This is a genomic window from uncultured Campylobacter sp. (assembly GCF_937973075.1).
Lineage (GTDB): Bacteria > Campylobacterota > Campylobacteria > Campylobacterales > Campylobacteraceae > Campylobacter_B.
Genome location: NZ_CALBWL010000067.1, coordinates 1 through 56,215 on the forward strand (window position 1 = coordinate 1; position 56,215 = coordinate 56,215).

Annotated in this window: 60 protein-coding genes (1 of these 60 cut by a window edge); 34 read left to right on the plus strand and 26 right to left on the minus strand. The window is 49.0% G+C overall.

Features of this window, described 5'->3' with window-relative positions; all coding sequences use genetic code 11:
* The first annotated feature begins 344 nt into the window (after window positions 1-344).
* From Q0274_RS09475 to Q0274_RS09515, 9 genes are all read left to right on the plus strand, one after another.
* Window positions 345-1,811, plus strand: coding sequence for an aldehyde dehydrogenase family protein (locus Q0274_RS09475; RefSeq protein ID WP_298029224.1), 1,467 nt, complete (start codon window positions 345-347; stop codon window positions 1,809-1,811).
* A gap of 170 nt (window positions 1,812-1,981) precedes the next feature.
* Window positions 1,982-2,257, plus strand: coding sequence for an EexN family lipoprotein (locus Q0274_RS09480; protein ID WP_298029226.1), 276 nt, complete (start codon window positions 1,982-1,984; stop codon window positions 2,255-2,257).
* A 645-nt stretch (window positions 2,258-2,902) separates the two neighbouring features.
* Window positions 2,903-4,174 (plus strand): thiamine-phosphate kinase, encoded by a 1,272-nt coding sequence (locus Q0274_RS09485; protein ID WP_298029228.1) that lies wholly within the window; start codon window positions 2,903-2,905, stop codon window positions 4,172-4,174.
* Window positions 4,175-4,362: 188 nt separating this feature from the next.
* Window positions 4,363-4,800, plus strand: coding sequence for a DUF417 family protein (locus Q0274_RS09490; protein WP_298029230.1), 438 nt, complete (start codon window positions 4,363-4,365; stop codon window positions 4,798-4,800).
* Window positions 4,801-5,213: 413 nt separating this feature from the next.
* On the plus strand, window positions 5,214-6,254 hold the full coding sequence (locus Q0274_RS09495) for an isoaspartyl peptidase/L-asparaginase family protein (RefSeq protein ID WP_298029232.1): 1,041 nt from the start codon (window positions 5,214-5,216) through the stop codon (window positions 6,252-6,254).
* A gap of 378 nt (window positions 6,255-6,632) precedes the next feature.
* Window positions 6,633-7,172, plus strand: coding sequence for a tetratricopeptide repeat protein (locus Q0274_RS09500; protein WP_298029234.1), 540 nt, complete (start codon window positions 6,633-6,635; stop codon window positions 7,170-7,172).
* Window positions 7,163-7,339, plus strand: coding sequence for a hypothetical protein (locus Q0274_RS09505; protein WP_298029236.1), 177 nt, complete (start codon window positions 7,163-7,165; stop codon window positions 7,337-7,339). Before Q0274_RS09500 ends, Q0274_RS09505 begins: the two co-directional genes overlap by 10 nt.
* A 454-nt stretch (window positions 7,340-7,793) precedes the next feature.
* The gene (locus Q0274_RS09510; protein WP_298029238.1) at window positions 7,794-9,287 is read left to right on the plus strand and encodes an RNA ligase; all 1,494 of its coding nucleotides are present in this window, start codon (window positions 7,794-7,796) and stop codon (window positions 9,285-9,287) included.
* Between the two features lie 84 nt (window positions 9,288-9,371).
* Entirely contained in the window at window positions 9,372-9,968 is a 597-nt protein-coding gene (locus Q0274_RS09515) for a phosphoesterase (protein WP_298029240.1), read from the plus strand.
* A 145-nt stretch (window positions 9,969-10,113) separates the two neighbouring features.
* Here Q0274_RS09515 and Q0274_RS09520 read toward each other — a convergent pair whose 3' ends face one another.
* The 14 genes from Q0274_RS09520 to Q0274_RS09585 all read right to left on the minus strand — a co-directional run bounded on the left by Q0274_RS09520 (window position 10,114) and on the right by Q0274_RS09585 (window position 21,158).
* Window positions 10,114-10,239: a hypothetical protein gene (locus Q0274_RS09520; RefSeq protein ID WP_298029242.1), complete on the minus strand. Its 126-nt coding sequence runs from the start codon at window positions 10,237-10,239 to the stop codon at window positions 10,114-10,116.
* 312 nt (window positions 10,240-10,551) lie between these two features.
* Entirely contained in the window at window positions 10,552-10,752 is a 201-nt protein-coding gene (locus Q0274_RS09525) for a hypothetical protein (protein ID WP_298029244.1), read from the minus strand.
* 33 nt (window positions 10,753-10,785) lie between these two features.
* The gene (locus Q0274_RS09530; RefSeq protein WP_298029246.1) at window positions 10,786-11,217 is read right to left on the minus strand and encodes a hypothetical protein; all 432 of its coding nucleotides are present in this window, start codon (window positions 11,215-11,217) and stop codon (window positions 10,786-10,788) included.
* Between the two features lie 292 nt (window positions 11,218-11,509).
* Window positions 11,510-12,607 (minus strand): HAMP domain-containing sensor histidine kinase, encoded by a 1,098-nt coding sequence (locus Q0274_RS09535; RefSeq protein ID WP_298029335.1) that lies wholly within the window; start codon window positions 12,605-12,607, stop codon window positions 11,510-11,512.
* An 18-nt stretch (window positions 12,608-12,625) separates the two neighbouring features.
* On the minus strand, window positions 12,626-13,288 hold the full coding sequence (locus Q0274_RS09540; protein WP_298029248.1) for a response regulator transcription factor: 663 nt from the start codon (window positions 13,286-13,288) through the stop codon (window positions 12,626-12,628).
* A gap of 476 nt (window positions 13,289-13,764) precedes the next feature.
* The gene (locus tag Q0274_RS09545) at window positions 13,765-14,295 is read right to left on the minus strand and encodes a DUF1104 domain-containing protein (RefSeq protein ID WP_298029250.1); all 531 of its coding nucleotides are present in this window, start codon (window positions 14,293-14,295) and stop codon (window positions 13,765-13,767) included.
* Window positions 14,296-14,682: 387 nt separating this feature from the next.
* Window positions 14,683-15,228 carry a superoxide dismutase family protein gene (locus Q0274_RS09550; protein WP_298029252.1) on the minus strand — a complete coding sequence of 182 codons (546 nt, stop codon included), beginning with the start codon at window positions 15,226-15,228 and terminating at the stop codon, window positions 14,683-14,685.
* A gap of 65 nt (window positions 15,229-15,293) precedes the next feature.
* Window positions 15,294-15,962, minus strand: coding sequence for a molybdenum ABC transporter permease (locus Q0274_RS09555; RefSeq protein WP_298029253.1), 669 nt, complete (start codon window positions 15,960-15,962; stop codon window positions 15,294-15,296).
* Complete coding sequence (gene modA / locus Q0274_RS09560; RefSeq protein ID WP_298029255.1) at window positions 15,959-16,660, minus strand: molybdate ABC transporter substrate-binding protein; 702 nt, start codon at window positions 16,658-16,660, stop codon at window positions 15,959-15,961. The genes Q0274_RS09555 and modA overlap by 4 nt, the downstream gene beginning before the upstream one ends.
* Before the next feature lie 116 nt (window positions 16,661-16,776).
* The gene (gene modD / locus Q0274_RS09565; protein WP_298029257.1) at window positions 16,777-17,628 is read right to left on the minus strand and encodes a ModD protein; all 852 of its coding nucleotides are present in this window, start codon (window positions 17,626-17,628) and stop codon (window positions 16,777-16,779) included.
* 2 nt (window positions 17,629-17,630) lie between these two features.
* Window positions 17,631-18,128: a nitroreductase family protein gene (locus Q0274_RS09570; protein WP_298029259.1), complete on the minus strand. Its 498-nt coding sequence runs from the start codon at window positions 18,126-18,128 to the stop codon at window positions 17,631-17,633.
* Window positions 18,129-18,809: 681 nt separating this feature from the next.
* On the minus strand, window positions 18,810-19,478 hold the full coding sequence (locus Q0274_RS09575) for a ThiF family adenylyltransferase (protein ID WP_298029261.1): 669 nt from the start codon (window positions 19,476-19,478) through the stop codon (window positions 18,810-18,812).
* Complete coding sequence (gene surE, locus Q0274_RS09580) at window positions 19,471-20,250, minus strand: 5'/3'-nucleotidase SurE (RefSeq protein ID WP_298029263.1); 780 nt, start codon at window positions 20,248-20,250, stop codon at window positions 19,471-19,473. The genes Q0274_RS09575 and surE overlap by 8 nt, the downstream gene beginning before the upstream one ends.
* Window positions 20,251-20,657: 407 nt before the next feature.
* On the minus strand, window positions 20,658-21,158 hold the full coding sequence (locus tag Q0274_RS09585; RefSeq protein WP_298029265.1) for a hypothetical protein: 501 nt from the start codon (window positions 21,156-21,158) through the stop codon (window positions 20,658-20,660).
* Between the two features lie 68 nt (window positions 21,159-21,226).
* Between Q0274_RS09585 and Q0274_RS09590 the strand changes: the two genes are divergently transcribed.
* The 23 genes from Q0274_RS09590 to Q0274_RS09700 all read left to right on the plus strand — a co-directional run bounded on the left by Q0274_RS09590 (window position 21,227) and on the right by Q0274_RS09700 (window position 43,513).
* Window positions 21,227-22,414, plus strand: coding sequence for a lipid-A-disaccharide synthase (locus Q0274_RS09590; RefSeq protein ID WP_298029267.1), 1,188 nt, complete (start codon window positions 21,227-21,229; stop codon window positions 22,412-22,414).
* 48 nt (window positions 22,415-22,462) lie between these two features.
* The gene (gene greA, locus Q0274_RS09595) at window positions 22,463-22,954 is read left to right on the plus strand and encodes a transcription elongation factor GreA (protein WP_177388511.1); all 492 of its coding nucleotides are present in this window, start codon (window positions 22,463-22,465) and stop codon (window positions 22,952-22,954) included.
* Between the two features lies 1 nt (window position 22,955).
* Complete coding sequence (gene argC / locus Q0274_RS09600) at window positions 22,956-23,963, plus strand: N-acetyl-gamma-glutamyl-phosphate reductase (protein ID WP_298029269.1); 1,008 nt, start codon at window positions 22,956-22,958, stop codon at window positions 23,961-23,963.
* Window positions 23,964-24,005: 42 nt separating this feature from the next.
* The gene (locus tag Q0274_RS09605) at window positions 24,006-24,740 is read left to right on the plus strand and encodes a UDP-2,3-diacylglucosamine diphosphatase (RefSeq protein ID WP_298029271.1); all 735 of its coding nucleotides are present in this window, start codon (window positions 24,006-24,008) and stop codon (window positions 24,738-24,740) included.
* 31 nt (window positions 24,741-24,771) lie between these two features.
* A complete protein-coding gene (gene serB, locus Q0274_RS09610) occupies window positions 24,772-25,395 on the plus strand; it encodes a phosphoserine phosphatase SerB (protein WP_298029273.1) in 624 nt (207 codons plus the stop codon).
* A complete protein-coding gene (locus tag Q0274_RS09615; protein ID WP_298029275.1) occupies window positions 25,388-26,395 on the plus strand; it encodes a transaldolase in 1,008 nt (335 codons plus the stop codon). The genes serB and Q0274_RS09615 overlap by 8 nt, the downstream gene beginning before the upstream one ends.
* Window positions 26,395-27,612, plus strand: coding sequence for a type IV pilus twitching motility protein PilT (locus Q0274_RS09620; protein WP_177388521.1), 1,218 nt, complete (start codon window positions 26,395-26,397; stop codon window positions 27,610-27,612). Before Q0274_RS09615 ends, Q0274_RS09620 begins: the two co-directional genes overlap by 1 nt.
* A gap of 515 nt (window positions 27,613-28,127) precedes the next feature.
* Complete coding sequence (locus Q0274_RS09625; RefSeq protein WP_298029277.1) at window positions 28,128-28,709, plus strand: hypothetical protein; 582 nt, start codon at window positions 28,128-28,130, stop codon at window positions 28,707-28,709.
* 1 nt (window position 28,710) lies between these two features.
* Entirely contained in the window at window positions 28,711-29,916 is a 1,206-nt protein-coding gene (locus Q0274_RS09630) for a PD-(D/E)XK nuclease family protein (RefSeq protein WP_298029279.1), read from the plus strand.
* 146 nt (window positions 29,917-30,062) lie between these two features.
* Window positions 30,063-30,599, plus strand: coding sequence for a 50S ribosomal protein L25/general stress protein Ctc (locus tag Q0274_RS09635; protein ID WP_177388523.1), 537 nt, complete (start codon window positions 30,063-30,065; stop codon window positions 30,597-30,599).
* An 8-nt stretch (window positions 30,600-30,607) separates the two neighbouring features.
* The gene (gene pth / locus Q0274_RS09640) at window positions 30,608-31,165 is read left to right on the plus strand and encodes an aminoacyl-tRNA hydrolase (protein ID WP_298029281.1); all 558 of its coding nucleotides are present in this window, start codon (window positions 30,608-30,610) and stop codon (window positions 31,163-31,165) included.
* Window positions 31,162-32,208 (plus strand): LptF/LptG family permease, encoded by a 1,047-nt coding sequence (locus Q0274_RS09645; RefSeq protein WP_298029282.1) that lies wholly within the window; start codon window positions 31,162-31,164, stop codon window positions 32,206-32,208. Before pth ends, Q0274_RS09645 begins: the two co-directional genes overlap by 4 nt.
* A gap of 45 nt (window positions 32,209-32,253) precedes the next feature.
* Window positions 32,254-33,567: a diaminopimelate decarboxylase gene (lysA, locus tag Q0274_RS09650; protein WP_298029284.1), complete on the plus strand. Its 1,314-nt coding sequence runs from the start codon at window positions 32,254-32,256 to the stop codon at window positions 33,565-33,567.
* Window positions 33,564-33,920 carry a hypothetical protein gene (locus Q0274_RS09655; protein ID WP_298029286.1) on the plus strand — a complete coding sequence of 119 codons (357 nt, stop codon included), beginning with the start codon at window positions 33,564-33,566 and terminating at the stop codon, window positions 33,918-33,920. The genes lysA and Q0274_RS09655 overlap by 4 nt, the downstream gene beginning before the upstream one ends.
* On the plus strand, window positions 33,904-34,980 hold the full coding sequence (gene pheA / locus Q0274_RS09660) for a prephenate dehydratase (RefSeq protein WP_298029288.1): 1,077 nt from the start codon (window positions 33,904-33,906) through the stop codon (window positions 34,978-34,980). The genes Q0274_RS09655 and pheA overlap by 17 nt, the downstream gene beginning before the upstream one ends.
* Entirely contained in the window at window positions 34,980-36,089 is a 1,110-nt protein-coding gene (gene hisC, locus Q0274_RS09665; RefSeq protein WP_298029290.1) for a histidinol-phosphate transaminase, read from the plus strand. Before pheA ends, hisC begins: the two co-directional genes overlap by 1 nt.
* Complete coding sequence (dxs, locus tag Q0274_RS09670; protein ID WP_298029292.1) at window positions 36,079-37,911, plus strand: 1-deoxy-D-xylulose-5-phosphate synthase; 1,833 nt, start codon at window positions 36,079-36,081, stop codon at window positions 37,909-37,911. Before hisC ends, dxs begins: the two co-directional genes overlap by 11 nt.
* A gap of 65 nt (window positions 37,912-37,976) precedes the next feature.
* Entirely contained in the window at window positions 37,977-38,387 is a 411-nt protein-coding gene (locus Q0274_RS09675) for a Fur family transcriptional regulator (protein ID WP_005869540.1), read from the plus strand.
* A 48-nt stretch (window positions 38,388-38,435) separates the two neighbouring features.
* A complete protein-coding gene (locus Q0274_RS09680) occupies window positions 38,436-39,854 on the plus strand; it encodes a CHAD domain-containing protein (RefSeq protein ID WP_298029294.1) in 1,419 nt (472 codons plus the stop codon).
* A gap of 9 nt (window positions 39,855-39,863) precedes the next feature.
* Window positions 39,864-40,592: a bifunctional demethylmenaquinone methyltransferase/2-methoxy-6-polyprenyl-1,4-benzoquinol methylase UbiE gene (gene ubiE, locus Q0274_RS09685; protein WP_298029296.1), complete on the plus strand. Its 729-nt coding sequence runs from the start codon at window positions 39,864-39,866 to the stop codon at window positions 40,590-40,592.
* Window positions 40,585-41,751 (plus strand): exodeoxyribonuclease VII large subunit, encoded by a 1,167-nt coding sequence (gene xseA / locus Q0274_RS09690; RefSeq protein ID WP_298029297.1) that lies wholly within the window; start codon window positions 40,585-40,587, stop codon window positions 41,749-41,751. The genes ubiE and xseA overlap by 8 nt, the downstream gene beginning before the upstream one ends.
* A gap of 10 nt (window positions 41,752-41,761) precedes the next feature.
* Complete coding sequence (serC, locus tag Q0274_RS09695; RefSeq protein ID WP_298029299.1) at window positions 41,762-42,838, plus strand: 3-phosphoserine/phosphohydroxythreonine transaminase; 1,077 nt, start codon at window positions 41,762-41,764, stop codon at window positions 42,836-42,838.
* A gap of 435 nt (window positions 42,839-43,273) precedes the next feature.
* Window positions 43,274-43,513, plus strand: coding sequence for a DUF333 domain-containing protein (locus tag Q0274_RS09700; protein ID WP_298029301.1), 240 nt, complete (start codon window positions 43,274-43,276; stop codon window positions 43,511-43,513).
* A gap of 393 nt (window positions 43,514-43,906) precedes the next feature.
* Here the strand turns inward: Q0274_RS09700 and Q0274_RS09705 are convergent, their stop codons facing one another.
* The 8 genes from Q0274_RS09705 to Q0274_RS09740 all read right to left on the minus strand — a co-directional run bounded on the left by Q0274_RS09705 (window position 43,907) and on the right by Q0274_RS09740 (window position 49,652).
* Window positions 43,907-44,119: a sodium:solute symporter gene (locus Q0274_RS09705; RefSeq protein WP_298029303.1), complete on the minus strand. Its 213-nt coding sequence runs from the start codon at window positions 44,117-44,119 to the stop codon at window positions 43,907-43,909.
* Between the two features lie 58 nt (window positions 44,120-44,177).
* A complete protein-coding gene (locus Q0274_RS09710) occupies window positions 44,178-44,594 on the minus strand; it encodes a hypothetical protein (RefSeq protein WP_298029305.1) in 417 nt (138 codons plus the stop codon).
* A gap of 640 nt (window positions 44,595-45,234) precedes the next feature.
* Entirely contained in the window at window positions 45,235-45,738 is a 504-nt protein-coding gene (locus Q0274_RS09715) for a flavodoxin family protein (protein WP_298029307.1), read from the minus strand.
* Window positions 45,735-46,949 carry a radical SAM protein gene (locus Q0274_RS09720; protein WP_298029309.1) on the minus strand — a complete coding sequence of 405 codons (1,215 nt, stop codon included), beginning with the start codon at window positions 46,947-46,949 and terminating at the stop codon, window positions 45,735-45,737. The genes Q0274_RS09715 and Q0274_RS09720 overlap by 4 nt, the downstream gene beginning before the upstream one ends.
* On the minus strand, window positions 46,950-47,732 hold the full coding sequence (locus Q0274_RS09725) for an ABC transporter substrate-binding protein (RefSeq protein ID WP_298029311.1): 783 nt from the start codon (window positions 47,730-47,732) through the stop codon (window positions 46,950-46,952).
* The gene (locus Q0274_RS09730) at window positions 47,729-48,502 is read right to left on the minus strand and encodes an ABC transporter ATP-binding protein (protein ID WP_298029313.1); all 774 of its coding nucleotides are present in this window, start codon (window positions 48,500-48,502) and stop codon (window positions 47,729-47,731) included. The genes Q0274_RS09725 and Q0274_RS09730 overlap by 4 nt, the downstream gene beginning before the upstream one ends.
* A complete protein-coding gene (locus tag Q0274_RS09735) occupies window positions 48,499-49,467 on the minus strand; it encodes an iron ABC transporter permease (RefSeq protein ID WP_298029315.1) in 969 nt (322 codons plus the stop codon). Before Q0274_RS09735 ends, Q0274_RS09730 begins: the two co-directional genes overlap by 4 nt.
* Window positions 49,464-49,652 (minus strand): hypothetical protein, encoded by a 189-nt coding sequence (locus Q0274_RS09740; RefSeq protein WP_298029317.1) that lies wholly within the window; start codon window positions 49,650-49,652, stop codon window positions 49,464-49,466. The genes Q0274_RS09735 and Q0274_RS09740 overlap by 4 nt, the downstream gene beginning before the upstream one ends.
* 372 nt (window positions 49,653-50,024) lie before the next feature.
* On the opposite strand from Q0274_RS09740, the gene Q0274_RS09745 reads away from it, so the two are divergent.
* Together Q0274_RS09745 and kcuS are read left to right on the plus strand one after the other, a co-directional pair.
* Window positions 50,025-52,106: a carbon starvation CstA family protein gene (locus tag Q0274_RS09745; protein ID WP_298029319.1), complete on the plus strand. Its 2,082-nt coding sequence runs from the start codon at window positions 50,025-50,027 to the stop codon at window positions 52,104-52,106.
* Entirely contained in the window at window positions 52,093-52,308 is a 216-nt protein-coding gene (gene kcuS / locus Q0274_RS09750; protein WP_297898049.1) for a KCU-star family selenoprotein, read from the plus strand. Before Q0274_RS09745 ends, kcuS begins: the two co-directional genes overlap by 14 nt.
* Before the next feature lie 520 nt (window positions 52,309-52,828).
* Here the strand turns inward: kcuS and Q0274_RS09755 are convergent.
* The 4 genes from Q0274_RS09755 to guaA all read right to left on the minus strand — a co-directional run.
* Window positions 52,829-53,986, minus strand: a complete 1,158-nt coding sequence (locus tag Q0274_RS09755) for a hypothetical protein (protein ID WP_298029321.1) — start codon at window positions 53,984-53,986, stop codon at window positions 52,829-52,831.
* Window positions 53,987-54,261: 275 nt separating this feature from the next.
* Complete coding sequence (locus Q0274_RS09760) at window positions 54,262-54,462, minus strand: hypothetical protein (protein WP_297882160.1); 201 nt, start codon at window positions 54,460-54,462, stop codon at window positions 54,262-54,264.
* Between the two features lie 119 nt (window positions 54,463-54,581).
* Window positions 54,582-55,193: an NAD(P)H-dependent oxidoreductase gene (locus Q0274_RS09765; protein ID WP_298029323.1), complete on the minus strand. Its 612-nt coding sequence runs from the start codon at window positions 55,191-55,193 to the stop codon at window positions 54,582-54,584.
* 1 nt (window position 55,194) lies between these two features.
* Window positions 55,195-56,215: the 3' portion of a glutamine-hydrolyzing GMP synthase gene (guaA, locus tag Q0274_RS09770; protein WP_298029325.1), read on the minus strand. It continues 515 nt past the right edge of the window; only the last 1,021 of its 1,536 coding nucleotides appear in the window; its start codon lies beyond the right edge, outside the window; the stop codon is at window positions 55,195-55,197.

Below are 56,215 nucleotides of genomic sequence, written 5' to 3' on the forward strand. Positions count from 1 at the left end.
AATTTTAACGAAGCCGAATTCAAAATCCAGGCGGAGCCAAATTTTAAAATTTTATCGGAGAGAAATTCTAAAATTTCGCGCAGCCGAATTTCCACTCTCATTCCATAAACGTTACCTTTTGAAATTTCGCCGCTCGCGCCGGGTTAAATTTCGCGCCGCTTCAAAGCCGCTTCAAACCTCCGCTGTCGCGTACGCAGATCAAATTTTAAAATTTCGCGGGCGCCGCATTGCTTCTCAAATTTACACACCGCGAAATTTTAACCGATTTTCGCTCCGAAATTTATGCCGCATTAACCGCCGCGGATATATAATAGCGAATGTCATATTTCACGTAAGGAGTAAGCATGGCTACAATCCAACCAAGCTATAAGCTTTTCATCGACGGCGAGTTTGTGGGTGCCGAAGGCGGCGCGAGCCTAGACGTTTTTAATCCCGCTACCGGCGAGAAAATTTCAAAGATCGCAGATGCTAGCAAGGCGGACGTCGATAGAGCGGTCGCCGCGGCGCGCAAGGCGTTTGAGAGCTTTCGCCGCACTAGCGTTTATGAGCGCAGCGCGCTGCTAAATAAGATCGCCGACGTCCTAGAGCAAAACGCCGAGTTTATCGCCACCGTAGAGACTATCGACAACGGCAAGCCGATCCGCGAGACACGCGCGGTCGACGTAGCGTGGTCGATCGAGCATTTCCGCTATTTTGCGGGCGTGATCTTGGGCGAGGAGGGCAGCGCCAATATGCTAAAAGAGCGCTATCTATCCGTCGTCTTGCGCGAGCCGATCGGCGTAGTAGGACAGATCGTGCCGTGGAATTTCCCGTTTTTGATGAGCGCGTGGAAGCTCGCTCCGTTACTTGCCGCGGGCGATACATGCGTGTTTAAGCCAAGCTCCGAGACCAGCCTTAGCATTTTGGAGTTCATCCGCCTAATTGCGCCGCTACTTCCAAAGGGTGTCATCAACGTCGTAACCGGCAAGGGAAGCAAGGCAGGCGAGTTCGTCCGCACTCACAAAGGGCTCGATAAGCTTGCATTTACGGGCTCTACCGAGGTCGGCAGAGGCATCGCGTTAGCCGCGGCGCAAAAGATCATCCCTGCTACGCTTGAGCTTGGCGGCAAGAGCGCGAATATTATCTTTGACGATTGCGACTTCGATGTTGCGATCGACGGCGTGCAGCTGGGGATCCTTTTCAACCAAGGTCAAGTCTGCTGCGCGGGAAGTAGGATCTTCGTGCAGGAGGGTATCTACGATAAATTCGTGCCGGCGCTCGTGGAGAAATTTAAGCGCATCAAGGTGGGCGATCCGCTCGATCCGAACACCCAGATGGGATGCCAGATCAACAAAAAGCAAGCCGATAAAATTTTAGAGTACGTAAAAATCGGCGTAGAAGAGGGCGCTAAGATCGCCGTGGGCGGCAAGCGACATAGCGTGGGAGAGGCTTTCGTCGAGCCTACGCTACTCGTGGACGTGCGCAACGACATGCGCGTGGCGCAGGAGGAGATATTCGGTCCTGTGGGCGTCGTGATTAAATTTAAAGATCAAGACGAGCTCGTCCGCATGGCGAACGACAGCCTCTATGGGCTTGGCGGCGCCGTATTTACGCGCGACATCGCAAAGGCGCTCACGGTCGCACGCCTGCTTGAGACGGGTCGCGTGTGGGTCAATACCTATAACCAGATCCACGCCGGCGCGCCGTTTGGCGGCTACAAAGAATCGGGCATCGGTCGCGAAACGCACAAGATGATCCTGGATCACTACACCCAGACCAAAAACATCTACATCGACACGATCTCAAAACCGAGCGGCTTTTACGAGCAGTAAGGGCTTAGCGCGGTATCTCGGGCGGTTTACGCCGCCCGAAATTTTATTCTGCTTGACTTGTAATTCATCAAAATCCTCTTTATATAATATACGGCTGCAAAAAGACAATATAAAAAACGAAAATTAAGTTTAACGAATATATAATTAGTCACCATTTAAAAGGAGAAGAAATGAAACGAATTTTTTTGTTGAGCCTTACGGCTATCGTAGGTTTAGGTCTTGCCGGATGCAAGGAAGACGAGCCTAAAAAAACGGTTGCGGATTATCTGCTTGCGCCGCTAGAGGCAAAAGCGAAACTGGAGCTTTGCGAGAAAATGCAACCAAAGGACGTGATTAACGATAAAGAATGCAACAATGCAAACCGAGCGAAAGGGTTTTTGAGGGATCAAAATTTAGATCCAAATAGACATTGGTCTGAAGTGGATTATTATATAAAAACATCCTGAACGAATTAGCGAGGATCTTAAAAAATAACAATTAAATTTTTGAAAGTAGTAGCGCAAATACGCTAATAATATTTTTCCAAAGCGGGATTTGAAGAGAGAAAGAGAGTGAAAGTCTTAACGGCGAGCATTAAGTAGCTTCAATTTTTTCAAATCTCTTTGCAATTTTTACAGCCGCGTGCGTTCAAATATCAGATATGACTTTTGTCGTAGGCGGCTTGATAAAAGCCTTACTTGACTTACTGCGCTTACGCAGCGTTTAAATTTAATCTTGCCAGCGGCTACGGCTAAATTTTAAAATTTCAAATCCGCCGTTTTAAAGAGCCGTCATCTGCGCGAGTGCGCGTAAGCGGGCGCATGCAAGAAACAGCCTCGGGCGCAGTTTTATCGCAGGCCTCCGTCCGCATCAAGTTATACCGTGCCGCGTTAAAGCCTCAAAACTCACGCGATTTCTAATTTTGCTATCGAGCCGCATCGAACCGCAGCCAAACTCGCGCGGTGAAAATCTAAATTTACGCTATAATCTTGCAAAGCGGAGCGTAGAACTCCTGCTGCGCGTGTGCGACGAAATTTAAACAAAGGCCCGCAAATTCGGGTTTCTTAGCTTTCACGCGGCTGCGGCGTAACGCTAAATTTAACGGAGGGAGCATGGATAAGGAGCGGTATATTTTTGAGAAATTTAGATCAAAATTTAGCGGCGATGATTGCGCCGTAATCGGCGAGCGAGCGTATTGTAAGGATCTTTTCGTCGAGGGCGTGCACTTTCGCCGTGGCTGGCTGAGCCTGCGCGAGATCGGCGCAAAGGCGATGCTCGTAAACATCTCGGATATGATCGCGACGAATGCGCGCGCCAAATACGCCCTGCTGGGGCTTGCGCTGCCGCGCGAGATCAGCACGCGCGAGATCGACGAGCTGTGCGCGGGCGTGAGCGAAACGGCGCGGGAGTGGGGCATACGGATCATCGGCGGCGACACGATCGGCTCGGATCGCATCGCGCTTAGCGTGAGCCTGATCGGCAAGTGTAAGCGCCCCGTGTTTCGCAGCGGCGCGCGCATGGGCGATCTCATCGCGCATACGGGCGAGTTGGGCGGCGTCGGGCGCGATCTGGCGGTGCTTTTAAGAGATGAAATTTCGCCCGCTAACTCGCAGATGCAGAACCGAAACGATAAAATTTCGTCGGCGCAAAGCTCAAGCACCGCGCCGCAGGGTCTCAACGCGGAGGCTTCGACGGCACAAAATCCTGGCGATGAGGTGCGAAGCCCGGACGATAAAATTTCACCTGCGCGTGCCGAGTCGCAGAACCTGGACGCTGAAACTTCGGCAATACAAATTTTGGATCTTGAGCCGCAAAGTCTGGACGATAAAATTTCACCTGCGCGCGCCGAGCCGCAGAGCTTGGATGCCGAAACTTCGGCGCAAAATTCCGTGTCACGAAGCGGAGAGGATCGCAAGAGCCCTACGTCGCAAAGCCTCGCATGTGAAAATTCTACGTCGCAAAGCTCTGCAGGCGAAAATCCTGTGCTGGGTAGTGGCTCATATCGCTTGCGCGAGGATCTACGCGCAAAAATTTCAAAAAATTCGCGCTTCGTCAGGCCCGTCTTGCGCGATAAGTTTTTTTACAAGGCGGCGAAGTTCATTAGCGCGGCGATGGACATTAGCGATGGGCTCGCGCAGGACTTGCCCCGCCTGTTGGAGGCTAGCGGCGTGGGTGCGCGCTGGATCGCCCGCCCTAGCGAGGCTGCGCTGCAAAGCGGCGAGGAGTATGAGATTTTGTTCAGCTTCGCGCCGAAGTTTTTGCCTAAAATCTACGCGATTGCCGCTAAAACGGGCGTTTCGATCAATATCATCGCCGAGGTTTGCCCGCGCACGCCGCAAAGCTCGATGGAATTTCGCGGCAGCTCGCACCACTTCGCGCCTTGAAATTTACCGCGACTGATTTAAATTTTAAGGCGCGTGGCATGGAATTTGAAATTTCGCGGAGCCACGAAATTTCGTGGAGGCGTAGAATTTTATGAAGCCGCGGAATTTGGAATTTGAAATTTCGCCCCTTCACATAGCCTACACGCAAGCTCGCTATCATACCGCTACACAATTTACAAAGGAGCCGTATGAGGGAGATCGTAAAAAAATTTGTCGCAGGCGACGCGGATATTGTATTCGCTAGACTTTCCGTTATCATCGTGCTTGCCGTGATGGGCAACTACAAGTGGTTTGAGTTTGAAGTGGAGGCTTTAAAGCCGCTCTTTTCGCAGACGTGGCTTTCGTTTTTGCCCTCAGCGCTCGGGGACTCTGGCGCGAGCTATTTTTTGGGCGTGGTGGAGACCGTGGGCTATCTCTCGCTCATCGCGGGCTTTTTCAAGCCGAAGGCGGGCATCGTGGGCGATCTCATCGTGATCGTCATGGCGCTTACTACGCTCAGCCTACTGCCGCAGTTGGGCAAGATCGACGGCTTTATCTTTAAAGACCTTTTCTTGCTAGGCCTTGGCTTGGTGCTGCTAAAATACGACCTGGCGCGCCTTTGCCGCGGAGAAAAAAGCTGCGATTGAGCCGTCAAAACATACTGGCGTCGGTTCCGACGCAACACTAAATGATCGCGCACGGCGAGCTTGAGGCGTTTTGATTTGAAGCCTGCTTTGCCGGTGGGTGCGTGCTTGAGCTCGATCGCATAGCACCCTTTAAAATACGACCGCGCGCTAAAATTTTATGACGCGTGGTTGAAATTTATCGAGCTGAGATAATTAAATTTTACTAACGCTCAAACTCAAATTTATAAAATTTAAATCGATCCATCAGATTGTGCCATAAATTGAGTCGCGTTAAATTTGACAGCGAAAGCTTAATTCTAATCTCAAAGTATTAGATTTGTATCCGGCTGAATTCGCATTTGATTAAGCGAAAAGAAAAGTGCAAAGTTATATCATTTCTTAAGAATTCTGCAATTTTTTCGAAAGGATGAGATATGAAGCACTTTTCACTCTCAAAGGCCGTTTTTATGGCGGCAAGTTTGGCCCTACTCGGGCTAACGGCTGCGAATGCGCAGGAGAAATTTTCCCCAGTCATCGTCATTCACGGCGGCACCAGCGGGCTTGATCTAACCAAAGAGGAATTTAAAATCCGCGAGGAGCCGATGAACCGGGCGCTTTTGGCGGGTCAGGCCGTGCTTGAACGGGGCGGCACCGCGATGGATGCCGTAACGGCGGCCATTATGGTGCTTGAGGACGATCCGAATTTCAACGCGGGCAAGGGCGCGGTATTTACAGCCGACGGATTTAACGAACTAGACGCCTCGATCATGGACGGCTTGACCAAAAAAGCGGGCGCGGTCGCGATGGCGCGGCATATCAAAAACCCTATCCTAGGCGCCAGACTCGTGATGGATAAGACGTGGCATACGCTTGTTGCAGGCGAGGGAGCCGACAAGCTCGCCAAAGAAAACGGCCTAGAGATGGTCGATCAGAAGTATTTTTTCACGCAGTTTAGATACGACGCGCTACAAAAGGCCAAAGAGAAGCAAAAGCTGCTACTTGATAGCGAAAAGGCGAAAAAGACGTCGTTAAATTTACACGAGCGTCCGTATCTAGGCACCGTGGGAGCGATCGCGCTGGATAAAAACGGCAACCTAGCCGCAGCGACCAGTACCGGCGGTATGACCAATAAAATGACCGGCCGCATCGGCGATAGCCCTATAATCGGCTCGGGAACCTACGCCGACAACGACTCGGTGGCGGTTTCTTGCACCGGCACAGGCGACATCTATATGCGCGTAAACGCCGCACACGAGGTCTCGGCTCTTTATAAATACAAAACGCAAGACGTGCAAAAAGCAGCCGAAGAAGCGGTAGCTCAGGTCAAAGCTCTCGGTGGTAGCGGCGGCATCATCTCGATAGACAAGCACGGACACACGGGCTTTGCATGGACTAAAGACAAGCTCGGTATGTATCACGGCGAAGCAAGACTCGGAGCCAAACCGATCGTCTACTGGCCGCTAGGGGAGAAATAAACGTAAATTTAGCCCCTTTGCGGGGCTAAATTTAAATCAAATAGCGAGGATAATACGCTTTTTATCACACGTCTATCAAATTTGGCGCCTTCGTCGATCAAGCGCCTCGGCGCGGCTAAATTCGGTCAAATTTTACTTTTAGCACCTCGGCAAAGCGCGAATTTTCTATCATTAAATTTTAAACCGCACACACTGCTATCTTTTATGGATGCAAATTTAAACATCGCTGCCTCACGTATTTTGTGAAAAAATTTTTAAAATCAAATGTTGTTTCGCCTCTTTTAGGCGCCGTTGTATAAAAAAGATGGAGAATTTCATAAATTTCTAAGGGGGGGGGGGGGGAAAAATTAACCAAATTTTACCCGGAAAGGATATGAAATGAAAAAATCACTGTTTGCGTTGGCGTTTATCGCCTCTTTTGTATTTGCGGCGTCCGAGCTTGAGAAATTCGAAAAGGAGTGCGATGGCGGCAATATGGACTCTTGCGCTAGCGCCGCCGTACGATACGAAGATAGAACGAAGAAAATCGAACTGCTTCAAAAATCCTGCGACGGCGGTTATGGAACGGGCTGCGTAATGTTAGGCAACGAAATATTAGAAGAAAATCCCCAAAAAGCCATCGAACTTTATCAAAAAACTTGCAACGACGGCAATGAAGTAGGCTGCATAATGTTAAGCAATATGGGGATGCAGGATGATCCCCAAAAGGAAGTCGAGCGTCTTGAAAAAAAATGTAACGATGGAGATGTGGGTAGCTGCGGATTTTTAGGGGCTTTATATAATGACGGAGAGAAAATACAAAAGGACATATCAAAAGCGATCCTCTATTACGACAAAGCTTGCAACGGAGGGCATGAACTATCGTGCGGTCTTTTATCGGATATGTATCAAGCAGAAAAGGCGTTAAAATGGACATAACAAAAGCGGCGGTCTATTATAAAAAAGGCTGCGATCTAAACTCCTTATTATCTTGCTCTAACTTTGCAAATTTTAATTACTATATCGCAAACGACAAAAAGAAGGCCACCGAGTATTATAAAAAAGCTTGTGATCTCGGTAAAAACAAAAAAATGCCTCTCTTATAAAACTATCGCCGGAGTTTAAAGAAATTTGGCAAAAATCCTGCGATATGTATGAAATCGGCAAATAATAAAACGGCGAATTGATAAAATTTGCGCCTACTACGGCTTGGACATAGACGGGACTTAGACGCAGCGGATACGCTCGCTTAATCCCGCCTCTGCTTAGACAACTTGCGAAACGAACGGCATACGAATTTGATGCCTTGAGGTTTAAATTTAAGCCCCCGGGCGGCTCGCCACAAATTTTATCCTCGCTAAATTTCGCGCCAAAAAGCGCGCATCGACAGCAGCCCGCATAGATACGAGCGCCGCTCCGTCTAATTCGTGCCTCAAAAGCGCGCGAGCTAGGCGGCGAAATTCGGCTCTGTAAATTGAATTTTACCAAAATCCATATTTCTTGATACCAAAGCGCTCAAATTTCAGGTAGAATATCGCCATATAAAATCAAGGTGGTAAAATGAGAAAATTTATAGTCGTTCGCGGACACGCAGGCTCAGGTAAAACGACTTTCGCAAAAGAGAAAATTAAAGAATTTAAAAACGAATATCCGCAGGCACAAATTTATCATCTGGAAAACGATATGTTCTTAACCGATGAGGCGGAGATTTATACTTGGTCGCCGAAGCTTTTGGAGGAAGCGAAGCGCAAGGTCGCCCGCGAGATAAAGCAGGCGTATAAATTTGCCCTGGAAAACAAAGCTAAAGACGTTCTTATCGTGCTTAGCAACGTGAGCGCGCGCACCAAAGAGCTGCTAAGCCTAAAAGAGCAAGCCGCCCAAAACGGATTTATTTTCGAATGCTTTAGAATGCAAAATTTCTTCGTCTCCGAGCACGGCGTCGATGAAAATACGGTGATAGCGATGTTTATCAAGGTCGCAAACAACAAAATAGAGGGTGAAATTTTGATCCCGCCTGTTAATCCTATGAGCCAAAGCGTAGCGCAAAAGATTAAAGACGCGGCGGCTCTAAATAGGCGCGATCTGCCCTTTGATGCGGCGCAAAATACCTACGTAACGAAAAAATATATCGCCGCCACGCAGGATAAAAGGCTCTGGAGTGCGCGTCAAAGCGAACTTTATCCCGAGCTCCGCACATACAAATACTCAAAACGCGTCTTTTTCAAAGCCGATTGGGATAAGGCGCTACTTGAGATGCGCGGGCTCATAATGGACGATGATCTAAATATCATCGTGCGTCCGTTTAAAAAGGTCTATAACTATTCGGAATTTACCTCGCGCAAAAGCCTTTATCCTATCGATATCACAGACGATACGTCCGTGCTTGCCGTGCGAAAGGTAAACGGCTTTTTGGGGTGTTGTACCTACGTAGATGCCCACGAAAGCGGCGCGAGCTTTAACCGCCGCGTCATCTACTCTACGACGGGATCGACCGATAGTAGATTTGCACAGATGACGCGCGAACACTGCTGCAAATTTGAAGAGATTTTCAAACGCTATCCAAATAAAACTTTTTTATTTGAGATCACCGACGAGAGCGACCCGCACATCGTAGAAGAGGAGCTTGGAGAGACTTTTATCGGACTTATCGACGTTAAAACCGGCGCGCAAGCAAGCGAATTCGAGCTGGATAAAATCGCCGCAAGTACTGACGGAGCGCTAAAAAGACCTTTTTATAAGAAGGGCGAGCAGTATCTAAAAACGAGCTTTTTGGAGCTAAAAAATATAGTCAAAGAAGCAAAATTCGAGGGCTTTATGGTGTATATCCCGAGCCAGAACGATTTTTGCTTTAAGATGAAAACGCCTTATTATCTCGTGAATAAATTTTTTGCTCGCAGTAAAAACGAGGCGCTTTCCGGCAAACTGGATAAAACCAAGCTCGATGAGGAATTTCACCCTTTGGTCGATCACATCAAAGCAAACGAGCGGGAATTTAGATCCCTTGACGAGCAGGGCAAGCTAGGCTTTATAAAAGAATTTTTGGAAAAAATTTAACGATTAGCGCGAATATTTGACGCCGCGTAAATTTGAACGTAAAGAATAAATTCGATGCGGCGATTAAAGCTTAAAGGAAAAATGATGATATTTTTTACCTCCGATTTGCATTTTTATCACGGCAATATTATGAAATACTGCCCTAAATTTAGGGCTTTTAACGACATAGCTGAGATGAATGAAAGGCTAATAGAGCTCTGGAATGCCGTAGTGGGGCCCGAGGATACGGTTTATGATCTGGGCGATTTTGCATTTTGTAATAAATTAAAGGATCTAAAAAGCGTCGCGCGTAGGCTAAACGGCTCGCATGTGCTGATTTTAGGCAACCACGATACGCTCATTAGCCAAAACAAAGAAGCGCTGCTACGCGAGCTAAAAGAGGACGGAAATCCTATTTTTAGCGATATCCTACATTACAAGGAGCTAAATTTTGACGGCGGCGCTGGCGCGATGAAGGACGGCAAAGCGGGTATGAGCATCTGTATGTTTCACTATCCCGTAGAGGAACACAACCACGCCTCGAAAGGCTCTTTTATGCTTCACGGACACTTGCACGACCGCGCTTCCAGCCTAGAGGGGCGCATACTAAACGTAGGCTTTGACTCGCACGGCAAAATTTTAAGCTTAGATGAGATCGTGCAAATTTTAGGGCAAAGGCAAATCGCGGCAAGACATTTGTAATCCGGGCTAAACACGGACAGCCGCAGCATTGATTTAAGCGTAGCTGCGAGTGCTTGGCTCGTCCTTGTTACGCGAAATTTTATTTGCGCTGCCATAAAATTTTTATAGAATTCGCACGAAAGCTCACTGGCTAGTGCGCGCCAGCTTAATCCGCGCTGCTACGAAGTCCGTTTACGACCAAATAAAGCTTTGCTTGCCTTGCTAAAATTTTATCCATAATCTTGGCAAATTTCGCTTGCATCGTTACAAATTTTACAAGCTCTACGTGCATTATTAAGCTATGGCGGCGTAATTATTTACTAAATTTGAGGGAGAAATTTATCCAAAAAATTCAAGTGCAAAATTTGAACTATGGATTTTGTGCGCGGATTTGTGCCGCAAAATTTGTGTGCAAAATCGTGCTTAAAAATTCTATTTAAATTTTTGGCGTCGTATTCTGCGGGGAAATTTTAGTTGAAAATTTCGAAGCTTTTAGAATTTTGGCGCGCTCTTACACAGCCTAGAGTTTAAAATTATCTGAGGACGACGTCCGCTAGCTCTAGCGCGCACGTATCGGTGCGTTGCGAAGCAAAAAAGCTCATCGTTATCGTAGAGAGTAGCCTAAGCAGTAAATAAGAGCATTGAACTCATCGCTACCGTCTATGCTTAGCGTAAAAATCTGGCTAAACGGCGTGACATAAAAATATAGCGTGATATCTCCGCAGCGGTTGGATAAGGCGCTAAAGTGCACTTTTTCAATTGGGAATTTTGTGCCGTTTTGAGTGATTAAATTTTTATCGCTCACATAAATTCCCTTGTACACGGCATCCCAAAAGACCTACAAAAACACCATTATCATGCAAAAGCCGGCTAGCAGGATAGTTATATTAAAAACTACGCCGTATTCTGCTTTAAAGCATAGCGCAATCACGCCTAAAACGGGGATTAAGACTAGCAAAGCAGCGATTAGTTCAAGCCCGCTTCCGCGCTTTTTATACTCGCGTAGGATGCATTCATTTGCGTCCAGCTGCACTTTGGGCGCGAGCGGGATACGCACTGCGTAGCGAAAGCTAGCCCCACAGCCATGTAACAGCTTCTCGCTCAATGCTTCAAAGCCGCTTTTTGCCAAGATTCTTACGCGCCCTGGCGCACTAGCGTTTGCCGCGTCGCTTGCCGCCGTATCGCCTTCTGATGCTATGCCAGCCGCAGCCTCTAAGCCAGCTTGCCTAAACTTAGCTCTTTTATAGCTTACCTCATCAATATTTATCATTGTTACATACGGTGAAATTTGTAGCTATTTTATCGAATGGCTACGTAATTTCGGATAAATTCCACGGCGCGAAATTTTATAAAATTTCATATGGCTTACGCTATGTATTTTACAAACCGGCGGGCGAAATTTTGCGAGCGCGACCGGATTGCATGCGTAAATTCCGCCGTCAAATTACAACCTAGCGCAAATTTTTACGAACGAATCGCTAGCTAAATTTAAACCCGCGCGGTTAAGCCTAGCAAGTCCGCCTGCTAAAATTTCGTTCGCGCAGAATTTCGTTTGGGTAAAGTTAAAATTTCACCTCAAATTCCGTCCAGTCCTCGTTGCTATCGCACGAAATTTTAAGCCCGAGCTCGTCGCAGTATTTTTTGGCGATAAAAAGCCCGATGCCAAAGCCGCCGTTACGTTCGTCAAAGCGGGTGTAAAGCTCAAAAATATGCGGCAAATTTTGCCGCGCGATGCCCGCGCCGCTATTTTTGATGCGAAGCGAACGCTCGCGCAGGCTCACCTCGACGCAGCCGAGCTCGTCGCAATATTTTATCGCGTTGCCAAGCAGATTATCGATGATTTTTCGCAGCTTAAACTCATCCGCGCAAAAGGCTACCGGGCGCAGATCGGCGCTTAGATTTATGCACTTTTGCTCCGCAGCGACGCCGAAATACCTGATGCGGCTTTGCACCAGCTCGCCTAAATTTACCTCTCGTCCGCTGCCGCTTTTGTTTAAGCTTAGCGCGGTTAGATCCTCAAATAGCGCGTTTATCGTATTTGCGCCCGCCTTGATATTGCCTAGATATTTTTTCGGCTCGGTATCAAAAAGCTCGATACTCATCAAAATCACGCTAAGAGGCGTCTTTATCTCGTGTGTCGTATCGCGGATGAAGCCATTTAGAAACTCGATCTTTTCGTAAAGCGGGCGCAGCGAAAGGCGGATGATAAAATATGCGATCAGCAAAATAAGCGCCAAAACAAGTGCGCTCGCGGCTAAAATTTTAAGCTTCAGCGCCGCGAGCTTGCCCTCAAGCGCCTCAGTTTTGATCGCTACGTAGTACTCCGTGCCGTCCTTGCCGGTGAGATTAAACTGCTCTATCCTGCTATTTCCCTCCATATACACGCGCGGCGCGTCATCCTTCGGCTCAAAATCCCGTGCGATCTCATCGCTGCTATTCAGATCCGCCGCGTATGCCTGCATGGCGTCGAAATCGCCCTCGTTTAGGCGCCCGCCGCGAGCGAGCTTAGCCTCCAGGCCGTGTTTAAAATCCCTGATCGCAAAGGCATCGCGATCCGCGATAAAAAACTTCTCCCGCTCATAAAATATGCTGCTTACTAGCGCCAAAAACAAGACGCTAGTAAGAGTGTAGAGCAAAAAAATCGGTAAAATTTGACGCATTTTGGACACGGCGCGCTCCTAGATATATTTGTAGCCGAGCTTGGAGGCGTTTATGATGCGATCTTTGCCTAAAATTTTTCGCAGTCCGGCGATATAAACGCGCAGACTAAGCTCGCTCGGACTTTCGTCGTAGTCCCACAGCGCGGCGAAAATTTCATCTTTGCTAAGGAGCTTATCGCGGTTTTTTAGAAGCAGCGCAAGAAGCCTCGCCTGCTTTTGCGGCATCGGCACGAGCCTGTCTGCATGATATAGCGCGCGCTGAGCCATATCGAAGCTAAAGCTTCCGCCGATATTTTCGCGCCTGGCGGCGTTGTGAACGAAGGTGCGCTTTAGTAGATTATCCGCACGCAGGGCTAGCTCTTTTAGCTCAAAGGGCTTTTTGAGGTAGTCGTCGCAGCCGCTTCTAAAGCCGCTTTCGACGTCTTGCAGAGTGTTTAACGACGTCGTGAAAATACACGGTGCGCCGCGCCCCGCCTCGCGCAGCTCGCGAAGCAGCGCAAAGCCGTTGCCACCGATGATTTTGACGTCGAAGATCCACAGATCGAAGCTCTTTTCGTACGCTAAAGAAAGCGCCTCGTCGTAGCTTTTACTGCCGCTTACCTCGTACCCAGCGCCGCGCATATAGGTGCACATCATATCTAGCAGCATCCCCTCGTCCTCGACGATCAAAACCCTTGCCATAGCCCGCCTCCTTGCGTAGAATTTTTGAAATTATACCCTGTGAAATTCCAAGTAAAATTTAATTGCAAAATTTCACGGCAAAATTTTATCGTGGCGAAACAGCGCGTCTTGGCTCAAGAGCACGCTTTGTAAATTTAGATTGCTCGCCTAGTAATTAATTCGCGCAGTGCGCCAAGCAGCGCAAGAGGCTAAAATTTTACGATATAAAATTTTTGCGCTGCGGAATTTTAAAATTTACAGGTAAAACATTGGGCTTTAAAATTCCGCCGCTATGAAATTTTAAAATTTCACGTCCTAAAATTTCGCTGCGCAGGATTTCAAAACCTCGCCTGCGCCGATAAAATTTTGCGAAATTTCATCGGCGCTATGCCGCATAGGCTCCAAAGCTAAATTTTAAAATTTCTACGCCCTGATTTGCTAAAACAAAATTCCGCGCAAATGTTGCGCGGAACTACGTAGCTTGCGCGTAAGCGGCACTACTGCGCCATAGGACACGGAGCGGCGCCCGCATTTTGATTGCACGGCATCTCGCCCCTTGGCGGCATTGCCAGACCCTCACCGTCGCCCATTCCTTTATGCGGCATATGGCCGCACTCTCCTGGAGCCGTCTGCGATCTGTGCGGACCAAACCCGCGAGCGGGCCTTTTAAATTTGCCGAAATTACCGCGATCCTTAAGCTCGATATCCAGCCTATCTGCTTGCTCGACGCTTAGCTTGCCCGCCTGGGCGTTATAGTTTTTTCTAAACTCGTCTAGGAATTTCTCGCGATCCTCGACGCTCATAGCGTCCAGCTTCTTTTTAAACTCCGTCTTAAATCCGCGCTTGAGATCCCTTGCCTGCGCTCTTAGCTCTCCCGCGCGCTTATCGATCTCAAACGCCGCTTCGCTTAAGCTCTTGGCGTCGGCACCGGCGATCGAGGCATTGATCTGCTCGGGGGTGCTTGAGCTAAAATCTGCGGCGAACAGCACGCCCGCGACTAAAACGCTTGCTAAAACAATCTTTTTCATTCTCTCTCCTTTATGAAAATTAGCGTGATTGTAGGAAAAAGTCGTGAAGAAAAAGTTAAATGAAGCTCACGCCGCCAAAATAGCTCGGCACCATAAATTTAGAACTTTGATTTAAATTTAGAAAATTTACGCTGCTGCGGCAAAAACAGGGCATAATGCACGCAAACGGAGTTAAATTTTAAAATTTAAGCGGGGATGTTGTGTAGCACGTAAATTTAGCATAAATTTGCGCTGCATAGATTGTATCAAAAGCCCGCCATGCATAAATTTAACGGCAGAGCGTGTACATCTCGGCGCTACGGACGGCGAAATTTCGTCGCGTAAATTTAACTGTAGGGCGAGTAAATTTAGAGATTGCGGATGATTAAATTTCATCCGCAACGAAGCCTATTTTATAACGCCGCAGACCATTCTAGCGCCGCCGCCGCCAAGCGGCTTCGGATGGTCGCTGTGGTTATCGCCGCCTACGTGAACCATCAGCGAGTGGCCCTTTAGCTCATCTAGGCTCTTGATTTTCGGAGCTAGCACCGGATAGACCGCATTGCCCTCGGCATCGACGAAAAGTGCAGGCAGATCGCCCTTGTGGCCGCTATCGTCCCAAGCAAACGAGTGCTTTTTGGTATCGCTTGGATCCCAGTGGCCGCCCGCTTTCATACCTAGACCCTTCTCATTTGCGCCGCAGTCGGCATTTTGATGCACGTGAAAGCCGTGTACGCCGCTAGCAAGACCTTTTAAATTCGGGAAAAATGCCACGCCGTAGTTCGTCTCGACCGCTACGACCTCGCCGACGGTTACGTTGCCCTTCTCGCCCAGCTGCTCCATAGTGATGACGAGGTGCTTGCCCGTCTTAGGGTCAAAATTTTGCATATCGCCGTGCTCGTGAGCGATCAAGGCGCTTGCGACTAAAATTGATGAAATTAAAAATTTCTTCATGAAAAATCCTTTAAAATGAAATGTGAGTGCAATTTTATCCAAAAATACTTAAAAAATAATTTTTCTTATTTAGATAAATTTTGCTTTTTATCTAAAAGGCTTATCGCGAAGAATAAGATCAAGCTGAAAATTACGAGTAAAACGCTTAAAATCAGCGCCCGCTCGTTCTCGCCGTCATACACAGCATTGTAGATCGCAAGGCTTAGCGTGTCGGTTTTGCCTACGATGTTTCCGCCCAGCATCAGCGTGATACCCACTTCGCCAAGCCCACGCGAAAGCGCTAAAATAAGCGCGGAGCCTAGCGTTTTAAGCGAGCTAGGAAGGATGACGAAGAGGAAAATTTGAGCTCTGTTTTTGCCTAAAATTTGCGCGGCTTCAATTAGGCTTTTCGGAAACAGCTCAAAGCTCGCACACACGGGCTTTACAAACAGCGGCAGCCCCACCAAAAATGCGGCGATTACCAATGAAGAGAAGTTAAAAACGATGTCTAAATTTAACGCAGAGCCGATAAATCCGCTCTTTCCAAAAACGTAAAGTAGCAAAAATCCCGTCGCGATCGGCGGGAAGATGAGCGGAAAAATCACTAAAATTTCGACGATTTTTTTAAGCTTCGATTTACTAAAGGCTAAAAAATACGCAATCGCAAGCCCTGCCGTAATCAGCAGCAAAAAGCTGCAAAACAGGGCTTTGACGCTTAAAAGCAAAGGATGCGCGATCCAAGCTATGTCGCTCATTTAAGGCCGAATTTTGAAAAAATCTCTTTTGAGCGATCCGATTGAAATTCCTTCATTACCTTTTCGCAAAACGCCTGCTCGCCGCACGCGCTAAGCCTTGCGATACCGATGAATGCAGGGCTGTAGAGGCTCTCGTCGATGTAGATGATCGAGCCGAACTCATTTTTTTTGGCGACCGCTTCGGTGCTGTTGATAAAGCCCGCCTGCACCTCGCCGTTGATGACGTATGCGACCACCTGCGGTACGCCCGCGACGGCTAAAATTTTATCTTTTACCCCATCCATCTTGGCGTTTTGTAAAAACTCGTTCGTTCTGATACCGTAAATCGCCTTTTTAGGATCGGGCATCGCGATTTTATCGAATTTTGCGATTTCCGATACGTCGTTTATTTTAATATTTTTCGGCGTTACTAAAACGAGCGCGCCGCGCCCGATACGTTCAAATTTAGTGATATTTAGATCGCTTTTTTTCAAAAACGCCTCGTCGCCCACGATGAATGAAATTTTATTCTCGCGCGATTGAATGACGAGCTGGCCGAGGTTTGCAAACGATCCCGCCATGTCCATGCCCTCTTTTTTCAAATTTTCGATCACGACCGAGACGGGCTTTTTGTATCCGCCGCCGGCCGCGATTATCAGCTGATCCGCGCAGAACGAAACGCTTGCCGCAAGCGCTAAAATAAAAGCAATTTTTTTCATGAAAATCCTTTTTTGAAATTTTAAGAATTTTACAAAATATACTCTTATCTATTAATAAATCCCGCTCTTTTGCGGATCCAAGGCGCACATCCTGCATCATAATTAAAATTTAATATTTAGATAAGCTCTATCTTTCCGCCTAGATCGCACACGCCCTGATTCCAAACCGCCGAGCTTACGAGCACGTCCGCGCCGGTAGCTGCAAACTCTGCGCAGTTATTCTTATTTATACCGCCCGCGGCGCAAATTTTAATCTGCGGCGCCGTTTCATCTCGCTTCAAAACGCAGGCTCTAAGCTCGCCCGGGCTCATCTTATCGCACATTATCGCATCCGGCGCGTATTTTAAGAGCTCGCTAAATTCGCGCTCGCTCGCCACTTCAATCATGATCTTTCGCTCGGGCGCGCGCTCTTTGAATTTAGCGATCTGCGCGCAAAACTCGCTAAAGCTCGCAAACGCGCGAATGTGATTTGAAAAAAACAGGACGCTGTCGTGCAGCCCCAGGCGGTGCATGCTCCCGCCGCCCGCGATCAGCGCATTTACGCAAAGCTCCTTTGCAAAAGGAAAGCTCTTGCGCGTTGCGCCCAGCACGCAGCGCGGATTAACTTCTCGCATCAGCGCAACCATCTCGTGCGCGTAGGTTGAAATTTTGCAGGAGTACTCAAACACGATCTGAACGATCTTCCAAGCTTTATGGAGGCTCTCGAAGCTTCCCTGCGCGCTAAAAATTTCATCCCCCGCGCCAAATGCGCTTCCTTCGCGCGCTAGCCGCCCCGTCTCGCAACCAAAGCGCGCCGCCACTTCGCGCGCGATTCCTCCGCCGCTAAAGATCAGATCCTGCCTCGTTACGATCGAAAGTCGCGCGGGCGCGTTTAAATCCACGAAGTCCTGTAAAAGCTCGGTCGTAAGGTCCAAAAACGCGCCGTCGCTAGCGATAAGATCGTCGATTTTACTCTGCGAAATAAACATATCTAGCCTACGAAGTGAATTTTAGCGGGCTCAAAGCGTGAATGCGCCTTTGTGACGCGAGACGGAAAGCCCAAAGGCATAATGCAAAAGGCTTCCAAATGCCCAGGCAGATCCAAAATTTCTCTTACGCGCTCCATCGCGTAAATATCGGGCGCTACGCCCAGCCACGTGGTGCCAAGCCCCAAATGGTGCGCTGCCAGCCAGAGATTTTCTGCCGCACAAGCGCAGTCGTAGCGAGCGTAGGGCTGGAATTTTAAGCCGTTTTTGCGCGTGCAGACCACGATCGCAAGCGGCGCATCCTTCGTGCAGCCGCCGTAGGTGCCGACGCTGCTAAGTAGCGTAAGCGTAGTGCGGTCGCGTACTACGTAAAACTCCCATGAGCGCTGGTTGCCCGCGCTAGGGGCTTGCATCGCGGCTTTTAGCACGAGCTCAATCTGATCGTCGCTCGGCATCTTCTCGGTAAAGCTCCGTACGCTCGTGCGTGTAAAAATTTCATTCATCGCTGCTCCTTTAAATTAAATTTCTAAATTCCGCTTTTTGCGAGCGGTAAAAAATGGAATTTAGAAGTAAGCTTGCCGCTGCGTTTGCTTGAGCCTTGCTTACGCTTTACGCTTATTTAGGCGCTGCGCGGCGGCTGATGCGCGCTAATTTGGTTTTACTTGCCTGGGTGCGCCTCTTTTTGCATCAAAAAGCGCGCGAAACTGCGATAAAATTTTACCGCGCTGCTATGAAAATTCGCCGTAAAGAACATCCGCTCAAACTTAGCTTACTTAAATTTCGCTCACGAGCAAGCTCGCGACCCGCCTATTTAAATTTTTAATCCTAGACCGCTATTTGGCGCCCGCTAAAACGGCGCACCGCATACTATAGATATGCACGCGTAGCTTGCGTGATCTTTAAATTTCATCTCGCGCGTAGCCTGCGCCGATCTTTGCAGACAAAATTTTATCCTTCGTGGCGAACGAAATTTCACCTTTGCGCCGAGCAAATTTTATCTTCGTCGTCCGGTAAAATTTAACTTTCGCCGCTTTGAATTTTAACCGCACGCGCGCCGCAAAGCACCCGCCACGCCGTACCGCACGCAAAGCGCGCTCGGATCAAAAGCTCAAAATATTTAAAATTTAACCGCAAAATACGACCAGACGGAGCCACACGCCGAAACGCTATAAAATTTTAACCGCTTAAGTCTGCTTGCTTATCAGCCTGCGCACGACGTAGCTTGCGATGAAAAGCCCGAAGCTCGCGGTCACGCCCATGAAGCTGCCCATCGATTTGACGCGCGGCGGCTCGCTCGAGCAGACGACGTCAAAATCACCCGCAAAGCCGCGCTTTCGCAGCTCATATCTGATCTTGCGCGCGAGCGGATCGCCTTGCGTCTGCCAGATTGAGCGGATTTCGATTTTAGAGGGATCGAGCCTCTTTGCGCCGCCCATCGAGCTTACAAAGCCCGCGCCTGCCTCGCTGCAGCGCAGCGCAAGAGCGATCTTGGCGCTCACGTCGTCGATCGCGTCGATTACGAAATCAAATTGCGCCAGATCAAATTTAGATAAAAATTCCTCATCGATCCTAGCGGCAATCGGCGTTACGCCTTTAAATTTGCGCGCAAAAACCTCGCATTTTAGCTCGCCTAGGCACTCGCTTCCAAGCTGGCGGTTTTGGTTGGTTATCTCGAAGCGATCGCAATCGATCACGCTTAAGCTTACCGCGCCGCTGCGGTACAGCGCCTCTATCGCCGCTCCACCCACGCCGCCACAGCCGCAGATTAAAATTTTAGCGCTTTGCAATCGCGCGAAATCCTCGCCGAAAAGTAGGCGCGAGCGCGAAAAGCGGTCTACTACGACCTCACTCATCGTTTTTCATCCACCTTTCTAGCGCGCTAATCTGCTCGTGCGCGGTTAAATTTAGCTTGATCGGACTTAGCGTCGCCCGCCCCTCAAAAAGCACCGAAATGTCGCTGTTTTCGTTTTTGCTCGCATCAAAGCTGAGCGTAGATTTGCCGAGCCAATAATACTCCATTCCGCGCGGATTGCGGTTTAGTTGCGCGTCCGTGTCGTAGAGCTTCTCGCCGCATGGCGCTACTACTAGCCCCTTGAAATCTTGCTTTGAGACGGCAGGAACGTTTAAATTTAAAAACTGCTTCGGCGGCAGCGGAAAGCCGTTTTTGAAAATTTTCCCCACCAGATCAACCGCAAGCTCGCACGCTAGATCAAATCCGTACCGCTGCAGCGAATCCGCGACGTAAAACTGGCTCACCGCAAGCGCGGGAATACCTTGCAAAACCCCCTCCATCGCTCCTCCGCAGGTGCCCGAATAGGTCACGTCCTCCGCGACATTGGCGCCGTGATTTATGCCGCTTATCACAAGATCGGGCTTGCGGTTATACAGCGCGCGGAGTGCCAAATACACGCAGTCTGCGGGCGTAGCGTCGTCGAGTTTGAAAAATCCGTCGTCGAGTTTTACAAATCTAAGCGGACGCGTGAGCGTGAGCGAGTGCGAGCATGCCGATTTCTCCGAGCTTGGCGCTACGATGGTTACGTTTGCGACCGATCTTAGCGCACTTGCGAGCTCCAAAAGCCCGCGCGCTTCGAATCCATCGTCATTGGTGATTAAAATTTCTTTCATATTCTCTCTTTAGCTAAAATTTCACGACAGGCCTATCAGAGCGGAATCCCGTCTGCAAAAATTCTAGCGCTCAATTCTTTACTATGCAAAAATTGCTACTTAGTTTGCGCGGCATAAAATTCCGTCGCGCCAAATTTTTTCGCAAAAATTCCATCACAAACTTAGATCACAAAATTCATAGAAAAATTCCGCCTTTTTGCTACGAAATTTTATCTTTTTTCGCTACAAATTTTATAGCCTGCCATGTAATTTCATCGCCTAAATTTCGCTTTCGAAATTCCTTAAATTTGTGGTCGTGCCCTGCAACTCGCCACAAATTCCGCCTTTTAAATTATCGCAGATTTTGCGCCATAAAATTTCGCTTTCGCGCTGATGTAAATCCGCGGTATAAAATTATGCGAGATTATCTATAACCCCGCTTTGCGGCATATCTCCTCGCTCACCTGCGAATCAAGTAGGTGCGAGCTCGGATAATCGTAGAAAAACCGGTGCACTTCGCGCACTCCGCTTCGCAATAAAGCTCGCGTACTAGGTGCATTGCAGTCATTTTCGGTAATATCCTTAGTTAGCAATTTGAGATATTTTTGCCGATCGGAGCTTTTCAGGCTCGCCCAGCCAGGGCTTAGCGAGTAGGCATAGATCAGATCGCTTCCTTGTGCGCTAATTTCTTCGAGAAATACAAACTGCGCGACCTTAACGTGGGGCTTGGCGCCGCCTACGTCTGCTGCGATCTCGCTAGCTGCGGCTTTAGCGACGAGTGCGGGCGAGCCTAGCTTACTAAGCGCCTCAAAGCGTGCAGTTACTGCGGGATCCTCGGTGACTTGACGCTTTTGGTATTTAGCCGCGCCGCAACCGCCTAGCAACATCACGAACGCGCCGCATAGCGCTAAAATTTTAAAATTTCTCATCTTAAATCCTTTGTCGGCTTAATTTTAGCACATTTTGCTATAATTAACAAAAATTTAAAAGGCTAAATTTGAAATATTTAATCTCTTGCCTAGAGCCCTCTGCGAACCTCCATTTTAAAGGGGTTTTTGAGCATCTTAAAAAGCTCGATCCCGCTTACGAGATTTGCGGAATTTTCGACGAAAAGCTTGGCTCGCCGATATACAAAAGCAGCGAGTTTTCGGCGATGGGCTTTATAGAAATTCTGCCGCTGATTTTAAAAGCAAAGCGCGCGATAGCACAGATGACGCGACTTGCGGCGGAGTGCGATCGCGTGCTTTTGATTGACTCGCCCGCGTTTAATCTACCGCTAGCTCGCGCGATCAAAGAAAGCGGCGCGCGCGCGGAAATTTCATATTATATCCTGCCGCAGGTTTGGGCATGGAAGCAGCACAGAGCGGAGAAGCTGAAGGCGTTTTGCGACAATCTACTCTCCATCTGGCCTTTTGAGGCAAAATTTTTCGGCGCGGATTGCAAGGGAGATAAAGGCGCCGTGCCGCAAGAAGCGGAAAGCAAAGACGCCTCGCTACAAGAAGCAAAAGATAAAAATGTTGCGCCGAAAGAGTATGCCGCGCGTCCGAGCGAGCAAAGCGCTAAAACCGCAAAGTACTCTTTCGTGGGGCATCCGCTGCTTGATGAGATAAAATTCCAAAAAACAAGCTACGAAAAACAGGGCAAGATCGCTTTTATGCCCGGCTCGCGCAGAGCTGAAATTTCAAGACTGATGCCGATTTTTAGAGCCCTTGCGCCTAAATTTGAAAATAGCGAGCGAATCTTGATAGTCCCGCCGCATCTGATGGATCAAAGAGATGAAATTTACGGGCCTCTGGACGGCTTTAGCATTGCAAACGATACTCCCGCCACGCTTAAGGATTGCGATTTTGCCTTCATCTGCTCGGGCACGGCGACGCTTGAGGCGGCGCTCATCGGCACTCCGTTCGTGCTGTGCTACAAAGCGCGCGCGTTTGACGTTTGGCTCGCACGAAAGCTCATAAAGCTAAAGCACGTGGGGCTTGCGAATATTATTTTTGATTTTTTGGGCGAGGAGCCGCTGCACGAGGAGCTTTTGCAAGGCGAAGTAAGCGCGCAAAACCTACTTGCCGCATACGAGCGCTGCGACGCCGCTAAATTTAAACTTGCGAGCGAAAAGCTGCGAGATTATCTGAAATTCGGTTCCAGCGAAAACGTGGCAAAAATTTTAACGCAGCCTGCGAGCTAAAATTTTAAGGCTAAAGCTTATATAATTTGATAAAAAGAAAGGAAGATTATGACGACAGAACCAATGACGCTTTACGGATATGAAAAGATCACCTCCGAGCTCAAAGAGCTTCAGAGCGTGAAGCTGCCTCACATCGTGCAGCAGATCGACATCGCACGCGGACACGGCGATCTGAAAGAAAACGCCGAGTACCACGCGGCGCGCGAAGAGCAAGCGTTTTTGCTCTCGCGTATCGCCGAGCTTAGCGACATCGTCTCTCGCTCAAAGATCATCGACCCCTCGACCTACGAGCACGACCGCGTAAAATTCGGCTCCACCGTTACCTTTATGGACGTAGAGACCGAGCGGGAGGAGGTTTACACGATCGTGGGGCTTAGCGAGGCGGATATCTCGCGCAAACTCATCAACATCAATACGCCGCTTGCGCGCCAGCTTTTAGGTAAAGCCGAGGGCGACGAGGTGGTGCTTCAGCTGCCATCAGGCACTCGCGATGTGGAAATTTTAAGCGTCGAATACAAGCCGATAAAATTTGAGAATTAGCGTGAAAAAAGTAGGCATCATCGGCGTTAGCGGCTATACGGGGCTTGAGCTGATTAAGGCTCTACTTTCCCACCCGGGCTTTGAAATTTCATATTTGGGCGCTTCGACAGATGGAGAGATAAGCGAAATTTTCCCGCAGCTTCGCGGCGTGTTTGAGATGCGCGTAGAAGTCGCGGATGCTCGCGTTGCGGCGCAAAGATGCGATCTTATTTTCTTGGCGCTGCCGCATGAAAAAGCGATGGAATTTGCCCGCGAAATTTTAAAATTTAAAAGCGTCAAGGTAGTCGATCTATCGGCTGATTACCGCCTAAGTCGCGAGCTTTACGAGAAAAATTACACCGCGCATTTAGACCCTCGTAATTTAGCCCACGCCGTTTACGGACTGCCCGAGCTAAATCGCGAGAAGATCCGCGCGGCGCGGCTTACGGCAAATCCGGGCTGCTACCCTACCTGCTCTATTTTGGCGCTTGCGCCGTTCGTACGGCTACTAGATCCCGGTATCGGCGTATTTATCGACGCAAAAAGCGGAGTAAGCGGCGCAGGCAAGGCTCTTAAAACGAGCAGCCATTTCGTAAGCGTGAACGAAAACGCAAATGCCTACTCGCCGATCTCGCATCGCCACGCAGACGAGATCAAAGAGCAGCTACAAATTTTAAAAGGCGGTGCGTTTAACACGCTTTTCGTGCCGAATTTGCTGCCGATTACGCGTGGAATGCTAGTTAGCGCGTTTGGCGTGCTGCAAAAGAGCGTGGACGCAGAGGCGGTGCTGCGGGAGTTTTACGCAAACGAGCCTTTCGTGCGCGTCCGTAGCGAGCCCGTGAGTATAAAAAACGTCGCAGGGACGCACTTTTGCGATATTTTTGTAAAAACTGCGGGCGATAAAATTTGGATCAACTCGGCGATCGATAATCTTTTGCGCGGAGCTTCGTCACAGGCGATCGCAAACGCAAATTTAATGTGCGGATTTGCCGAAGATACGGCGCTGCCGCGCATCGCGCACGGAATTTAAGCGATGAGCTTTTTGTAAAAACTATCACGCGCCGGAGCCTAAATGCGAAATGATCAAATTCAGACGATAAAACCGGGTGCGATTTTTATCGGCGATGCGCACGCGGGTGCGAGCAGACCGCAATTTTTGAAATTCTTGCGCGCGCTGTGTTCCACGCAAAGCCTGCCGCCTCAAATTTTTATGATGGGAGATATGTTTGATTTTTTGGCAAACACGACCTACGTGCAGCGCTTCTACGAAGAGGAGATCGCGCTAATAAACGAGTTGTCGCGAAAATGCGAAATTTTTTACTTCGAGGGCAACCACGATTTTAATCTGCGCGAAATTTTCCCCCGCGCAAAAGTTTATCCAAACGCCGCGCAGCCCGTTAAATTTATGAGCGAGAGCGGCGAAGCGGTGCAGATCGCGCACGGCGATCTGTTTTTGCCGCGCCTGACGCAGTTTGCGCTGCTTTCGCTACGAAATAGAGCTTTTCTGAAATTTATGGATCTGCTCGATCGCGCTTTGAAATTTAAAATTTCAAAGATGATCTTAAAATCGCAAGAGGGGAAAAATCTATACAAAAAAATGCCAAATTTTAAGGATATAATCGCGCCGAAGATCGATTTTTACGCGGCAAATTTAATCATCGAGGGGCACTATCATCAAGATGAAATTTTATATTTTGGCAAAAAAAAATATATAAATTTATGCTCGTTCGGGGTTAGGAGTAAAATTTACGAGGTCGCAAAAAGCGAAAAATTTATGCTAATTCCAAAAAACTTAAACTTAAATTAGCTATAATTCCTAAATTTTTGCGAGGATATTTATGATAAAGCTTTGTGTTTTCGACTTTGATTCTACGCTGATGGACGGCGAAACGATAGGTTTTTTCGCCGCTAAAATGGGCGCGCAGGGACAAGTTAGCGAAATTACGAAGCGTGCGATGGCGGGAGAGCTTGATTTTTTTGAGAGCCTTAGCGAGCGAGTGGCGCTGATAAAGGGGATGAAGCTTAGCGATGCTAAAGCTATCGCGGAAAGCCTGCCTTTCGTTTGCGGCGCTAGCGAGATCATCGCGTATCTGAAAAATAAAGGCATAAAAGTGATCGTCTTTAGCGGCGGATTTCATCTAGCCACGGACGCCGCGCAGAAAAAACTAGGCTTTGACGCGAGCTTTGCAAATTATCTGCATGAAAAAAACGGAATTTTAACCGGGCTTTTCGGCGGCGAGATGATGTTTGGCTACTCAAAAGGCGCGCTACTTGCGCAGCTTAAATCGCTGATGGGCCTAAGCGCAAGCGAAGTAATGTGCGTGGGAGACGGCGCGAACGACGTTTCGATGTTTCGTGAGGCGGGACTTAAAATCGCCTTTTGCGCGAATGAAATTTTAAAAAGCGAGGCGAGCGTCTGCATTGAAAAAAAGGATTTGAAGGAGATTATGAAATATGTATGATAAAGCCCTAAATTTCAGCCTTTGGTGCGACTTTTTGGAGCGCGATTTTATCGATAAAGATTTCGACGAGCTGATCAAAAAGGGGATAATTAACGGCGCGACTTCCAATCCCGCGATCTTTAAAAACGCGATCCTAAGCTCCTCCGCATACGATGCGGCCAAAGAGGAATTTAGAAAAAAAGAGCCTAAAAAGCTGTATGAAATTTTAGCCACCGCAGATATCAGAAGCGCGGCGGAGAGCCTGCTAAAAAATTTTATCAACGGCGATGACGGCTTTGTGAGTATCGAGGTTGATCCGTGCTTTGCAGACGACGCTGAGGCGATGTATCGCGAGGGCAAGCACCTATATAGCACGATCGGCATGCCAAACGTAATGATTAAAATCCCTGCTACGAAGGCGGGCTACGAAGCGATGCGTGATCTACTAAAAAAGGGGATCAGCGTAAACGCGACCTTGGTTTTTTCGCCGGAGCAGACCGTAAAATGTATAGAGGCGATAAAAGAGGGGATCGCAGGCTTTCGTCGCTACTTCCCGAAAGCAAATTTACCAAAAACCGTAATTAGCATCTTCGTTAGCCGCTTCGATAGGCTGCTGGATGAAAAAATGGCCGCGGCGGGCCTTCCTACCGGCAAAATCGGCACGATGAACGCTTCAAAATGCTACAATATTATCACTAAAGAAAATTTAAACTACGTAAAGCCGCTGTTTGCGAGCACAGGCGTAAAAGGAGATGATCTGCCGAAGGAGTACTACGTCAGCGAGCTAATGTATCCGGGCTGCGTAAATACTGCGCCGCTTGAGACGATAGAGGCTTTTATAAGCGGCGATCAAAAGCCCAAAATGCCGCCTAGCGACGCGCAGATAGAGGAATTTTTCGCTCGCGTAGCGGATGCGAAGATCGATATGAAAAAAGCATATAAAAAGTTGCTGGATGACGGACTGGTGGCCTTTGAAGAGGCATTTAAAGAGATAATAAAAACACTTAAAAAGGAGAAATGATGGCGGGTTCTATAGATTATTCGCAGTATCAAGTTGACGCTTCTACGCTGGATTTTAAGCAGCGAGATAGGCTAAATAAATATCTGGAATTTTTAATCCAAAACGGCGGTAGTGACCTTCACATTAAATCAGGCGCGGTTATCAGAGGTCGTATCCATGGCGAGCTGGTAAAATTTAGCAAAACGCCATTTTTGAAAGAAGACGCGATGACGCTAGCTAAGGAGCTTCTCATCACGCGCTTTCCTGAGCTTATCGAGAAAAAGAGCGTGGATTTTACTTACAAGCTAAACGAAGATTATCGCTTCCGCGTTAATATTTTCTTTCAGATCGATGGTATCAGCGCGGTTTTCCGAACGATACCGGTTAAAATTCCAGAGATCGACGATCTAGGTCTGCCGCCTTCGATCAAAGATATTTGCGACACGGCTATGCGCGGCGTCGTGCTACTTACGGGGCCTACGGGAAGCGGAAAGACGACAACGATCGCAAGCATGATCAATCGCATAAATAGGCAAAGAACCAGCCACGTCGTTACAATCGAAGACCCAGTCGAGTTCGTTTTCAAAGACGATAAATGCATTATCAATCAGCGCGCTATCGGCGAGGACTGCAACAACTTTGCCGATTCGCTTCGCGCCGCGCTGCGAGAGGATCCAGACGTTATATTCGTGGGTGAGATGCGCGATTTAGAGACGATCGAGACCGCGCTTCACGCCGCAGAAACGGGCCACTTAGTGTTTTCTACGGTGCACACTATTGACGCAAAAGAGACGGTAAACCGAATCATTGCGATGTTTGAGCAGGCCGAACAGGAGCGTATCCGAATGACGCTAGCATCCGTTTTAGAGGCGGTCATCTCTCAGCGCCTTGCTCGTACTATCGAGGGCAAACGTGTGGCCGTCGTTGAAATTTTACGCAAAAACACCCGTATTAAGGATATGATACTTGATGCGCGTGACGATGAAATTCCAGACGCGATCGCCGACGGTCGCAATACCTACGGCATGCAGACCTTCGATCAGCACCTACTCGATCTTTACAGAGATGGCATTATTACTCGCGAGGAGGCGCTGGATAAGGCCTCTAAGCGAAACGACCTCGATCTGCAGATCAAAAACGTAGATCTTGCCAAAAAAAGGGATTTGGCAGCAGAATCCGGAGAGAGCGCCGAGGAGATGCTCGCCGGCGAAGTCGTACAGCTAAAAGAGATCCGCTAAGTCGTAAATTTTAAAATTTTAAATTCTTGCAATTTAAAATTTTAAAAAATTCTGCCTGCCGCCGCGCAGGCGGAATTCTATTCGCTTGCCCGCTGCTACGCGGGCATATACTACCTTAAATTTCGTTTTAAAATATCTAGAATTTCGATTAAAATTTCACGTCCGATTAATCTTATAAAATTCCTATTCATTTAATCTTTGATAAACAAAATTTCAACCAAATTTCAGGGGGGGGGGGGGGGTATAATTACGCATATTTTTTCTATAAGGAGTAGGAAATGCCGGCTAAGAACCGAATGAGTTCCAATAAAACAAAAAGGGCAGGATGCTTTAGAACTCCCGCCCAAAAAGCGGGCGACAAAAAACGTCGCAAAAAGAAATAATCTCGCGCCGTATTTAGTCGCGAAATTTATCTAAAAAGCGCTGAGGTCTTAATGCTTCGGCGCTTTTTAGAATTTAAATCGCGCAAGCGATCAAATGAATAAAATTTTAAAATTTCATCGCAAGAGAATTTTATGAAATATGAGATAATCGACGTCCATACTGCACTAGAAATCGTTTTTAAAAATTTTAAATGGGCACTGCTCATTGGAATTTTGCTGTTGCCGTTAGGCGTGGGTGCCGTGATTTTAGTGCTTTTGCCGTTTCAAAGCATTTTGATCTACAATAAAAACAAAAGATACTTAATCGATATGCAAACAGGTAAAATCACCTTCCCTAGAAGCGACGTTGAAAATAGCATTGTAGCCGTTTTGCTCTGCGCGCCGTATTGGAATTTAATGCGCAGCAGAACCGTCACGGCAGATCAAATCGAGGATATGCGCTTAGAGAAAAAAGAGGTAAAAAGCGCAAATATTTTGAAAATTTTCCTAGCGGTAATTAAATTTTTTAGGATGAGCTCAAAAAGCCCCAAAAGCGCTAGGTTAGGGTGGCACATTAATGACATCCAAACGAGATACTATCTCTACGTCTTTGGAAGCTTCGGCTCGACGGGATTATACTTTTATGACAAACAAAAGCGCGACGAGGTACGCAATGCCATACGAGAATGCGTGCTTAAATTTAGCGCCAAAAATATAGATAGGAATTTATTCTGAGATGATAATTATAAATCGAATGTTTTCGGGCGGCTATTTGAACGAGAGCTTGGGGCACGAGATCATCAATCTTTTTAAAGCAGACAACGGCAGACACTATATCTACGTAAATCCTTACGGCACGATAAACGAGGATGCGAAGGATGCGCACAAAGTTCTTTTAGTGCGTGCTATCTCGAAACATTGTTTTGAAATTTTAGCTTGCGCTAGCAAGTTAAAGCCGCTTTTGAGCGATGAGTTTTTTGCTAGCGGCAGAAAGCGCGGCGCCAAAGAGGAACTTAAAAGACAATCCGAAATGATTGAGGCGCAAAATATCGCTTACGGCGGCGTGCTTCTAAACGAGCTATTTGAAAGCGAAAACGATAGCCCCAATGCGGCGTATATAACATTTGAGACATCGGATTTTAAAAAACCAAAATTTAAATTTTACATCGTTGATGACGAGAAATTGATAGATGAAACGCACTTTTTCGTGCCATTTAAATTTTCCTCGCAATCTTTGAAGCAATATGTCCGCCACGAAAGCGTACTGGATAAAATTTTCGCGCCCGAGCTTTGGCAAGAGAACGATACTACGAAGCGGATCGGGCTAAATGAAATTTTAAATTTTAAAGCTAAAGAGCAAAACATCTTAGAGATAATCGGCAAGATGGACGATGAGTTAAGCTTTTCAAATTGGATAGTCTATTATCTGCGAAACGATGCGGAACTATTTTTAAAATTTGCAAGTGAAATTTTACGGCTAAACGTAAGCGAGGATGCGCAAATTTTAAGAGAATACAAAAATATAGATATTTTCATAAAAGATCAAAACCACGCAATCGTCATCGAAAATAAGATCAAATCCGGTATCAACGGGATAAGACACGATTTGCAAAGCGGCGCAATACGCTCTCAGCTAGATAAATACTCAAAGATTGCCGATCAGCAGGATTCAGGCGGCAGAGCAAAGTGCTTTTTGCTTCTACCTGATTATAGCTATGCAGATAAAGAGTTAGCGAAATTTGATGAGTATGGACGCTATTCGGTCATAAGATACAGCGCGCTTTTAAAATTTTTTGAAACTCACGAATGCAGCTTGAAATTCTACGACGAATTCAAAGACGCGCTGCGAAAGCATGCGAGCGAATACAAAAAGGATTTTTATGAAATCATGGGAGAGCGGCTAATTATGATAATTTTGCGGCATAAAGGCTTATCGTCGTAATTTATATTGCGGTGCACAAAAGACATCCTAACATGCATAAATAAATTCCACTATTGATCGATCTGCATAAAGTCCCATATTTCTTAAATAGATTTAAAGCAACATTTAGCTATTATCACGCTTCATTTTTTCACAAAGGAAACCTAATGTTAGAAGGTATCGTTAGAGATAGTATCGGTAAAAGGGCTTCAAAATCCCTAAAACGAGATGGTTATCTAATCGCTAATATTTATGCGAAAGGATTTGAAAATATTAACGCAGCGTTTAAAGTAAACGACTTTATCAAAGCTATGCGCGCAAAAGAAGATCTTCCTTTCGAGGTTAGCGTGGGCGGTAAGACATATCGCGTCATCGTGCAAGAATACCAAAAGCACCCCGTCACAAACACCCTAACCCACGTAGATTTGCGAGTAGTTCAGGATGACGTCGTAAGCAAATATTTAGTGCCGGTTAAAGTAACTGGCGTCGCTAAAGGGCTAAAAAACAAAGGTATTTTGGTGCAATCCAAGCGCCGTATCGCCGTAAAATGCGCCGGCAAAGATCTACCAAACGATTTTACGCTCGATGTGAGTGATCTTGACGTAGGCGATTCGCTTTTGATCCGCGACATTCCGGTAAAAGAGGGCGTCAGCATCATCCTAGACGGCTCGGTAGCGGTAGTCGGAGTTACTTCGGCTAAATAGGGGCGCCTATGATACTGATCGCAGGACTTGGGAATCCTGCTCAGAAATACGCAGACACCAGACACAACGTCGGTTTTATGCTAATCGACGAAATTTTAAAGACGGGCGGCTTTAGCGAGCTCGGCTCGTCTAAATTCCAAGGCGAGCTTTTTAAAAAGGGCTCGCTGCTTCTTTTAAAACCCCAAACTTTTATGAACTTAAGCGGCAACTCCGTAAAGGCCGTGAATGATTTTTACAAGCCCGAGCGCATCATTGTGGTGCACGACGATATAGATTTGGATCTGGGCGCCGTTAAATTTAAAAAAGGCGGCAGTAGCGGCGGGCACAACGGCATCAAATCGATCGATGCGCTAATCGGTGCGGATTACGAGCGCGTGCGTATCGGCGTGGGCAAAAAACGGCATGACCAGGATGCGGCAAATTTCGTGCTCGGAAATTTTAACGAAAGCGAGCGTGAGAAGTTGAGCGAAATTTTACCCTACGTCGTGCGCGCGGTAGAAGAGCTCATTTGCTCGGATATAGAGCAGATCACGCAAAAATTTACGATTAAAAAGGCTAGGGTGTGAAGTTATACGTAAAATACGCGGCTCTTTCTTATCTGAAGTATTTTTTTATCCTGCTTATAGCTCTTGAGTGCTTTTACGTAGGCATCGATGTGCTTACCAATCTCAAAGATTTTCCCTCAAGCGCGAATACCGCTCTTTTGTATATTGCTCTAACCGCAGCGGTCGCGCTTAGCTACACGCTGCCGCTAAGCCTCATTTTCGCGCTGATTTTAATGATGTTTAATATGATCAGAAGCAATGAGCTAGTGAGCTTCTACGCGCTTGGAGTCAGCAAAAACGCCCTGATCGTGCCGCCCTTTTTGATCGCGCTTTTTATCACCGCGGGTTTTATATCTTTAAATTCCACCTCGTTTGCATACGCGCTGAAATTTCAAAAAAACCTAACCGATCTTACGCCTGCGAGCGGGGATATGTTTTTAAAATTTGAAGGCAAATATGTCTACATCAAAGCCCTTAACGGCAAGGACGCAAGCGGGATCAAGATCTTTGATATCGACTCAAATTCCCTCTCTTCGCGCTCTAGCGCTAGCTATGGCGAATACCGCGGTAAAATTTGGCACCTACGCGACGTAAATACCACTTCGCTGCCGCGCGATATTGCGCTCGGCGGAGCCGGGTTAGGCTACGCTTTTAGCGTAGAGAGCGAGGCACTTAAGGGCTTTGATCCCGCCTCGATCGAGAGTATTTACGCTACGAGCAACGTCTATTCGATCAAGGACGCGATCCGCTCCATCCGTACCTTCGCAGATCAGGGCGTCAACGTCGCCACCATCAAAGCAAGCCTTTACAATATGCTTTTCTTCCCGCTATTTGCGCCTCTGATGGTTTTGATACTTTATTATTATCTGCCGGTTACGGGGCGGTTTTTCAATCTCGCGCTGATGAGCTTCGGCTTTTTCATCGTCACGCTGTGCGCGTGGGGGGTATTTTTCGTACTGATCCGCTTCTCGCTAAACGGCGTAATCGTTCCAGAGCTCGGCGTCATAGCACCCATAGCCGCGCTATTTTGCTTCGCTTCGTTTTTGGTTTTTAAGCATCGTTAAGCCTTGATTTGTTAGAATGGCGCAAAATTTATCGGTGGAAATTCTATGGATTATTCAAGCTTAGCCCGCAAATACGGCACTCCTTTATACGTTTACGATTTTAACGAGATACAAAAGAATTTCATAGCGCTCAAAGAGGCCTTCGCAGCGCGCAAGTCGCTCGTCTGCTTCGCGATTAAAGCAAGCTCTAATTTAAGTATTTTAAAATTTCTATCGGATCTGGGCAGCGGCTTTGATTGCGTCAGCATCGGCGAGCTGCGCCGCGCTCTGTATATCGGCGCAAAGAGCTATAAGATCATATTCTCAGGCGTCGGCAAGCAAGACGGTGAGCTAGAATTTGCGCTAAAGTCGGACATCTTGCTGATAAATTTAGAAAGCGAAGCCGAGATGCTGCGCCTGGAGCGGATCGCGCAAAAGCTAAATAAGCCCGCTCGCATCAGCATCCGCGTAAATCCGAACGTCGATGCTAAGACCCACCCCTACATCTCCACGGGGCTTAGCGAAAACAAATTCGGCGTCAGCATCGAGACCGCGCGCAAAATGTATATCTACGCCAAAAAGAGCAAATTTTTAAATCCCGTTGGTATCCACTTTCACATCGGCAGCCAGCTCACGGACATCTCTCCGATCTGCGACGCCGCAAAAATAGTAAGCGATCTGCTGCGCGAGCTGCGAGCCCTTGAGATCGATATAAAATTTTTCGACGTGGGCGGCGGCATCGGCATCCGCTACGAGGATGAAAAACAGATCGTGCTCTACGACTACGCGCAAGGAATTTTAAAGAGCCTAAGCGGGCTAGATGTCACGATCGTGTGCGAGCCGGGGCGCTTCATCACGGGAGCTTCGGGCGTCCTCCTTACCCGCGTGCTTTACGAAAAACAAAACTGCGGCAAGCGCTTCGTCATCGTAGACGGCGCGATGAACGATCTCATACGCCCGAGCCTCTACGGCGCGCACCACGCCATCGAGATCATTGGCGCTTCGGAGGGTATAAATTTAAACGAACCGGACGCGAGCGAAGTAAATTTAGGCGGCAGGAGCTCGGATCAAACAAGCGGCTCGTGTGCGGATGAAAAAAATTTGGGCGGCGCAAATTTAGCCGCAGCGAGCCTCTGCGACATCGTGGGCCCGATCTGCGAAAGCGGCGACTTCCTAGCCAAAGGGGTGAGCCTTCCTAGCTTGCAAAGTGGCAATCTGCTCGCGATCAAAAGTGCCGGCGCCTACGGCTTTTCGATGTCGAGCAACTACAACACCCGCTGCCGCGCCGCCGAGGTCGCGGTTTACGACGGGCAGGACCGCCTGATCAGAAAGCGCGAAAGCTTTGATGAGCTAATCGCGCTAGAAAAGGATCTCGTATGATCCGCGCAGCGAGCCGCTTAAAACACGGCGCGATCTTAAATTTCAAATCCGAGCGCGCAGCGGCTTTAAATCTCAAATCCAAACAAAATGCGCCTCTAAATTTTACGGCAAAACAAAGCCCCGTTTTGAATTTTAACCGCGCCTCTTTAAATTTCAGATCCCGCTGCGACGAATTTTATCGCGCCTTCTTAGCGCGCGGAAGTTGCGGCGCGACTATCTTAAGCGGTGAAATTTTAAGTTCGCGCGGTAAGAATTTCAAAGCGTCCGGCAAAAGAGGCGGCGTGAAATTTTTAAAATCCGCGCCGAAATTTAGGGGCGAGAAAAAGGAGGGTTGTGATGCAAAACATCGATGATCTGCGCGTTTGTATCGACAGGCTGGATGATGAAATTTTGCGCCTTATCGACGAGCGCATGGGGTTTGTCAAAAAGATCGGTGAGCTGAAGCAGACTGCGGGCAGCGCGATCTATCGCCCGGAGCGCGAGCGCTCGATCATCAGCAGGCTGGACGGCGGAAAGGCGCGGAATTTAAGCAAAGAGGCGATCGAAGCGATATTTTTTGAAATTTTCTCGGTTTCGCGAAATTTAGAAAAGCCGCAGATAGTCGCGTTTTTAGGGCCTTTCGGCACCTATTCGCACCAAGCCGCCAAGAGCCGCTTCGGCGCGGTAAGCTCCTATCTGCCGCTCTCGAACATCGAGGCGGTCTTTAAGGAGCTTGATAGCGGCGAGGCCAAATACGGCGTCGTGCCGATCGAAAACAACACCGAAGGCGCGGTGGGAGCGACGCTTGATTGCTTGCGAAAATACGAGGGCGTCAAGATCGTCGCCGAAATTTATATGGATATCCACCACTGCTTTGCGAGCCACTGCGACGACGTAAGCACCGTGGATCAGATATTCTCGCATCCGCAAGGATACAATCAGTGCCTTAAATTTCTAGACGATCACGGCCTTAGCGGCGTCAAATTTACCGCGACCAAATCTACAGCACTTGCTGCACAGATGGCAGCTGCCACGCCGCACTCCGCCGCGATCTGCTCCAAGATCGCCGCCGATCTTTACGGCGTGCCGATGATGTTTCAAAAGATCGAGGACAACTCCGCCAATCGCACGCGCTTTTTCGTGCTGAGCGACTTTAAAAACCAAAAGAGCGACCGCAACAAAACGAGCATCCTAGCCAAAACCGACGACCGCCCGGGCGGGCTCGTAGACTTTTTGCAGATGTTTCGCAACGAGGGCATAAATTTAACCAAATTAGAAAGCCGCCCTGTTAAGCTTAGGGATTTTAAATGCATCTTTTATGTCGATTTTGAGGGACACATCGACGATGAGCGCGTGGCGCGCGTGCTGCAAAACGCGCAGAAAAACGGGCACGAAATCACCTGGTTGGGAAGTTACATAAACGGAGGGGAGTGATGAAATTTAACGAATTTGTAGAAAATCTAAGCAATTACGAAGCGGGCAAGCCGATCGAGCTTGTGGTGCGGGAGTTTGGTATCCGCAAGCAGGACGTATTAAAGCTTGCCAGCAACGAAAACCCTTTCGGCACTAGCGAGGCGGTGCAGGAGGCGATCGTGCAAAATGCCACCTGTGCGCATCTTTATCCCGATGATTCGATGTATGAGCTAAAAGGCGCGCTCGCCTCGAAATTCGGCGTAGAGCCGCAAAATATCATCATCGGCGCGGGCAGCGATCAGATCATCGAGTTCGCGCTGCATGCCAAGCTCAATTCGCGCCGCGCGATACTGCAAGCGGGCGTTACCTTTGCGATGTACGGCATCTACGCAAGCCATTGCGAGGCTAAAGTTTATAAAACGAACGCGCAGGAGCACGATCTAGCTGAGCTTTTAAAAATTTATAACGCGCACAGGGATGAAATTTCGGTCATCTTTTTGTGCGTGCCGAACAATCCGCTGGGCGAATGCTTGGATGCGGAGGAGGTGTATGAGTTCGCCAGCAGCGTAGATGAGAACACGCTTTTAGTGATCGATGCCGCATACAACGAATTTGCTGCGTTTAAAGATGAGCGCAAGAGGCTTGATCCTAAGCTCTTAATTCAAAATTTTAAAAACGTGCTCTATCTAGGCACCTTCTCAAAGGTCTACGGCCTAGGCGGTATGCGTGTAGGCTACGGCATCGCGCCGCGGCAAATCATAAGCGCGCTTTATAAGCTGCGACCGCCCTTTAACATCACGACGCTTAGCCTCGCAGCGGCGATTGCGGCACTAAAAGACGAGGCTTTCGTGCAAAAAAGCCTGCAAAACAACGCCGCGCAGATGAGCCGCTTCGAGGATTTTGCGCGCGAGCAAAATTTAGAATTTATCCCTAGCTACGCAAATTTCATCACGTTCAAACTTAGCCCGCCGCTAGATAGTAGCGAGCTTTGCGAGCAGCTTCTGCGCCGCGGCGTCATCATTAGAAATTTAAAAAGCTATGGGCTAAACGCCGTGCGCATCACGATCGGTACGCCTGAGCAAAACGATCGCGTCTTTGGCGCGCTGGGAGAAATTTTGAGTGGATATTAAAAATAAAAGCCTAGAGGAGCTACGGGAGCTTTGCACGCAGATCAGGGCGCGCATCATCGAAGTCGTGAGCAAAAACGGCGGCCATCTAAGCTCAAACATGGGCGCGGTCGAGCTCATCGTGGCGATGCACTACGTATTCGACGCCGCGAGCGATCCGTTTATCTTCGACGTAAGCCACCAAAGCTACGCACACAAGCTTCTAACGGACCGCTGGGAGGAGTTCGGCTCGCTTAGGCAGTTCGGCGGTATCAGCGGCTACACGAAGCCTAGCGAGAGTAAATTTGACTACTTCGTGGCGGGGCACGCCTCGACGTCGATCTCTTTAGCCGTGGGTGCGGCAAAAGCGATAAGCCTAAAGCGCGAAAATCGCGTGCCGGTCGTACTCATCGGCGACGGATCTATGAGCGGCGGTATGACTTATGAGGCGATGAACGAGCTAGGCGATCTGCGCTTGCCCTGCGTCATCATCCTAAACGATAACAAAATGAGCATCAGCAAGCCTATCGGCGCCTTTAGTAAGTACCTAAGCCAAGCGATGGCGGGCGAGACATATCAAAAATTTAAATCCCACGTAAGAGAGCTGCTATCCCACGCTCCGCAAAGCGCGACATATATGGCAAAGCGCTTTGAAAATTCCTTAAAGCTCATTATACCTGGGATGTATTTTGAGGAGCTTGGGCTTGATTATATCGGTCCCGTGGACGGGCATAATTTAGAGGATCTAATATCGGCGCTAAAGACGGCAAAAAGCGCGCGCAAGCCCGTCGTCGTGCACGCTCAGACGATCAAAGGCAAAGGCTATGACAAGGCCGAGGGCTATTTGGAGAGCTGGCACGGCGTAGGGCCTTTCGATATTCAAAGCGGAGAATTTAAGAAAAAATCCGCCGCCAAAAGCGCCACGCAAATTTACGCCGAAGCTCTTTTAAGCTTAGCCGCCAAGCATGAAAACGTCGTGGGCGTGACCGCCGCAATGCCGAGCGGCACCGGCATGGATAAGCTGATCGAGAAATTTCCTCACCGCTTCTGGGACGTCGCGATCGCCGAGCCGCATGCGCTAAGCTCGATGGCTGCGATGGCGCGCGAGGGTTTTAAGCCGTACGTTACGATATATTCGACCTTTATGCAGCGCGCGTTCGATCAGATCGTTCATGACGCGGCGATTATGAACTTAAGCTTAGTCCTTGCGATGGATCGCGCGGGCATCGTGGGCGAGGACGGCGAGACGCACGAGGGGGTCTTTGACGTGAGCTTCTTAAACGCGATTCCAAACGTCAGCATGTGCGCGCCGCGAGACGAGGCGAGCTTTAAGCGGATCGTCGAGTACTCCTACACGCATGAGGGGGTTTTGGCGATCCGCTATCCGCGCGGAAGCTTTATATTGAACTGCGACGAGACCGGTGTATCTGCAGTAGAGCTTGCAAAATCGGTGTTTTTAAAGTGCAGCGATAGCGCGCACGTAGCACTCATCGGCTATGGAAACGGCGCGGGCAGAGCGTATAAAACGGCCGAGGCGCTGGAGGGGCAGATCGAAGCGGACGTCGTGGATCTAGTCTTTGTGAAGCCTTTGGACGCCGAGTTTTTGCGAAGCTTAGCTCGCAAAGATAAAATTTGGTACGTCTTTAGCGACAATGCCAAAAAGGGCGGCGTCGGTGAAATTCTAAGCGCATTTTTGCAAGAAAATGAAATTTCGGACGTAAAGATCGTGAGCTTCGAATTTGCTGATATCTTTTTACCGCACGGCAAGACCGCCGACGTGGAGCGTAGCTTGGGCTTGGATATCCAAACTCTAACCGAGCGAATATTAAGTGATAAAAAGTATTAGTTAATATCAACTTTGTTTAAAGTAAAATTTGATAATATCACTTTAAAATTTTTTGAAGGACAAAAATGAGCCACGTAGAACTACTCAAAACTTGCGGGCTGAAAGCAACTCCGCAAAGATTGTGCATCCTAAAGGTGCTCGATCGCCACGAACATCCAAGCATAGATGACCTATACGAGGGGATCAAAGAGGACTATCCATCCATTTCACTAGCGACGGTTTATAAAAATTTAAACACCCTGCTCGACGAAGGGGTCGTAGTCGAGGTCAATGCGCCGAATAAAAAGAGTCGCTACGACATCTATCAGATGCCGCACATCCACGTCGTATGCGAAAAATGCGGCAACGTCACGGATCTTTTCATGGATGATGCCTTTAATAAGGACGTTTTGAAAAACATCGAGCGCAAAGCTGGCAATTTCATCCGCAAGCTAAATATCACCGCTACGGTCGAAGACTGCGAAAAGTGTAGATAGTTTAAAGAATTTTCTGCTATTATTACCCACTTTATTTTTGGAGCGGGTATGCAAACTAAGCGTAAATTTTTATTGAGCGACGATTCGATTCTGCGGACGCTAGAGCGTGCGGGGCTGAAATGTCGCAAGGTAAAGATCACTTGGTTTTATACTTCGTTCTATCCCGAAATTTATTATATCCGCCAAAACGACGAATGCTCTTTGCACCACAAAAAAGAGGATCTCGACAGACAAACTCTAAATTTTAAAATTTCAAAAGATGATTTCAAAGAGGCTTTAGAAAGCAGGATCGCTTGCATCGTGCAAAAAAACCGCTACGGCTTTGCTAACGACGAGGCGGAGTTTTGGTTAGAGCTTTACGGCGGCGAGCTAAGTACGCTCGTGATTTTGCGAGCGAAATTCCAAAGCGAGGCGGCAAGCGCAAATTTTGATTTTGTAAAAACCTTCGGCAGCACCGATTTTTGCGAGATCACCGACGATTACCGCTACAAAAGCCGCTATCTGGCGCGCTACGGCATCCCGCCGCGCTCGCTTGATTTCGCGCACGCCCGCAGCGTTTTTAAAAAATTTAGCCGAGTTAAATTTTTCGCGCTGCCCTATGCAGACAGCGTTAAACTCGCACGCTTGGCGCTTGAGCTAGCGTGGATGAGGGCGTGCGGCGCAAAAAGCGAATATCAAAAAAGCCTAGCCCCCGAAGCTCTTCACGAGCTGCGCGTGCAGATTCGTAAATTTAGAGCGGTTTTGAAGCTATCCGCGCCGCTTTTCGAGGCGGAAAAAAGGAGCGAAATTTTAAAACTGCTAGCAGAATTTATGAGCCGCACCAATCAGCTGCGAGACCTTCATGTTTTTGCGGAGTTTTTAAAAGCTGACGATGCGCCTGCGAGCTTTTTGCAGCAGCTAAATCTTATCGCGAAGCGCTCGGAGGATAAAATTTTAGAATTTCTTTCTAGCGCGGAATTTGCAGATTTAAACGGCGCTATTAGCGGCTTTTTAAGCGGCGCGGACGGCATCTACGCGCGCAGCGAATATGAAAAAATTTCAAAAAAGTTCGCCTCCGCCCGCCTCTGCAAGCTGATTAAAAGCTTGCGCGCGGAGCTAAAAAATTTAAAGCAAGGTTTATCGCTGCAGGCATTTCACGACGCGCGCATAGGGCTAAAGAGGCTGCGATACGCGCTTGAAATTTTTGCAAGAAGCTTTGATGAGGGTTGCGTCAGGGAGCTGTTTAAACGCACCAAGGCCGCCTGCGAGGATTTCGGCGCGCTGCAAGATATCAGCGTGTGGCAAAATTTTATCGCGATCTATCAAAAAGCAAGCGATAAAAGCGGCGTCGCGTTTGCGTATCTGCTGGCTCTAGACGCCCGCTTAAACGACCGCCGCGCCGAGCTGGAGGAAAAAATTTTAAATGAAAAAGAGGCTCTTTTGCGCGCGCTGAAAAGATCGCTGCGCAAAATCAAAGCATACGAATAAGGAAAGCCCGTGCAAAAACAGGAAAAAATCATAAAGATGTTCGATGAGATCGCGCCTACCTACGATCTGGCAAACCGCGCCATCAGCTTCGGCGTGGACGTTTCGTGGCGCAAAAAAGCGGTCGAGCTGACGCTTGAAAAGCTTAAAGGAAAGCTCGTGAGTATCGCCGACGTCGCGTGCGGTACGGGCGATATGATAAGCTCGTGGCGCGACGGCGCGGCGCAGCACGGCGTGCAGATCGAGCGGATCGTGGGGATCGATCCGAGCGAGGGGATGCTCGAGGTGGCTAGGCAAAAATTTCCCGGCTGCGAGTTTATCAAAGCAACCGCGGGCGCCACGACGCTAGATGATGCGAGCGTGGATATTTTAAGCATCAGCTACGGCATAAGAAACGTCGTGGAGCTGGACGCGGCGCTTGCGGAGTTTAATCGGATCATCAAACCTGGCGGTTCGCTTGTGGTTTTGGAATTTACCAAAGCCGCAAGCGGCGGGCTCGCGTTTAAAATCAGAGATTTTTACGTGAGCAAAATTTTGCCCAAAATCGGCGCCTTTATCTCGAAAAACAAAGAAGCCTACGAGTATCTGCCAAGCTCCATCGGCAGCTTCCTAGACGCCGCGAGCTTTAGCGAAAAACTCAAAAACGCGGGCTTTGAGCTGCGCGTGCAAAAGGGCTTCAGCTTCGACGTCAGCACGCTTTTCATCGCGGAAAAAATCGCACGGGAAAACGACGATGCTTAGCGTAAGCGAGCTAAATGCCCAAGCCAAGGCACTTTTGGAGACGAGTTTTAGCTTCGTCGAGGTCGAGGGCGAGATATCTAAGTTTAGAGCTCAAAGCACGAGCGGGCACTGGTATTTCACGATCAAAGACGCGAGCGCGGCGATCGATTGCGCGATGTTTAAATTTAACGCCGCGCGGATAAATTTTATCCCCGCCGTCGGCGATAAGCTCATCGTAAGCGGCAAGGTCTCGCTCTACGCCCCCACGGGCGCATATCAGATTCAGGTATCAAACATCCGCAAAAGCGGCGAGGGCGAGCTGGAAGCGGCGTTTGCCGCGCTAAAAGAAAGGCTTAGCAAAGAGGGGCTTTTCGATGCCTCGCACAAAAAACAGCTTCCGAAATTTGCCCAAAGCATCGCGATTATCACGAGCGCGGGCTCTGCGGCGCAGGCGGATATGCTTCGCACGGCGCAGGACCGCTTCGCGCTTTGCAAGATCGATCTGTATAACGCGCTAGTGCAAGGCGAGGGCGCGCCTGCTTCGATCATAAGCGCTCTGCGCGTAGCCGACGAGAAAGGCTACGATGCGATCGTAATCGCTCGCGGCGGCGGCTCGCGCGAGGATCTGTGGTGCTTCAACGACGAGGTCTTGGCTCGCGCGATCTACGCAGCCAAAACGCCCGTCATCTCGGCAGTCGGGCACGAGATCGATTTTAGCATCAGCGATTTCGTAGCCGATCACCGAAGCCTCACGCCCACCGCCGCGATGATCGACCTGCTGCCCGATATTTGCGCGATCTTTCAGAGCCTAGACGGCGTAAGCGACGCACTTGATAGGCTGATAAAAGATAAAATTTCATCCGCACAAAACGCGCTGAGCATCGCGGCTTTGCATCTTAAATCAAAATCGATCGAGCCGAAAATTTCAGGCTCGATTGCCAAGCTTTCAAATTTAGAGCTTAAATTTAAAAATTTCATCGGCTCCAAGCTAAGCGCCGCAGAGCACGCGCTAAGCGCCAAAGATGAGCTTTTGGCGCAAAAGGCGAAATTTTTTGAGACCACCAAAGACCTCGTTCAAATCCAAAAGGGCGGCAAAACGGTGAGCTTGGGCGAGCTTGCCGCGGGCGACGAGTTCGTCCTTTGCTCGCAGCAGCTCAGCAAAAACGCGAAAATCATCTAAAGGAGTCAAAATGGATAGAGTAATAAATTTTAGCGCAGGACCTAGCACCATCCCGCTGGGCGTGCTAAAGCAGGCGCAAGAGGAGCTGCTAAACTACGCGGGGCGCGGATTTTCGATAATGGAGATCTCGCACCGCACCAAAATTTTCGAGGAAGTCCTACATAGCGCGATGGACCGCGTGCGCGATCTTTACGGCTTTTCGGATGATTTTACGATTTTGTTTTTGCAAGGCGGTGCGAGCCTTCAGTTCGCGCAGGTGCCGATGAACCTATACGCAGGCGGCGTCGCAGAATACGCCAACACGGGCAACTGGACGAGCAAGGCGATCAAGGAAGCGGGCGTGCTCGGCATAAACTACCGCGTGGTCGCAAGCAGCGAGGATAGCAAATTCGACCGCATCCCCGAGGTTAAATTCTCTGACGACGCCGATTATGGCTACATCTGCTCGAACAACACGATCTACGGCACGCAGTATCCGCAGCTGCCGCAGTGTGCCTGCCCGCTCGTAGTCGATAGCTCGAGCGATCTGTTTTCGCGCCCCGTGGATCTTAGCAGCGTGGGGATGTTTTACGGCGGTATTCAGAAAAACGGCGGCCCCGCGGGCGTTACGATGGTGGCGATCCGCAAGGATCTGCTGGACCGCGCAGATCCCAAAACGCCGATGATCCTGCGCTACAAGACGCAGGCGGACGCGGACTCGATGAGCAACACCCCAAACACTTTCGGAATTTACATGCTAAATTTAATGCTCGGCTGGATCAAGGACGAAATCGGCGGGCTCGCGGCGATGCACGAGCGCAACAAGCGCAAAGCGACGCTACTTTATGGCGCGATCGATGCTAGCGGCGGTTTCTACCGCGGCCACGCGCAAAAGGATAGCCGCAGCCTGATGAACGTGAGCTTTAATATCGCAGATGCCGCGCTTGAGCCGGTTTTCGTCGCGCAGGCGGAGGCGGAGGGGATGATCGGGCTTAAAGGACACCGCGTTTTAGGCGGCATCCGCGCCTCGATCTACAACGCGATAAACTACGAGGACGTTGAAAAACTAGTCGCTTTTATGAGCGAGTTTGCGCGCAAAAACGGCTAGCGGGCGGTTAAATTTAGAGATTTGAACGCGGCTCGCGCTTATAGATGAGATTGTTTAGGATCCATGCCTGCCTTGCCGCTGAGCTGGTATTTGTCGCAGCCCTCGCTTTTATAGCCGGTATTTTACGGCAGAAATAGCTTTGATGCGGCTTGGATTTTGCCGCTAGAAATTTTATTGAAGACAAAATTTATGATGTTAAATTTTGCATTGGATGAAGTCTGATTGCTTTGATTTTGCAGCGGCGAGCGGACTTGGCGCTGCTGGGATTTATTAGGTGGGATTTAACATTTAAAACGCTATTATTGGTGTTTGAGGATGGAAGGCGGTTGGGCGGTTGATTTATGATTTATTTAGGCGCAGGTCGCTTAGCGCGTATCTAGCGCCTAAAATGCAAGCTTAACCCTAAAACGGGCAAAATTAAACGAAAGGATTTAAATGAGTTTTAAGAGATTTTTTGCAGTGGCGCTTGTGGTGGGTGCTTTCTCTTCGGTGGGCGCAGAGGCTAGCGCTGCGGGGGATTTTTGTATCAAAAACGGCGGCGAGCTGATCGTCCGCAAAGACGGCAACGGCGTGGATTACACCGTTTGTAAGCTGCCCGACGGCACTATGATCGACGCTGAAGAATTTTATAAAACAGGTGGCGATTTGAGCAAATTTAAGAGCGTAAATCGATAGAATTTTATTGCTTGCGAGATTTGCGGCAGCGAAATTCCATAAAATTCTGCGTCAAAATTCTACTTTAAAATTTAGATGAATTTCAACTAGCAAGCGTTGGCAAGAGTGAATTCTCGGGCACCACAAACGAAGTGATGGCAGCAGAGTAATGGAAAAAATTCAATTATCCAAACATCAACGATGTGTGGAGATTTTGCTCCAGTAAGGCGCTGAAAGCAGCGGCTACGCAAAGCAGAAATATTTTAAGCGATTTGACGCAACATAGGCAACTTGCTAGATTGCTTAATTAGGACGCAGATTTTTTGGATATGTGATAAGCGTTTGCGCTCATACTTGCTGAACTTAAATTTTAGCCGTTCGTGGATGTCGCTCGCTTCCTTTGCCTGCGTAAATTTAGCGCGTGAAAACCACGACCTCGCCGCGCTCAAACGTGATCTGCCGCCCAGCTAGATACAGCTCGAAGTAGGGCTTCAAAAAGTCCTCCTGCGGCCTTTGCGCGTAGTTTGGATACTGCAAGTACGCAGGTAGCAGGTAGTCGCAGTTGATCGAATAGTACGCCTCGCCGAGCACCCATAGCTTCGCATCGAGCTTAGGCGAATCTATCATCCACTCCGTGATCGCCTCATAGACGGCGCGCGCAAGCTTGTCTTTACTATGCGCGGAATCAAAACCCTTCCTGTACGCGAGCGGATTTTATCTGTTCAAGCATCTTTAAAAGCCCGCTCTTGCCTAGAAATTCTGCGAAAATTTTTAAATTTCGAACGTACGCTAAAGCTAGGCTCTTAAGCGCTTCGTCATCAAATTTCGGATCCTGTGGCGGGCAAAAATACCCGGGCGCCATGCCTCGACCAAACGCCTCTCGCGTCTGCTGCGCCGTGACTGCGTAGATCGGCATTATGCGCGCTTGCAGCGCTTCGCCGTTTTGCAGCGGCGCAAACACCGCTTCTGCGCCGACGCCGTCAGGCATGAAGCACTGAAAAAGCCCGTAAAGCTTATCCTGTAGATCTATCTCTTCGCAATATAAGCTTAAATCTAGCCCCGCAGCCTCGTTAATGCGACTAGCGTATTCGAAATTCGTCATTTTCGCCCTTTTAAATTTTGACCGTCAAAGCGTTTGGGTGGAATTTACCTAAATTTTACGCATTTGCCGAATTAAAATTTACACGCGATGAGACTTTTGTAGAATTTAAAATTTAGCGGTTCGGTTTGGGTTCAGTACTGCGACAAAGCGGCAGAGCGATTGGCGGCGGTAGGTGTCGCGTGACGGGGTGATGAGCGGCGATAGATAAGTTGTCGCGCGGCGACGGACGGCGGCACCTATGGCGCGTGACGATGGGCGACAGCCGACGATCACAGGCCACTTGCTCGCAGAAGCAGATTTTTCAAGTTCAGACCGTCGCAGGGCTACAGGCATGTATTGGATGACCGCAACGCTCGCAGGTCTCACTTGCTCGCAAAAGCTGGCTTGCGTTCAGAGCGCGCATTGCGGCGCAAGGTCGGCGGCATTGTTTGATCTGTTGTGCGTGAGATGAAATTTTATCGTTTAAATTCTAGAGCAAGATTTGCACCTGCAGCGGCAAATTTGCTTATAGGAATAAAATTTGTCGTTCAAATTTAGCAAAGATAAAATTTTAAATCGTATAAATCGCGGGAGGAGGCGGGTAATTATTTGATTTTTGTTCGCGCCGCGCAGTATTTAGGCGGCGCGACACGATTAAATTTTACTTTATCCCCGCAAATGCCGCCTTCGCATCCGCCAAATCCTTCTCGTCGGGGTGTTTCGCAGCCTCCGCCCAGCGCGCAAGTCGCTCGGGTGTGATAGGATGGGGCGAGTTGCCGCTAGAGGCCATTTTGCGCATCGTCTCAAGCAGATTCGGATCGATCGCGCCCTGGCAGGCAAACTCCCTTACGATCTCGTTGCCGTTTGCCTTAAGCCCCTCTTCAAAGGTATCCAGGCACTTGCGCGAATGTTCGCCGTCTGGCTCCGCGCCCAGCGTCATGAAAACGCCAAGCTTCTTGTCGTGAATTTTGCGTAAAAAGCGCGTAAATTTCGCCTCGGCCTCGCCCTTATCGACGTAAAAGCCCAAGGCTATAAAGTCGTAGTCATCGACCTCGCCTTCAAAGTCGCGGAAATTTAAGCTTTCGCAGCCTAGTTGTTCGGCGATCGCATCGCCTACCTTTTTCGTGTTGCCCGTTTGCGAGGTGTAAAGCACGATTTTTTTCATACAAAATCCTTTTTCATAATGTTTGCTATCTCTTCGTTGATGTTGTTGCCCCAAAAAATTCCGTCCAAGTTTAAGACCGATTTTTCATCCTTAAGCTCCAAAAGTCCCCAGCTTTGAAATTCTTTGAGCTTTTGCACTACTTCGTCGTAAATATTCGCGCTTAGGGCCTCTTTTAGCTCGTTTAAGCTTACGATCGGATACTGAAACAGATTGCTTAGCACGCCGTATTTTGCTTCGCGCTCATCGATTCGCGAGATCATCTTGTGTCCCGAAACGCCGTAAATTCCGAAGCCCGCTATGTGTCCGCCCGCGCCGTTGCCGATAGGCAGGATATCCGTGCCCTTGTGGCTTAGCTTGATGTAGCCGTAGTTGTCGCGCCCTTTTCGAGCAAGCTTGGTAAGCTCCAAAACCTCAAAATTCCCGCTTCCAAGCAGCGCCTCCGCGAAAGCGTGGTGTAGCTTCTTATCGGTCGGCAGATCGTAGTAGGAGGTGTCGATCTTTTTGGATAGCTCCGAGCCTTCAAAAAACATCAGCGAGTAAAAGCTGGCGCTATCAAGTCCGAGCTCATTTACGTAATTAGCGTCCGCGATCGCCTCCTCTACGCTTTCGTTGGGGAAGTTGTAGATGATGTCGCAGCAGAGCATGCCTTCAAATTTTTCTCTAAGCTCCTTTAGTCGCTCGATTGCGCGAGCGGGCTTATGCACGCGGTTTAGAAGCGCGCGCCCCTGCCTACTGAAGGTCTGCACGCCGATGCTAAAGCGGTTTACGCCGAAGCTTTGCAAGGCAAGCGCCTTTTGCAAGTCTAAATTATGCAGAGTGGTTTCTACGCTGATCTCGCAGTCGTCCGCGATCTTGAAATTTTTATGCAGCGCGCCTAGAACCTTTTCGAAGTGAGCTTCGCTAAATACGCTTGGCGTGCCGCCGCCGAAGTAGATGCTTTTGATCTTTTTGGTGTCGAAGTAGGGCATCTCGCCGTAGTCTTTGATCTGGCGGACCAAAAATTTAGCGTATTCGTCCAGCTCGTCGCCGAGTTTGGAGCGCATCATCGAACAAAACGAGCAGATATTATCGCAAAACGGCACGTGCAGATAGATCACGCAATCGCTGTCTTTCGCAGGCTGCTCCAGCGCGTCGAACAGCTCGTTTTCGCTTGCGGAAACGCTCTCGAAAAGTTTGGAGCGGTGGTGGGTTTTAATGCGTTCTTTAAACATCTATTTCGTTGCCTCCGCGTAAATTTCATCCACCGTCTCGCCGATCTGCGGGCTGCCCCGCAAGATGAGCGTCGGAGCTTTTAAAATTTTGCCCGATTTTACGGCTTTGGTATTTTTAAGGATCGGATTTGCCTTTAAAAAATCCTCCGTCTCGCCGCCCACGACGACGATTATATCGGGGTTTTGTTCTAAGATGTATTCGGCAGATACCGAAGGCGTGCTGCCTTTTAGGCCGTCTGCGATATTTTTGACGCCGAGGCGAGCGAAAATGTCGCCTATGAGGGTTTTGTCATTGAAAGCCATCGTAGCGTTTGAGCCGAAAAATAGCGCTACTTTTTTGCCGCGAAGAGCGGGTTTATTCTCAAAGACGCCGTCCATCTGCGCGCAAATTTTATCCGCCTCGCTCTCTTTTTTTACAATGGCTGCGACCTTCTTTACGTTTTGGCAGATGTCTGTGGTGGAGTTTGCATCCATCGCAAGGCTCTTAAGTCCCAGCTTTCGCAGATTCTCGCTAACGCCCGCGGAGTGAAAGCTCGTAATAACCAGATCGGGCTTGAGCTCGACGATCTTTTCGAGGTTAGGCTTTACGTAAGTGCCTACGCTGGGTAGTTTCGCGGTTTCAGCCTGTGGGCGGATCTTGCTCATCGAAGTGGTGGCGATCGCAGCGATCTGATCCTGCGCGCCTAAAGCGTAGATGATCTCGACTGCGGCGGGATCAAGTACGACTAGACCTTTGGCAAATACAAAGCTCGCCGAGAGCAAAGCTATAAGAATTTTTTTCATAATTTCTCCTTTTTGGGTAGTATAAACTTTACCCCGTTTTCTTCTACTATTAAGGCTTCAAAGCCGTAAATTTCTTTTATGATCTGCGGCGTAAAAAGCTCGCTCGCACTGCCGCGATATCTCACCGCACCGTCTCTTAGCATAAAAATTTCATCGCAAAACAGCGAGGCTAAATTTAGATCGTGCAGCACGATGACGCTCGTTAAATTTAAAGAGCGCGTCAGGTTTTCGCAGATGCTCATCGCCTCGATCGCGTAGTTCATATCTAGCGCGCCCGTGGGCTCATCGAGCAGTAAAATTTCAGGCTCGCTGACGAGTGCTCTAGCAAGCAGCACGCGCCCAAACTCCCCGCCGCTTAGCTCAAATGCGCTGCGATTTAAAAATTTTTTCACGTCCAAAAGCTCTGCCATTTGCTCCACTTTAGCGTGATCGCTCGCATCGTAGCCGCTAAAGGCGCTTTTTAATCGGCAAAATCTGCCCGCAAGCAAAATTTCTTTCACGCTAAGCGGCGCGGCGAGGGCTGTTTTTTGCGGCACGAAGCCGATGAGCGCCGCAAGCTCTTTAAGGCTATATTCGCTCGCTCTTTTGCCGTTAATTTCGATGATCCCGCTTGCGGGTTTTAAAATTTGCAAGATGTTTTTTAGCAAGGTGCTCTTGCCGCAGCCGTTAGGGCCCAAAATCCCGTAAAATTTACCCCGTTCTAAATTCAGACATACGTCTTGCAGGATCGCCCGCTTGCCGTAGCTGAAGTTTAGCGCCGAAATTTTCATGCATGCTTCCTAAACGCAAGGTATAGGAAAAATGGCGCGCCGAAAAACGAAGTCACCACGCCGATCGGAATTTCTACCGGCGATAGGGCGTTTTTAGCGATTACGTCGCAAAAAACCAAAAAAACTCCGCCGGTAAGCGCGCTAGCGGGGATCAGCACGGCGTTGCTAGATGTGCGAAGCGCCATACGCAAGGTATGCGGGATGATGAGCCCCACGAAGCCTATCATCCCCGTAAATGCGACCGAAAAGCCGATGATGAGCGAGGAGGCGATGAGTAGGCTCTTTTTGGACTTCTCGACATTGAGCCCCAGCGACTTCGCCTCCTCGTCGCCGTTTAAGATAATATTCAGCTCGTGACGCTTCGCGTAAAAATACGCCATGCAAAACAGCAGCGGCGGCAGCAAAAGCGCGATCTTCTGCCAGTTTGCGCCGCCTAGATAGCCCATCATCCACGCCGTAATCCTAAAGCTATCCTCTCCGATTAGATAGACCGCAAAGGAGGTAAATGCGCCTAAAAACGACGATACGGCGATACCTACGATCAGTAGCGTCGAGATCGAGCGGGTATGGGCTGCGAGCTTAAAGATCACGAGCGAAAGCCCGCTGGCGGCCAAAAACGCGAAAATTCCGTAAAAAACGTCGCTAAGCCCCAGCAGGTAAGCTATGACCGCGCCGAAAGTCGCTGCCGAGGCGATACCGATGATGTAGGGATCTGCAAGCGGGTTTAAAAACACGCTTTGCACCACCACTCCCGAAGTTGCCAGTAGCGCGCCTATTAAAATTCCAAGCACGAGGCGCGGCAGGCGCATTTGCGTTAGAATCAGCTCCTTGGTTTCGTCCAACTCGCCGAAGGTGAAAAATTTTACGATGTCGCCCAGCGAAATGCTCGCTCCGCCGCTACTTACGGCTACTAAAGCAAGCAATATAAAAGCTACGATTAGAAAGAGATAAAATTTAAAGCTCATAGCCCACCAGGCGAACTATACGCGCAGATTCCGTCGCGGCGGATATTTTTAAAATTTAAGTGGTGCCAGGAATTTATACGCGCGGAATTTATGAAATTCTCGCGGCTCGCATCGTCGTTTTTACGGCTTGCATAGCTTTTGATATGGGCGCGCAAAAATACATAGCCGCACACCTGATCCGGCATAAATTTCCTCCTAAAAGTATTCTCGATTTTTATTAAGAAATTAAAATCGTTATCATGGGATTTTATCGCTTGATTTCTTAAACCGCGATAAATTCCGTAATGGCTAAAAGCTGCGGAGTTAAATTTGGGCGATTAAATGTTAAAATTTCGCGCGACTCCAAGCCGTCTATTTAAATTTGAAATTCAAAATTTAGGCGCTAAATTTAAACACCGAAAGAGCTCTTTTTAATTTCGCGATTCAGCTTTAAATTATAAAAACGCCGATAAAATACGCACTAAATTTTATTTAACGAGTCTCGCTTTAAAGGCGCAAGCCGTTTTATTAAACGACGAATTGCGCCAAAGCCGCTCGCTAAGCTTTAAGGAGTGAGCATGAAATTTTGGCAAAAGATCCTTTGGGCGGCGGTCGCCGTCATAGGGGCGTGGTGTTTCGGCGTACTTGCGCTAAATAAGGGCGAGAGTATCAGCGCCGTCTGGCTCGTAGTGGCCAGCGCGTGCATCTATCTGATCGGATATACTTTCTACGGGCGCTTTATCGCGTATCGCGTCTTTGAGCTGGACGATCGCCGCGCGACTCCTGCGGTGATCCGAAACGACGGACGAGATTACGTCCCTACGAATAAATACGTCCTTTTTGGGCACCATTTCGCCGCTATCGCTGGCGCAGGACCGCTCGTAGGTCCTGTAGTGGCCGCACAGATGGGCTATCTGCCCGGCACTATTTGGCTTTTGGTAGGCGTCGTGCTCGCAGGCGCGGTGCATGATTTCATCGTGCTCGTGCTATCTACGCGGCGCGGCGGCAAGAGCCTCGGCGAGATGATCAAAGATGAGATGGGCAAGCTCACGGGCGGCATCGCGATGATCGGAATTTTTTTCATCATGCTGATCATCGTGGCGATTTTGGCGATGGTCGTCGTAAAGGCGCTCGCAAACTCGCCGTGGGGGCTTTTTACGATCGCGATGACGATACCGATCGCCATATTTATGGGAATTTACATGAGGTTTTTGCGCCCGGGCAAGGTCAGCGAGGCATCGATCATCGGCTTTGTTTTGCTGATGCTTGCGCTTTGGGGCGGGCATTACGTCTCGATCGATCCGTACTGGCACGACGTTTTTTCGCTGAAGGGCGAGACGCTCGCGCTTCTTACGATCGGCTACGGCTTTATCGCGGCGATCTTGCCCGTGTGGCTGCTGCTTGCGCCGCGCGATTATCTAAGCACCTTTCTTAAGCTTGGCGTCATCATCGGCATGGCGGTCGCGATAATCTTTGTCGCGCCCGAGCTTAAAATGCCCGCTACGACGAAATTTATCGACGGCACGGGTCCCGTTTTTGCAGGCCCGATATTTCCGTTTTTGTTTATCACGATCGCATGCGGCGCGATCTCGGGCTTTCACGCGCTGATCTCCAGCGGCACGACGCCGAAGATGCTCGAGCGCGAAACCCACGCTCTTTTCATCGGCTACGGCTCGATGCTTATGGAGAGCCTTGTGGGCATAATGGCGCTCGTAGCGGCGTGCATCCTAAGCCCGGGCGAATACTTCGCTATCAACTCGCCCGCCGCGGTACTGGGCAAAGACGCGGTAAGCGCCGCGGCGTACATAAATTCTATCGGATTTAGCATTACGCCCGAGCAGATCGGCGCTTTGGCTTCAAACGTCGGCGAAACCACGATGATGAGCCGCACGGGCGGCGCTCCTACCTTTGCGATGGGGCTAACGATGCTGCTGCATCAGATCATCGGCGGCAAGGAGCTGATGGCGTTTTGGTACCATTTCGCGATCTTGTTTGAGGCGCTGTTTATTCTGACCGCGGTCGATGCGGGCACGCGCACGGGGCGCTTTATGGTGCAAGAAATTTTAGGCAACGTTTATAAACCCTTTTCCGATACTAAAAATTTTCTCTACGGCATCATCGCGACGGTGATCTGCGTGGCGGGCTGGGGCTATCTGCTCTACAGCGGCGTTACCGATCCTATGGGCGGAATTTACACGCTGTGGCCGCTTTTCGGCGCGTCCAATCAGATGCTTGCGGGCATCGCGTTGCTGCTTGCGACGGTGGTGCTTTTTAAAATGGGCAAGCAAAAATACGCCTTCGTCACGATCGCTCCTGCGATTTGGGTGCTTATAACTACGCTTTATGCGGCGATCTTGAAGCTGATGCCAGCTAATGGCGAGCGCGTGCACGACGCGGTAAGCCATGTGGCTATCGCGCAAAATACCGCCGCCAAGCTCGTCGGCCTGAGCGATCCCGCCGCGATCGAAAAGGCGCAGGCTATCATCAGAAATAACGTCATCGACGCCGTGCTATGTGCTCTTTTCGTCGTCGTTACGATCATAGTCATCGTCCAAACGATAAGGATGTGCCTTAAAATTTCAAAGGGCGGCGCGAACGAGGGGTATTTCAAACTGGCAGAAAGCGAGCACGTAGATAGGGGCGTTTATGAAAAAGTTTAAATTTAATCCGCTCGCAGCCCCGAAGGCAGTGGCGAGGTTTTTGGCGCGCGCGGATGCCGCGCTTGCGCCGCTCATCGGGCTCGGCGATTACGAGGGCTATCTGCGCCATTTCAGAAGCGCTCATCCGGACGAAATCCCGCTAAGCAGGGCGGAATTTTTCCGCGCGATGCAAGATAGCAAGGCAAAAAACGTCAAGTGCTGATAGCGGCGAAAGGGCGCGGTCGCGCCGTACAAATCGCCGACCCGCGACGCTTTGCCGTCATATCACGGAATTTCGCCGTGGATTTGAAATTTTAAATTTGATAGGGTGCGGGCGCGCGAGTCATGAAATTTAGCCCGCTGCTAGGGATAAAATTTCGCGCGTACCTCTTTGAGATTGCGCTTTAAATTTGCTCGCACTTAGGGCGTTAAGATTTATCCTTGCCGTCGCGCCGTACTTATCGCTAGCCGCGACGCTTTGCAACGGTCTCGCCTGCATGTCGTAGAATTTTTAAACGGGTATTTCTGTGTCTTGGTAGAATTCTATATAAAATTTTTGCAAAATTTTTAACAAACCTGCCTTAATTAAAGGCGTGAAATCACTGCTGTAAATTTTAAATCAGGAATATGGACGTGCTTGGACCATGGCTTAGATCTCATAGCAGATTAAAATTTGCTCCGCATCCTCGTCGTAAGCGTTATCTACCAGTACTCGACATGTGCGGGTATGCGGCTGCGTATGCTCATCTTTTTCGACGCCGCCTTTGGGCGCTAAATTTTGCTCGGCAAATGCGCCCTTCTGCTTCGCTTCGTATTTTGTGCTCGCAGCCCGGCAAGAAGCAGCCGTAACGACGCCTAAAATTCTCGCGCCCTTTTTTAAATTTATGCGCCAACACGGACTTTGCCGCGAGGTATTGGACCTGCTCGCCGAGTTTAAATTTAAAGGGCTCGTCGCACTCAAATTTATCCATCGCTTCGCATCTGGATTTGCTCGTCTCGTTCCGTGTAAATTTATCCGAGCCGCTGCAATTAAATTCGTCCGCTTCGTCACATCTAAATTCCTCGGTTTTATCGTGCGCAAATTTGCCCGAGCCGTCGTGCTCGCCGTTCTCGAAGCCGCCCGCATCGCTACGCAGATCAAGAATCCTCAGCTCATTCGGCTCGTTTATAAAGTGCCCGTGCCAGCCGTCCGGTCCATCCGCCGCAAGCTCGAATCTATCGAAATCAAAGTCCAGCTTCACGCGGAATTTAACGTTAAAATTTGCGTCCGTAAAAACAAGCTCGTTAGCACCCTCTATTTCGCCGTTTTTGTCTGCTTTGCCCAAGCGAATGCAATATCCGCCGCTCGCGCGCTGCACCTGCGTCATAGGGCAAGCTTTAGCGATGATTTTAAGCTCGCAACCGCTCAAATTTAAGCGGTAAATTTGACCCGAGCGCGTAAAAATCAAGAAATTTAGCTCATCCTGCTTAAAAATCGCCGCACAACCCTTTAATCGCTTTCGCGTGCCCGTCTGCGTCTTAAAATCGTAGATAAAAAGCGTGTCGTCGGTCGCCGTAATAGCCTTTTTATCGCCGTCCTTGCTACTTAGCGCGATAAAGTTGCCGTATTTTAGCACGCCCTTTTTCTGCTTTGAGATGAGCGCGAGATCTGCGGCGTTAATTTTATAAATCGTGTCAATAAAGCCCAAAACTACGAGCGTGCGGCCGTCATCGTCAAAGGTCGCGGCGCGGGTAAAATCGCGGAAAGGCGCGCAGGCTAACTGCTCGCCGCTTGCAAGCGAAAATTTTCTAAGCTTCATCTGCTTTTGCTCGTCGTTATCGCCTACGTAAAATGCGCGATCGCCCTTAATTAGGACGTTTTGCTGATATCGCGAAGCCTGTTTTGAAGCCTGCTTTGCCATAAAATTTTCATCGGTCGCTCCTTTTGTCTGCGCGCAAAGAACACAGCGCGATTTATCGCTTTAATTTGCGCTAGCGGTTTTTCAGTGCGCGTGCTAATACTTGAATTATTGCTTTTAAATTTACGTTATTTGCGCGGCGCTCGGTATTGATCAAATCGGCATTTCAGCCATGCTTTGCGGGCAAATTTATCCGCGCAGCGTTTTGATCGGACTAGAAAGAAATTTAACCGCGCGCTGTTTGAGCGAAACCGCAAAATTAGCCTCGCAAATTTAGATCATTTTTTCGGTTTATTTTCTTTGATATAGTCCACGGCGATACGCTGGCAGGCGATTTTATCGTTCTTTTCGAGGCATAAAGTCTCCAGCTCCTCGCGGCTGAAATTTTTGTAATCTTTGATCGTCTTTTTGCCGCCGCCGCCCATCACGAAGTATATGAGAGCCGCTAAAATCGCCATCGCTGCGATTAATCTAAGCATAATTGCCTCCTAAATTTTATAAATTTTTGTACCGAGCGAGCTAATGTAGCGCGTATCTGTTTAAAATAAGCGGTCAAATTCTATGCCGCGCTGATTTTGCGGATAGCGCATTTTTAAATTTAGAGCAATTGCGATTGCTTCGGAAAGTATCTATCTAGCGTCTGAACCACCTGCTTTAGCCATACCTTTCGCTCAGCTTCGTCGCTATCCGCGACCACTCTAAACATCAGCCGCTCAAAGGTTTTCACGCCGCAAAAATCAAAAATGCAGCTTTTCCAAATTCTTTCCAGCGGATCGCCGAATATCTTGTTTTCTCTGGCCTCGGGGGTGTTGGAGGTGTTGAAAACTACGGCGGCTTTAGCCTTTAAAAGTCCTATCGGAAGCCCGCCGCCGTTATCGCCCGGCGCAAAATCGTAGGCTACTCTCTGCCTTAGCACACGGTCAATCCAGCCCTTGAGGATGGCGGGCGGCTCGCCCCACCAGTTCGGATGGACAATCACGATGCCGTGGGCGTTTGCTATGTCTTTTTGATGCGCCTTTAACAGCTCGTCGTCGCTTTCATCGCTCACGAGCTCAGCGCCGCTAAGGATCGGATTAAATTTCTCCTTATATAGATCATGAAATTTAACCTCGTAGCCGCTATTTTGCAGCTTTTCTACCGCTACGTTTGCAATAGCCGCATTTAGACTTCTTTCGTAAGGATGCGCTAAAATGATGCAGATTTGTTTCATCTTACTCCCACTCTATCGTTGCAGGCGGTTTGCTCGAGATGTCGTAAACTATGCGGTTAATGCCGTCTACTTCGTTTATGATGCGGCGTGAGATGTTTTCTAAAAGCTCGTACGGCAGGCGCGAAAAGCTAGCCGTCATTCCGTCACTAGCGTCCACTACGCGTATGCACACGGCGTTTTCGTAGGTGCGGTTATCGCCCATGACGCCTACTGAGTGCACGTTTAGCAGCACGCAAAACGCCTGCCACGTTTTGTTGTACCAGCCGCTTGATTTTAGCTCGTCGCGTAGGATCACGTCGGCTTTGCGCAGCAGCTCGAGACTCGGCGTATTTACCTCGCCCATTATGCGGATCGCAAGGCCCGGACCCGGGAACGGATGGCGGAAAACGACTTCGCGCGAAAGGCCTAGTTCGAGTCCCAGCTGGCGCACCTCGTCTTTAAAAATTTCGCGCAGAGGCTCGATCAGTTCAAATTTCATATCTTTAGGCAGTCCGCCTACGTTGTGATGGCTTTTGATCGTCTTGCTTGAGCCTGCGACCGAGCTTTCGATGATATCGGTGTAGAGCGTGCCTTGGGCTAGAAATTTTACATTTTTGTATTTTGCCGCTTCTTTGCTGAAAACCTCAATGAAGGTCGCGCCGATGATTTTGCGTTTTTGCTCCGGATCGACCACCCCTTTTAGCCTACTTAAAAACAGCTCGCTAGCATCGATCACGTCTAAGCTCACGCCGAGTTTGAGCCTGAACATCTCCTCCACCGCCTTGCGCTCGCCAGTGCGGAGTAGTCCGCTATCAACGAAAACCGCTATCAGGCTCTGCGGCACCGCATGCGCCAAAAGCGCCGCTACGACCGAGCTATCCACGCCGCCACTTACCGCGCAAAGCACTTTGGCGCTGCCTACGCGCTCTTTTATTTTGATCATCTGCTCTTTGGCAAAGCTGCCCATATTCCAAGTGCTGGTTATTCCACAGATCTCTTTAGCAAAATTTTTTAAAATTCTATCGCCAAACTCGCTGTGGCAG

Excerpts from the sequence above, each read along its gene's own strand:
- Q0274_RS09620 (WP_177388521.1), top strand. The coding sequence starts at position 26,395 with ATGGCGGGTTCTATAGATTATTCGCAGTATCAAGTTGACGCTTCTACG.
- Q0274_RS09705 (WP_298029303.1), bottom strand. The coding sequence starts at position 44,119 with ATGATAGATTCGCCTAAGCTCGATGCGAAGCTATGGGTGCTCGGCGAG.
- kcuS (WP_297898049.1), top strand. The coding sequence starts at position 52,093 with ATGAAAAAGTTTAAATTTAATCCGCTCGCAGCCCCGAAGGCAGTGGCG.
- Q0274_RS09495 (WP_298029232.1), top strand. The coding sequence starts at position 5,214 with ATGAAGCACTTTTCACTCTCAAAGGCCGTTTTTATGGCGGCAAGTTTG.
- serC (WP_298029299.1), top strand. The coding sequence starts at position 41,762 with ATGGATAGAGTAATAAATTTTAGCGCAGGACCTAGCACCATCCCGCTG.
- pth (WP_298029281.1), top strand. The coding sequence starts at position 30,608 with ATGATACTGATCGCAGGACTTGGGAATCCTGCTCAGAAATACGCAGAC.
- Q0274_RS09630 (WP_298029279.1), top strand. The coding sequence starts at position 28,711 with ATGATAATTATAAATCGAATGTTTTCGGGCGGCTATTTGAACGAGAGC.
- Q0274_RS09510 (WP_298029238.1), top strand. The coding sequence starts at position 7,794 with ATGAGAAAATTTATAGTCGTTCGCGGACACGCAGGCTCAGGTAAAACG.
- Q0274_RS09550 (WP_298029252.1), bottom strand. The coding sequence starts at position 15,228 with ATGAAGAAATTTTTAATTTCATCAATTTTAGTCGCAAGCGCCTTGATC.
- Q0274_RS09755 (WP_298029321.1), bottom strand. The coding sequence starts at position 53,986 with ATGGCAAAGCAGGCTTCAAAACAGGCTTCGCGATATCAGCAAAACGTC.
- Q0274_RS09570 (WP_298029259.1), bottom strand. The coding sequence starts at position 18,128 with ATGAATGAAATTTTTACACGCACGAGCGTACGGAGCTTTACCGAGAAG.
- serB (WP_298029273.1), top strand. The coding sequence starts at position 24,772 with ATGATAAAGCTTTGTGTTTTCGACTTTGATTCTACGCTGATGGACGGC.
- Q0274_RS09760 (WP_297882160.1), bottom strand. The coding sequence starts at position 54,462 with ATGCTTAGATTAATCGCAGCGATGGCGATTTTAGCGGCTCTCATATAC.
- Q0274_RS09675 (WP_005869540.1), top strand. The coding sequence starts at position 37,977 with ATGAGCCACGTAGAACTACTCAAAACTTGCGGGCTGAAAGCAACTCCG.
- Q0274_RS09725 (WP_298029311.1), bottom strand. The coding sequence starts at position 47,732 with ATGAAAAAAATTCTTATAGCTTTGCTCTCGGCGAGCTTTGTATTTGCC.
- Q0274_RS09740 (WP_298029317.1), bottom strand. The coding sequence starts at position 49,652 with ATGCCGGATCAGGTGTGCGGCTATGTATTTTTGCGCGCCCATATCAAA.
- Q0274_RS09575 (WP_298029261.1), bottom strand. The coding sequence starts at position 19,478 with ATGAGTGAGGTCGTAGTAGACCGCTTTTCGCGCTCGCGCCTACTTTTC.
- Q0274_RS09745 (WP_298029319.1), top strand. The coding sequence starts at position 50,025 with ATGAAATTTTGGCAAAAGATCCTTTGGGCGGCGGTCGCCGTCATAGGG.
- Q0274_RS09605 (WP_298029271.1), top strand. The coding sequence starts at position 24,006 with ATGCGAAATGATCAAATTCAGACGATAAAACCGGGTGCGATTTTTATC.
- xseA (WP_298029297.1), top strand. The coding sequence starts at position 40,585 with ATGCTTAGCGTAAGCGAGCTAAATGCCCAAGCCAAGGCACTTTTGGAG.
- Q0274_RS09515 (WP_298029240.1), top strand. The coding sequence starts at position 9,372 with ATGATATTTTTTACCTCCGATTTGCATTTTTATCACGGCAATATTATG.
- Q0274_RS09585 (WP_298029265.1), bottom strand. The coding sequence starts at position 21,158 with ATGAGAAATTTTAAAATTTTAGCGCTATGCGGCGCGTTCGTGATGTTG.
- Q0274_RS09710 (WP_298029305.1), bottom strand. The coding sequence starts at position 44,594 with ATGACGAATTTCGAATACGCTAGTCGCATTAACGAGGCTGCGGGGCTA.
- Q0274_RS09480 (WP_298029226.1), top strand. The coding sequence starts at position 1,982 with ATGAAACGAATTTTTTTGTTGAGCCTTACGGCTATCGTAGGTTTAGGT.
- greA (WP_177388511.1), top strand. The coding sequence starts at position 22,463 with ATGACGACAGAACCAATGACGCTTTACGGATATGAAAAGATCACCTCC.
- Q0274_RS09680 (WP_298029294.1), top strand. The coding sequence starts at position 38,436 with ATGCAAACTAAGCGTAAATTTTTATTGAGCGACGATTCGATTCTGCGG.
- Q0274_RS09655 (WP_298029286.1), top strand. The coding sequence starts at position 33,564 with ATGATCCGCGCAGCGAGCCGCTTAAAACACGGCGCGATCTTAAATTTC.
- surE (WP_298029263.1), bottom strand. The coding sequence starts at position 20,250 with ATGAAAGAAATTTTAATCACCAATGACGATGGATTCGAAGCGCGCGGG.
- Q0274_RS09765 (WP_298029323.1), bottom strand. The coding sequence starts at position 55,193 with ATGAAACAAATCTGCATCATTTTAGCGCATCCTTACGAAAGAAGTCTA.
- Q0274_RS09635 (WP_177388523.1), top strand. The coding sequence starts at position 30,063 with ATGTTAGAAGGTATCGTTAGAGATAGTATCGGTAAAAGGGCTTCAAAA.
- Q0274_RS09715 (WP_298029307.1), bottom strand. The coding sequence starts at position 45,738 with ATGAAAAAAATCGTGCTTTACACCTCGCAAACGGGCAACACGAAAAAG.
- hisC (WP_298029290.1), top strand. The coding sequence starts at position 34,980 with ATGAAATTTAACGAATTTGTAGAAAATCTAAGCAATTACGAAGCGGGC.
- lysA (WP_298029284.1), top strand. The coding sequence starts at position 32,254 with ATGGATTATTCAAGCTTAGCCCGCAAATACGGCACTCCTTTATACGTT.
- Q0274_RS09500 (WP_298029234.1), top strand. The coding sequence starts at position 6,633 with ATGAAAAAATCACTGTTTGCGTTGGCGTTTATCGCCTCTTTTGTATTT.
- modA (WP_298029255.1), bottom strand. The coding sequence starts at position 16,660 with ATGAAAAAAATTGCTTTTATTTTAGCGCTTGCGGCAAGCGTTTCGTTC.
- Q0274_RS09530 (WP_298029246.1), bottom strand. The coding sequence starts at position 11,217 with ATGATAAATATTGATGAGGTAAGCTATAAAAGAGCTAAGTTTAGGCAA.
- Q0274_RS09540 (WP_298029248.1), bottom strand. The coding sequence starts at position 13,288 with ATGGCAAGGGTTTTGATCGTCGAGGACGAGGGGATGCTGCTAGATATG.
- Q0274_RS09625 (WP_298029277.1), top strand. The coding sequence starts at position 28,128 with ATGAAATATGAGATAATCGACGTCCATACTGCACTAGAAATCGTTTTT.
- Q0274_RS09615 (WP_298029275.1), top strand. The coding sequence starts at position 25,388 with ATGTATGATAAAGCCCTAAATTTCAGCCTTTGGTGCGACTTTTTGGAG.
- Q0274_RS09555 (WP_298029253.1), bottom strand. The coding sequence starts at position 15,962 with ATGAGCGACATAGCTTGGATCGCGCATCCTTTGCTTTTAAGCGTCAAA.
- Q0274_RS09520 (WP_298029242.1), bottom strand. The coding sequence starts at position 10,239 with ATGCACGTAGAGCTTGTAAAATTTGTAACGATGCAAGCGAAATTTGCC.
- Q0274_RS09720 (WP_298029309.1), bottom strand. The coding sequence starts at position 46,949 with ATGTTTAAAGAACGCATTAAAACCCACCACCGCTCCAAACTTTTCGAG.
- Q0274_RS09700 (WP_298029301.1), top strand. The coding sequence starts at position 43,274 with ATGAGTTTTAAGAGATTTTTTGCAGTGGCGCTTGTGGTGGGTGCTTTC.
- Q0274_RS09730 (WP_298029313.1), bottom strand. The coding sequence starts at position 48,502 with ATGAAAATTTCGGCGCTAAACTTCAGCTACGGCAAGCGGGCGATCCTG.
- Q0274_RS09475 (WP_298029224.1), top strand. The coding sequence starts at position 345 with ATGGCTACAATCCAACCAAGCTATAAGCTTTTCATCGACGGCGAGTTT.
- Q0274_RS09485 (WP_298029228.1), top strand. The coding sequence starts at position 2,903 with ATGGATAAGGAGCGGTATATTTTTGAGAAATTTAGATCAAAATTTAGC.
- modD (WP_298029257.1), bottom strand. The coding sequence starts at position 17,628 with ATGTTTATTTCGCAGAGTAAAATCGACGATCTTATCGCTAGCGACGGC.
- Q0274_RS09505 (WP_298029236.1), top strand. The coding sequence starts at position 7,163 with ATGGACATAACAAAAGCGGCGGTCTATTATAAAAAAGGCTGCGATCTA.
- Q0274_RS09545 (WP_298029250.1), bottom strand. The coding sequence starts at position 14,295 with ATGAAAAAGATTGTTTTAGCAAGCGTTTTAGTCGCGGGCGTGCTGTTC.
- Q0274_RS09535 (WP_298029335.1), bottom strand. The coding sequence starts at position 12,607 with ATGCGTCAAATTTTACCGATTTTTTTGCTCTACACTCTTACTAGCGTC.
- Q0274_RS09735 (WP_298029315.1), bottom strand. The coding sequence starts at position 49,467 with ATGAGCTTTAAATTTTATCTCTTTCTAATCGTAGCTTTTATATTGCTT.
- pheA (WP_298029288.1), top strand. The coding sequence starts at position 33,904 with ATGCAAAACATCGATGATCTGCGCGTTTGTATCGACAGGCTGGATGAT.
- Q0274_RS09490 (WP_298029230.1), top strand. The coding sequence starts at position 4,363 with ATGAGGGAGATCGTAAAAAAATTTGTCGCAGGCGACGCGGATATTGTA.